53 protein-coding genes (2 of these 53 running past the window's edge) are annotated in these 57,671 nt (G+C 37.6%); 47 read left to right on the forward strand and 6 right to left on the reverse strand.

The genetic code is table 11. From position 1 onward, the window contains the following. The 21 genes from topA to infB all read left to right on the forward strand — a co-directional run. On the forward strand, positions 1-626 hold the 3' end of the coding sequence (gene topA, locus NXS11_RS05070; RefSeq protein ID WP_259199536.1) for a type I DNA topoisomerase. The gene continues 1,444 nt to the left of window position 1, outside the view; the window shows 626 of its 2,070 coding nt (coding positions 1,445-2,070); its start codon lies beyond the left edge, outside the window; it ends in the stop codon at positions 624-626. A 21-nt stretch (positions 627-647) separates the two neighbouring features. Next, on the forward strand, positions 648-1,958 hold the full coding sequence (trmFO, locus tag NXS11_RS05075; protein WP_259199714.1) for an FADH(2)-oxidizing methylenetetrahydrofolate--tRNA-(uracil(54)-C(5))-methyltransferase TrmFO: 1,311 nt from the start codon (positions 648-650) through the stop codon (positions 1,956-1,958). Positions 1,959-2,075: 117 nt separating this feature from the next. Beyond that, entirely contained in the window at positions 2,076-2,966 is an 891-nt protein-coding gene (gene xerC, locus NXS11_RS05080; protein WP_259199539.1) for a tyrosine recombinase XerC, read from the forward strand. 7 nt (positions 2,967-2,973) lie between these two features. After that, on the forward strand, positions 2,974-3,516 hold the full coding sequence (gene hslV, locus NXS11_RS05085) for an ATP-dependent protease subunit HslV (protein WP_259199541.1): 543 nt from the start codon (positions 2,974-2,976) through the stop codon (positions 3,514-3,516). A 16-nt stretch (positions 3,517-3,532) separates the two neighbouring features. Further along, a complete protein-coding gene (gene hslU, locus NXS11_RS05090; protein ID WP_259199543.1) occupies positions 3,533-4,942 on the forward strand; it encodes an ATP-dependent protease ATPase subunit HslU in 1,410 nt (469 codons plus the stop codon). Positions 4,943-4,956: 14 nt separating this feature from the next. Then, positions 4,957-5,730, forward strand: a complete 774-nt coding sequence (gene codY, locus NXS11_RS05095; RefSeq protein WP_259199544.1) for a GTP-sensing pleiotropic transcriptional regulator CodY — start codon at positions 4,957-4,959, stop codon at positions 5,728-5,730. Between the two features lie 165 nt (positions 5,731-5,895). Further along, positions 5,896-6,678, forward strand: a complete 783-nt coding sequence (gene rpsB / locus NXS11_RS05100) for a 30S ribosomal protein S2 (RefSeq protein WP_259199545.1) — start codon at positions 5,896-5,898, stop codon at positions 6,676-6,678. An 87-nt stretch (positions 6,679-6,765) separates the two neighbouring features. After that, complete coding sequence (gene tsf, locus NXS11_RS05105) at positions 6,766-7,644, forward strand: translation elongation factor Ts (RefSeq protein WP_259199547.1); 879 nt, start codon at positions 6,766-6,768, stop codon at positions 7,642-7,644. 155 nt (positions 7,645-7,799) lie between these two features. Next, positions 7,800-8,522, forward strand: a complete 723-nt coding sequence (gene pyrH / locus NXS11_RS05110) for a UMP kinase (RefSeq protein ID WP_103358253.1) — start codon at positions 7,800-7,802, stop codon at positions 8,520-8,522. Between the two features lie 18 nt (positions 8,523-8,540). Next, the gene (gene frr, locus NXS11_RS05115; RefSeq protein ID WP_259199549.1) at positions 8,541-9,095 is read left to right on the forward strand and encodes a ribosome recycling factor; all 555 of its coding nucleotides are present in this window, start codon (positions 8,541-8,543) and stop codon (positions 9,093-9,095) included. A 355-nt stretch (positions 9,096-9,450) separates the two neighbouring features. Continuing rightward, positions 9,451-10,212: an undecaprenyl pyrophosphate synthase gene (gene uppS, locus NXS11_RS05120; protein ID WP_259199550.1), complete on the forward strand. Its 762-nt coding sequence runs from the start codon at positions 9,451-9,453 to the stop codon at positions 10,210-10,212. Between the two features lie 14 nt (positions 10,213-10,226). Continuing rightward, positions 10,227-11,009 (forward strand): phosphatidate cytidylyltransferase, encoded by a 783-nt coding sequence (locus tag NXS11_RS05125; protein WP_259199553.1) that lies wholly within the window; start codon positions 10,227-10,229, stop codon positions 11,007-11,009. Positions 11,010-11,026: 17 nt separating this feature from the next. After that, positions 11,027-12,157 (forward strand): 1-deoxy-D-xylulose-5-phosphate reductoisomerase, encoded by a 1,131-nt coding sequence (locus NXS11_RS05130; protein WP_259199555.1) that lies wholly within the window; start codon positions 11,027-11,029, stop codon positions 12,155-12,157. A 6-nt stretch (positions 12,158-12,163) separates the two neighbouring features. Then, a complete protein-coding gene (gene rseP / locus NXS11_RS05135; RefSeq protein ID WP_259199556.1) occupies positions 12,164-13,444 on the forward strand; it encodes an RIP metalloprotease RseP in 1,281 nt (426 codons plus the stop codon). Positions 13,445-13,469: 25 nt separating this feature from the next. Then, complete coding sequence (locus tag NXS11_RS05140) at positions 13,470-15,173, forward strand: proline--tRNA ligase (protein ID WP_259199558.1); 1,704 nt, start codon at positions 13,470-13,472, stop codon at positions 15,171-15,173. A 221-nt stretch (positions 15,174-15,394) separates the two neighbouring features. Continuing rightward, positions 15,395-19,705, forward strand: a complete 4,311-nt coding sequence (locus NXS11_RS05145) for a PolC-type DNA polymerase III (RefSeq protein WP_259199559.1) — start codon at positions 15,395-15,397, stop codon at positions 19,703-19,705. 123 nt (positions 19,706-19,828) lie between these two features. After that, positions 19,829-20,296, forward strand: a complete 468-nt coding sequence (gene rimP / locus NXS11_RS05150) for a ribosome maturation factor RimP (protein WP_259199560.1) — start codon at positions 19,829-19,831, stop codon at positions 20,294-20,296. Positions 20,297-20,317: 21 nt separating this feature from the next. Next, positions 20,318-21,493, forward strand: coding sequence for a transcription termination factor NusA (gene nusA / locus NXS11_RS05155; protein WP_259199561.1), 1,176 nt, complete (start codon positions 20,318-20,320; stop codon positions 21,491-21,493). A gap of 11 nt (positions 21,494-21,504) precedes the next feature. Beyond that, on the forward strand, positions 21,505-21,792 hold the full coding sequence (gene rnpM, locus NXS11_RS05160; protein ID WP_259199562.1) for an RNase P modulator RnpM: 288 nt from the start codon (positions 21,505-21,507) through the stop codon (positions 21,790-21,792). Beyond that, complete coding sequence (locus tag NXS11_RS05165; protein ID WP_259199565.1) at positions 21,789-22,100, forward strand: YlxQ family RNA-binding protein; 312 nt, start codon at positions 21,789-21,791, stop codon at positions 22,098-22,100. Before rnpM ends, NXS11_RS05165 begins: the two co-directional genes overlap by 4 nt. Positions 22,101-22,111: 11 nt before the next feature. Next, positions 22,112-24,208, forward strand: a complete 2,097-nt coding sequence (gene infB, locus NXS11_RS05170) for a translation initiation factor IF-2 (protein WP_259199567.1) — start codon at positions 22,112-22,114, stop codon at positions 24,206-24,208. 167 nt (positions 24,209-24,375) lie between these two features. Here infB and NXS11_RS05175 read toward each other — a convergent pair whose 3' ends face one another. From NXS11_RS05175 to nikA, 6 genes are all read right to left on the reverse strand, one after another. Beyond that, positions 24,376-24,900, reverse strand: a complete 525-nt coding sequence (locus tag NXS11_RS05175; RefSeq protein ID WP_259199568.1) for a ClbS/DfsB family four-helix bundle protein — start codon at positions 24,898-24,900, stop codon at positions 24,376-24,378. 269 nt (positions 24,901-25,169) lie between these two features. After that, on the reverse strand, positions 25,170-25,859 hold the full coding sequence (locus tag NXS11_RS05180; RefSeq protein ID WP_259199569.1) for an ATP-binding cassette domain-containing protein: 690 nt from the start codon (positions 25,857-25,859) through the stop codon (positions 25,170-25,172). A gap of 13 nt (positions 25,860-25,872) precedes the next feature. Further along, positions 25,873-26,631 (reverse strand): ATP-binding cassette domain-containing protein, encoded by a 759-nt coding sequence (locus NXS11_RS05185; protein WP_259199571.1) that lies wholly within the window; start codon positions 26,629-26,631, stop codon positions 25,873-25,875. Next, complete coding sequence (gene nikC / locus NXS11_RS05190; RefSeq protein WP_259199572.1) at positions 26,624-27,445, reverse strand: nickel transporter permease; 822 nt, start codon at positions 27,443-27,445, stop codon at positions 26,624-26,626. Before nikC ends, NXS11_RS05185 begins: the two co-directional genes overlap by 8 nt. Continuing rightward, positions 27,445-28,419 carry a nickel ABC transporter permease gene (nikB, locus tag NXS11_RS05195; RefSeq protein WP_259199574.1) on the reverse strand — a complete coding sequence of 325 codons (975 nt, stop codon included), beginning with the start codon at positions 28,417-28,419 and terminating at the stop codon, positions 27,445-27,447. The genes nikC and nikB overlap by 1 nt, the downstream gene beginning before the upstream one ends. After that, on the reverse strand, positions 28,416-29,894 hold the full coding sequence (gene nikA / locus NXS11_RS05200) for a nickel ABC transporter substrate-binding protein (protein WP_259199575.1): 1,479 nt from the start codon (positions 29,892-29,894) through the stop codon (positions 28,416-28,418). Before nikA ends, nikB begins: the two co-directional genes overlap by 4 nt. Positions 29,895-30,324: 430 nt before the next feature. Here nikA and NXS11_RS05205 point away from each other — a divergent pair, with 430 nt between their 5' ends. The 26 genes from NXS11_RS05205 to NXS11_RS05330 form a co-directional block, all read left to right on the forward strand. After that, positions 30,325-30,627, forward strand: a complete 303-nt coding sequence (locus NXS11_RS05205; RefSeq protein WP_259199577.1) for an urease subunit gamma — start codon at positions 30,325-30,327, stop codon at positions 30,625-30,627. A 13-nt stretch (positions 30,628-30,640) separates the two neighbouring features. Next, entirely contained in the window at positions 30,641-31,054 is a 414-nt protein-coding gene (locus NXS11_RS05210) for an urease subunit beta (RefSeq protein ID WP_259199578.1), read from the forward strand. Next, complete coding sequence (gene ureC / locus NXS11_RS05215) at positions 31,051-32,766, forward strand: urease subunit alpha (protein ID WP_259199580.1); 1,716 nt, start codon at positions 31,051-31,053, stop codon at positions 32,764-32,766. Before NXS11_RS05210 ends, ureC begins: the two co-directional genes overlap by 4 nt. A gap of 11 nt (positions 32,767-32,777) precedes the next feature. Further along, positions 32,778-33,230 (forward strand): urease accessory protein UreE, encoded by a 453-nt coding sequence (gene ureE / locus NXS11_RS05220; RefSeq protein WP_259199581.1) that lies wholly within the window; start codon positions 32,778-32,780, stop codon positions 33,228-33,230. Further along, positions 33,223-33,912 (forward strand): urease accessory protein UreF, encoded by a 690-nt coding sequence (locus tag NXS11_RS05225; RefSeq protein ID WP_259199582.1) that lies wholly within the window; start codon positions 33,223-33,225, stop codon positions 33,910-33,912. The genes ureE and NXS11_RS05225 overlap by 8 nt, the downstream gene beginning before the upstream one ends. An 11-nt stretch (positions 33,913-33,923) precedes the next feature. Beyond that, on the forward strand, positions 33,924-34,538 hold the full coding sequence (ureG, locus tag NXS11_RS05230; RefSeq protein WP_259199584.1) for an urease accessory protein UreG: 615 nt from the start codon (positions 33,924-33,926) through the stop codon (positions 34,536-34,538). Further along, on the forward strand, positions 34,538-35,380 hold the full coding sequence (locus tag NXS11_RS05235) for an urease accessory protein UreD (RefSeq protein WP_259199585.1): 843 nt from the start codon (positions 34,538-34,540) through the stop codon (positions 35,378-35,380). The genes ureG and NXS11_RS05235 overlap by 1 nt, the downstream gene beginning before the upstream one ends. Positions 35,381-35,582: 202 nt before the next feature. After that, positions 35,583-35,927: a 30S ribosome-binding factor RbfA gene (rbfA, locus tag NXS11_RS05240; protein ID WP_259199586.1), complete on the forward strand. Its 345-nt coding sequence runs from the start codon at positions 35,583-35,585 to the stop codon at positions 35,925-35,927. Positions 35,928-36,030: 103 nt separating this feature from the next. Next, positions 36,031-36,948, forward strand: a complete 918-nt coding sequence (gene truB / locus NXS11_RS05245; protein ID WP_259199587.1) for a tRNA pseudouridine(55) synthase TruB — start codon at positions 36,031-36,033, stop codon at positions 36,946-36,948. Positions 36,949-36,964: 16 nt separating this feature from the next. Next, a complete protein-coding gene (locus NXS11_RS05250; RefSeq protein ID WP_259199589.1) occupies positions 36,965-37,936 on the forward strand; it encodes a bifunctional riboflavin kinase/FAD synthetase in 972 nt (323 codons plus the stop codon). A 104-nt stretch (positions 37,937-38,040) separates the two neighbouring features. Beyond that, positions 38,041-38,310, forward strand: a complete 270-nt coding sequence (rpsO, locus tag NXS11_RS05255; protein WP_103358270.1) for a 30S ribosomal protein S15 — start codon at positions 38,041-38,043, stop codon at positions 38,308-38,310. Positions 38,311-38,472: 162 nt separating this feature from the next. After that, positions 38,473-40,566, forward strand: coding sequence for a polyribonucleotide nucleotidyltransferase (pnp, locus tag NXS11_RS05260; RefSeq protein ID WP_259199591.1), 2,094 nt, complete (start codon positions 38,473-38,475; stop codon positions 40,564-40,566). A 344-nt stretch (positions 40,567-40,910) separates the two neighbouring features. After that, a complete protein-coding gene (gene rnjB / locus NXS11_RS05265; protein ID WP_259199594.1) occupies positions 40,911-42,584 on the forward strand; it encodes a ribonuclease J2 in 1,674 nt (557 codons plus the stop codon). A gap of 139 nt (positions 42,585-42,723) precedes the next feature. Continuing rightward, positions 42,724-45,075 (forward strand): DNA translocase FtsK, encoded by a 2,352-nt coding sequence (locus NXS11_RS05270; protein WP_259199595.1) that lies wholly within the window; start codon positions 42,724-42,726, stop codon positions 45,073-45,075. Positions 45,076-45,077: 2 nt separating this feature from the next. Beyond that, complete coding sequence (locus NXS11_RS05275) at positions 45,078-45,794, forward strand: GntR family transcriptional regulator (protein ID WP_259199596.1); 717 nt, start codon at positions 45,078-45,080, stop codon at positions 45,792-45,794. A 26-nt stretch (positions 45,795-45,820) separates the two neighbouring features. Next, positions 45,821-47,086, forward strand: coding sequence for an EF-P 5-aminopentanol modification-associated protein YfmF (yfmF, locus tag NXS11_RS05280; protein ID WP_259199598.1), 1,266 nt, complete (start codon positions 45,821-45,823; stop codon positions 47,084-47,086). Next, a complete protein-coding gene (yfmH, locus tag NXS11_RS05285; protein ID WP_259199599.1) occupies positions 47,079-48,368 on the forward strand; it encodes an EF-P 5-aminopentanol modification-associated protein YfmH in 1,290 nt (429 codons plus the stop codon). The genes yfmF and yfmH overlap by 8 nt, the downstream gene beginning before the upstream one ends. Continuing rightward, positions 48,365-49,066, forward strand: coding sequence for an elongation factor P 5-aminopentanone reductase (gene ymfI / locus NXS11_RS05290; RefSeq protein ID WP_259199600.1), 702 nt, complete (start codon positions 48,365-48,367; stop codon positions 49,064-49,066). The genes yfmH and ymfI overlap by 4 nt, the downstream gene beginning before the upstream one ends. A gap of 47 nt (positions 49,067-49,113) precedes the next feature. After that, entirely contained in the window at positions 49,114-49,950 is an 837-nt protein-coding gene (locus NXS11_RS05295) for a YmfK family protein (protein ID WP_259199601.1), read from the forward strand. Between the two features lie 16 nt (positions 49,951-49,966). After that, positions 49,967-50,362 carry a helix-turn-helix domain-containing protein gene (locus tag NXS11_RS05300; protein WP_259199602.1) on the forward strand — a complete coding sequence of 132 codons (396 nt, stop codon included), beginning with the start codon at positions 49,967-49,969 and terminating at the stop codon, positions 50,360-50,362. Positions 50,363-50,401: 39 nt separating this feature from the next. Next, positions 50,402-50,986 carry a CDP-diacylglycerol--glycerol-3-phosphate 3-phosphatidyltransferase gene (gene pgsA / locus NXS11_RS05305; protein ID WP_259199603.1) on the forward strand — a complete coding sequence of 195 codons (585 nt, stop codon included), beginning with the start codon at positions 50,402-50,404 and terminating at the stop codon, positions 50,984-50,986. Between the two features lie 342 nt (positions 50,987-51,328). Then, positions 51,329-52,486, forward strand: coding sequence for a CinA family nicotinamide mononucleotide deamidase-related protein (locus NXS11_RS05310; RefSeq protein ID WP_259199604.1), 1,158 nt, complete (start codon positions 51,329-51,331; stop codon positions 52,484-52,486). 196 nt (positions 52,487-52,682) lie between these two features. Continuing rightward, positions 52,683-53,732, forward strand: coding sequence for a recombinase RecA (gene recA / locus NXS11_RS05315; protein ID WP_259199605.1), 1,050 nt, complete (start codon positions 52,683-52,685; stop codon positions 53,730-53,732). Between the two features lie 306 nt (positions 53,733-54,038). Next, the gene (gene rny, locus NXS11_RS05320; protein WP_259199606.1) at positions 54,039-55,598 is read left to right on the forward strand and encodes a ribonuclease Y; all 1,560 of its coding nucleotides are present in this window, start codon (positions 54,039-54,041) and stop codon (positions 55,596-55,598) included. A 161-nt stretch (positions 55,599-55,759) separates the two neighbouring features. After that, positions 55,760-56,101 carry an ArsR/SmtB family transcription factor gene (locus NXS11_RS05325; protein ID WP_259199715.1) on the forward strand — a complete coding sequence of 114 codons (342 nt, stop codon included), beginning with the start codon at positions 55,760-55,762 and terminating at the stop codon, positions 56,099-56,101. Beyond that, on the forward strand, positions 56,091-57,671 hold the 5' portion of the coding sequence (locus tag NXS11_RS05330; protein ID WP_259199607.1) for a heavy metal translocating P-type ATPase. 570 nt of this gene lie beyond the right edge of the window; 1,581 of the gene's 2,151 nt are visible here — the first part of the coding sequence; it begins with the start codon at positions 56,091-56,093; its stop codon lies off the right edge, out of view. Before NXS11_RS05325 ends, NXS11_RS05330 begins: the two co-directional genes overlap by 11 nt.

Consider the following 57,671-nt stretch of genomic DNA (forward strand, 5'->3'; position numbering starts at 1 on the left):
TTGATACGATTCAAAAGCGTAACTATGTGAAAAGTGAAAGTAAGCGTTTTGTTCCAACTGAGTTAGGTGAGATTGTTCACGAACAAGTCAAAGAGTATTTCCCAGAGATTATTGATGTGGATTTTACTGTAAACATGGAGACATTGCTCGATAAAATTGCAGATGGTGATATTGGCTGGCGTAAAGTTGTTGGCGACTTTTACAACAGTTTCAAACAAGATGTCGCACGTGCAGAGTCTGAGATGGAGAAAGTTGAAATCAAGGATGAGCCTGCGGGAGAAGATTGTGAGAAATGTGGACATCCGATGGTTATTAAAATGGGGCGCTATGGTAAGTTTATGGCGTGCTCCAACTTCCCAGATTGTCGCAATACGAAAGCGATTGTTAAGCCGATTGGTGTGACATGTCCGACATGTAAAGAAGGCGATGTTGTCGAACGTAAGTCTAAGAAGAATCGCTTATTCTATGGATGTTCTAATTATCCGAGCTGTGATTTTGTTTCATGGGATAAACCAATTGGACGTGATTGCCCGAAATGCCATCATTATTTAGCAGAACATAAAAAAGGACGTACTACACAAGTAGTTTGTTCTAACTGTGATTATAAAGAAGAAGCTGTGAAATAACAGCGCACGAAGGAGGTCGTAATAGTGACAACAGTGAATATTATTGGCGCAGGTCTGGCGGGGTCAGAAGCTGCTTATCAACTGGCACAACGCGGTATTAAAGTGAACTTATATGAAATGCGACCTGTCAAGCAAACACCTGCACACCATACGGATAAGTTTGCTGAATTAGTATGCTCGAACTCTTTACGAGGTAATGCTTTGACTAATGCAGTAGGTGTGTTAAAAGAAGAAATGCGTCGTTTAGATTCACTTATTATTGCGGCAGCGGATAAGGCACGTGTACCTGCAGGTGGTGCCTTAGCTGTTGATCGTCATGATTTTGCAGGTTACATTACTGACACATTAACAAATCATCCGAATGTAACAGTTAAAAATGAAGAAATTACAAAGATTCCAGATGGACCAACGATCATTGCGACGGGTCCTCTAACAACAGAGGGTTTAGCAGAAGAGATTGTAACTTTAACGGGTGCAGATCAGTTATATTTTTATGACGCAGCAGCACCGATTATTGAAAAAGATTCTATTGATATGGACAAGGTCTATCTCAAATCACGTTATGATAAAGGTGAAGCAGCGTACTTGAACTGTCCGATGACAAAAGAAGAATTTGAACGCTTTTATGAAGCGACACTTGCGGCTGAAGCAGCACCGATGAAAGATTTTGAGAAAGAAAAATATTTCGAAGGCTGTATGCCGTTTGAAGTGATGGCGAGTCGTGGACCTAAGACGTTGTTGTTTGGACCGATGAAGCCGGTGGGACTTGAAGACCCTAAGACTGGTAAGCGCCCATACGCGGTTGTGCAATTGCGACAAGATGATGCGGCTGGAACGCTGTATAATATTGTAGGGTTCCAAACACGATTGAAGTGGGGCGAACAAAAAGAAGTATTGCGCCTAATTCCCGGCTTAGAAAATGTAGATATTGTTCGATATGGTGTGATGCATCGTAATACTTTCATTAATTCTCCGGGGGTTTTATCTGAAACATATGAATTCAAGGCGCGACCTAACTTATTTTTCGCAGGTCAAATGACAGGCGTAGAAGGGTACGTTGAGAGTGCAGCAAGCGGTATGATTGCGGGTATTAACTTAGCGCATCGTATGTTAGAAAAGGGAGATGTGATTTTCCCTCGTGAAACGATGATGGGTAGTATGGCTTATTATATTTCACATGCAGAAAATAATAAAAACTTCCAGCCGATGAATGCGAACTTTGGACTTGTACCGGCGTTACCTGAGCGAATTAAAGATAAGAAAGCTCGATATGAAGCACTTGCAAATCGTGCTTTGACATATCTTGATAGCTTTAAACAAACACTACAATAACCGAAAAAATATTAAGCGAAAGTAGTAAAATTTAGATAACTGTGAATATTTAATGGTTTATCTATGCAGTACCCCTTATCATTGTGCTACAATGCAAATGATGGAGGGGTTTTTACTTTGGAACAAATCCAACAACAATTTATTAATATGCTCAAATATGAGCGCCTATTCTCAGAACACACACTGAAGGCATATCATGATGACCTCGTTCAGTTTAACCGCTTTTTGGTTCAAGAGCAGCTGACTTTACGATTATTCAGTTACCAAGAAGCAAGAGGATATTTACAGATGTTGTATGATATGGGAATGCAACGCACTACGGTTTCACGCAAAATTTCAACATTGCGCAGTTTTTATGCGTATTGGATGACGTTGGAACCTGATATTACGAATCCATTTGTACAGCTCGTTCATCCTAAAAAGGAACGATACTTACCGTCATTTTTTTATGCCGAAGAGATGGATGCATTGTTCAATACAGTCATCCATGATCAAACAAAAGGGATGAGGGACCGCGTAATCCTTGAACTATTGTATGCGACAGGAATACGTGTGTCAGAACTTGTTGGACTGACTAGGTCCGATGTTGATTTATCGATGTCCTTACTCAAAGTCATAGGGAAAGGACAAAAAGAACGCATTGTGCCGTTTGGTGAATTTTGTCGTCAAAGTATCGTTGAATATTTGGCGTCCTTTCCACCGATACAACAGGCAAAGCATGATTACCTGATTGTGAATATGCAAGGTAAGCCAATTACAGAGCGTGGTGTTCGCTATATTTTGAACGATATTGTCAAACGAACAACGGGTGTGACAGCCATCCATCCGCATAAATTGCGTCACACTTTTGCCACGCACCTTCTCGATGCAGGGGCAGATCTCAGAACAGTACAGAGCTTACTGGGACATGTCAACTTATCGACAACAGGACGTTACACACACGTAACAAATCAACAATTGCGCAATGTTTATTTAAATGCACATCCACGTGCGAAAAAAGGAGAGTAAAGCTTTTATGAGTTCATCAATTCATGCAACAACAATTTATGCAGTGCGACATAATGGTGAAGCAGCAATGGCAGGCGATGGGCAAGTGACGCTAGGTCAGCAAGTTATTATGAAACAAACTGCTAAAAAGGTTCGGAAGTTATACAATGGTAAAGTGATTGCTGGCTTTGCAGGAAGTGTTGCTGATGCATTTACATTGTTTGAAAAGTTTGAAACGAAACTGCAACAATATGGCGGTAAGCTTGAAAGAGCAGCTGTTGAACTTGCGAAAGAATGGCGTGGTGATAAACAACTTCGCCAACTTGAAGCTATGTTGATTGTGATGGATGCGGAACATATCTTGGTCGTAAGCGGTACTGGCGAAGTGATTGCACCGGATGATGATTTGATTGCAATTGGTTCGGGTGGCAACTTTGCGCTAAGTGCAGGTCGTGCGCTAAAACGCCATGCCACACACTTGACTGCTAAAGAAATGGCTTACGAAAGTCTTAAAGTCGCTTCAGAGATATGCGTATTTACTAATGATCACATCATAGTAGAAGAATTATAACGGAGGTTTTTTCCTAATGGATATGAGTGCTATTAAGTTAACACCTAAAGATATTGTTTCTGAATTAGATGCATATATCGTTGGGCAAGACGAAGCAAAGAAAAAAGTGGCAATTGCTTTAAGAAATCGCTATCGACGCAGTTTGTTAGATGATGAAGTGAAACAGGAGATTGCACCGAAAAATATTTTGATGATGGGACCCACAGGTGTCGGTAAAACAGAAATTGCTCGACGCATGGCAAAAATTGTAGGAGCACCTTTTGTAAAAGTAGAGGCGACGAAATTCACAGAAGTGGGTTATGTAGGTCGAGATGTTGAAAGTATGGTACGTGATCTTGTTGATGTTGCGATTCGTCTTGTGAAAGATCAGAAAAAGGCTGCTGTACAAGAAGAGGCAAGCTTGAAAGCAAATGATCGATTGGTCAAATTGCTAGTGCCTAGTATGAAAAAGAAAGTGGCTCAAAATACGAATAATCCACTGGAGTCTCTTTTGGGAGGTGCATTACCTAATTTTGGTCAAAATCAAGAAGAAGAGGAAGAAACACCGACAGAAGAAATTAAAACTAAGCGTTCTGAAATCAAAAAACAATTGCTTGCTGGGTTGTTAGAAGAAGAGAAAGTACGCATTAAAGTAGAGCAAGATCCTGGTGCACTAGGTATGTTAGGAACGCAGCAAAATGAACAAATGCAAGAAATGATGAATCAGTTAATGCCGAAGAAAAAGGTTGAAAAGGAAGTGCCCGTTAAAACGGCACGCAAAATTTTAACGGATGAATTTGCAGATAAAATGATTGATCATGAAACAGCAAATCAGGAAGCGATAGAATTAGCTGAGCAGATGGGAATTATTTTTATTGATGAGATTGATAAGGTAGCAACGTCAAACGGTCAAGGCAGTGGGCAAGATGTATCACGCCAAGGGGTGCAAAGAGACATTTTACCTATCCTTGAAGGTAGCGTTGTCAAAACAAAATATGGTACGGTAAGTACTGAACATATCTTGTTTATTGGTGCAGGCGCTTTCCATGTCTCAAAACCGAGTGACTTAATTCCAGAATTACAAGGTCGTTTTCCAATTCGTGTTGAGTTACAAAGTCTAACAGTGGATGATTTTGTAAGAATACTTACAGAGCCTAAACTTTCATTAATAAAACAATATGAATTATTGCTTAAAACAGAAGAGGTAACAGTGAATTTTAGTGAGGCAGCGATACAGCGACTTGCTGAAATGGCGTATCATGTTAATCAGGAGACAGATAACATTGGTGCGAGACGTTTGCATACGATTTTAGAAAAAATGTTGGAAGATTTATCGTTTGAAGCGGCAAATATGCCTAATGCACATGTTGATATTACCCCTCAATATGTGGATGATAAATTACAAACAATTTCAATGAATAAAGATCTTAGTGAATTTATATTATAAAAAGGAGTATTGACATGAGTTTATTAGCAAAGACAAGAGAACTTAGTAGCTTATTACAAAAACATAAAGGGATATCTGTTAACTTTAAAGATGTTGCGCAAACGATTAGCAAAGTGACAGTTACGAATGTATTTATCGTCTCGAGACGCGGTAAAATTTTAGGGTCTTGCTTGAACGAATTATTAAAAAATGAACGTATTACAAAGATGTTGGAAAATCATCATATTCCAGATGCTTATACAGAAAAGTTGATGCACGTCTATGAAACAACATCGAATATCGATATTGAAGATCCATTATCAGTGTTCCCGCTTGAGAGTAGAAGTTTGTTTGAAGATTCAAAAACAACAATTTTCCCAATTATTGGTGGCGGAGAACGTCTTGGTACATTAGTGCTAGGTCGCCTAGCTGATCCATTTGAGGAGAACGACCTTGTGCTTGGTGAGTATGCGGCAACAGTTATCGGCATGGAAATTCTGCGTGAAAAACATTCTGAGATTGAAGCAAAAGCACGTGATAAAGCCGCTATTTCAATGGCAATCAATTCATTATCATACTCTGAAAAAGAAGCGATTGACCATATCTTTGAAGAGCTTGGTGGTACTGAAGGATTACTTATTGCTTCAAAAGTTGCTGACCGAGTAGGTATTACGCGTTCAGTTATCGTTAACGCATTACGCAAGTTAGAAAGTGCGGGTGTTATCGAATCACGTTCATTGGGTATGAAAGGAACATTTATTAAGGTTAAAAAACGTGCTTTCCTAGATGAGTTAGACCGCACAGAATAAGGAATATTACTATTGCATATTGAGATGCATTGTGATATATTTATATGCGGCTATTAAATGCCAAACACACACACGTTTAACGAGCATATAAATGGGTGCGATTCAAGCGATCGTTTTTATATGAGTTAGCGTGGAGGAACATAACCAATTAGGAGGAATTTTATCATGGCAGTTATTTCAATGAAACAATTGTTAGAAGCTGGTGTTCACTTTGGTCATCAAACACGCCGTTGGAACCCAAAAATGAAAAAGTATATCTTCACTGAGCGTAACGGTATCTACATTATCGACTTACAAAAAACAGTGAAAAAAGTTGAAGAAGCATATAATTTTGTTAAACAAGTATCTGAAGAAGGCGGTAAAGTCTTATTTGTAGGTACTAAAAAACAAGCACAAGAGTCAGTGAAAGCTGAAGCAGAACGTGCTGGACAATTCTACGTTAACCAAAGATGGTTAGGTGGTATTTTAACTAACTTCAAAACAATTTCTAAACGTGTACACCGCATTTCAGAAATTGAAAAAATGGAAGAAGACGGTACTTTTGACGTACTTCCTAAAAAAGAAGTTGTTGAACTTAAAAAAGAATATGATCGTCTAATCAAATTCTTAGGCGGTATTCGTGATATGAAATCAATGCCTCAAGCATTATTCGTAGTTGACCCACGTAAAGAGCGCAATGCAATTGCTGAAGCGCGTAAATTAAACATTCCGATCGTAGGTATCGTTGATACTAACTGTGATCCAGATGAAATCGACTATGTAATCCCAGCTAACGATGATGCGATTCGTGCGGTTAAGTTATTAACTGGTAAAATGGCTGACGCAGTCTTAGAAGGTCAACAAGGTGTGTCTAATGACGAGGTAGCTGCTGAACAAAACATCGACTTAAATGAAGATGAAGCAGCAGAAACAGCAGACAAAGCTGAAGCATCTGTTGAATCTAACTAAGTAGAATCTTAAAATGGGTGATAAGATATTGATGCTTATCTCCCATTTTTTAAAATAATCAATGAAATGATATTGGAGGAATAGTGAATGGCAATTTCAGCTAAACTTGTAAAAGAATTACGTGAAAGAACAGGCGCTGGTATGATGGATTGTAAAAAAGCGCTTGAAGCAACTGAAGGTAACATCGATAAAGCAATCGACTATCTTCGTGAAAAAGGTATTGCGAAAGCTGCTAAAAAAGCAGACCGTATCGCTGCAGAAGGTATTACACATGTAGAAGTAAAAGGTAATGACGCAGTTATCGTTGAAATCAACTCTGAAACTGACTTCGTTGCACGTAACGAAGGTTTCCAAGAGCTTGTTAAAGATATCGCAAACCAAATTCTTGCGACAAAAGTAGATACTGTTGAAGCGTTAAATGATACAACATTACCAAATGGCAAAAAAGTATCTGAGCACATGACAGAAGCAATCTCTACAATCGGTGAAAAATTGAGCTTACGTCGTTTTGAAACAAGAACAAAAACTGATAACGATGCATTCGGTGCATACTTACACATGGGTGGACGTATTGGTGTACTTTCAGTTGTTGAAGGTTCAACTGATGAAGAAGCTGCAAAAGATGTTGCAATGCACATCGCTGCAATCAACCCTAAATATGTTTCTTCTGATCAAGTAAGTGAAGAAGAAATTTCACACGAAAGAGAAGTATTAAAACAACAAGCATTAAACGAAGGTAAACCAGAAAACATCGTTGAAAAAATGGTTGAAGGTCGTTTACGCAAATATTTACAAGAAATTTGTGCAGTTAACCAAGATTTCGTTAAAAATCCAGACCAAACTGTTGAACAGTTCCTTAAAGCTAAAGGTGGTAAATTAGTAGACTTCGTACGTTATGAAGTTGGTGAAGGTATGGAAAAACGTGAAGAAAACTTTGCGGATGAAGTAAAAGGACAAATGAAATAATCAACACGGTTTTGTATAAGAAAGAAGACACCTGTTGTGTCCTCCTGTGCATGACTTCAATGCATTGATATTGAAGCCGTGTGTAAGGAAGATGCCTATTGTGTCTTCTTTACTTGTATTGTCCCATATAATACGAATAGAGAGGTTAATAAACAATGACTGAAACTTCAAAATATAAGCGAGTAGTTTTGAAACTTAGTGGAGAAGCGTTGGCAGGAGAAAAGGGATTTGGTATCAATCCAATTATTATCAAAAGCATTGCCCAACAAGTAGCTGAAGTGGCAAAAATGGATACCGAAGTAGCTGTTATCGTTGGTGGTGGTAACATTTGGCGTGGTAAAACTGGCAGCGATTTAGGCATGGATCGAGGCACTGCTGACTATATGGGCATGCTTGCGACAGTGATGAATGCATTAGCATTACAAGACAGTCTGGAACAGCTTGACTGTGATACACGTGTCTTAACTTCAATTGAGATGAAACAAGTAGCAGAACCATATATTCGTCGCCGTGCGATTCGTCATTTAGAGAAAAAACGTGTTGTTATTTTCGCAGCAGGTATTGGTAATCCATACTTCTCAACGGATACTACAGCAGCATTACGTGCAGCTGAAGTAGAGGCGGAAGTCATCTTAATGGGGAAAAATAATGTTGATGGTGTATACTCTGCAGATCCTAAAGTGGATCCAACTGCACAGAAGTATGAGCGCTTAACTTATATTCAACTTTTACAAGAAGGTTTACAAGTAATGGATTCAACAGCCTCTTCATTCTGTATGGACAATGATATACCTTTGAAAGTCTTTTCAATTATGGAAGAAGGTAATATTAAACGTGCTGTATTAGGTGAAGATATTGGAACGATTATTACAAAATAAAATAGAGGTGACCTCAAAATGAATGCAATTATTAAAGATGCAAAAGAACGTATGAAAAAGTCTGCTGAAAATTTATCAAGAGAATTGGCACAAATTAATGCTGGTCGTGCGAATTCCAATTTACTAGCAGGTGTGAATGCGGACTATTATGGTGTGCCAACACCTGTTCAACAACTTGCAAGTATCAACGTACCAGAAGCGCGCTTACTTGTTATCTCTCCATATGATAAAACGTCATTAAAAGAGATTGAACGTGCGATTATTGCAGCTAACTTAGGTGTGAACCCAACAAGCGATGGTGAAGTTATTCGTATTACGGTACCAGCATTGACAGAAGAACGTCGTAAAGAGCTTGTTAAAGAAGTGAAGAAAACAGGTGAAAATGCTAAGGTTTCTGTGCGTAATATTCGCCGTGATGCTAATGATTCACTAAAGAAACAAGAAAAAAATGGTGAAATTTCGGAAGATGAATTGCACAGTTCTTCAGATGAAGTGCAAGATATTACAAATGAAGCAATCAAAGAAATCGATCAACTTGTTGGAGATAAAGAAAAAGATATTATGTCAGTATAATTTACGTATTGATAGGAAGGGTACTTTGTGACCTTGACTTAAGCAATACTGGATTATCATCTTTATGTCATGCTAAGCAATATATCAAAGTCTCACTACAAATTGTGATAAGATTTTTTGATGACATGTTATGACAGGATGTTGTTCGAGTTCGATGTCATGATATATTGCAAATTTGTTAAATTTCTTTTAAATCATCCAAAAAGTGAAAGCACTTAACTGTACCGAATCAGACTTTGGTACAGTTTTTTCTATGTTTATTTAACGAGCGAAATGAGTGTGATAGAATGATAGAGGAATATTTGTTAATAAGATGATAATATTTAAGAGACACTACAGGCTCGGAGGAACAACCATGTTTAAGAAATTCAAAAAAAACAATGATAGACAAGTATGTCATGATACATTAGACTTGCATCATATACCTCAACACATTGCGATTATAATGGACGGAAATGGTCGTTGGGCAAAACAACGCAAGATGCCACGCATAAAAGGGCATTATCAAGGAATGGAGACGATTAAGGTGATTACGCGTGCTGCGAGTGATCTGAACGTCAAATACTTGACCTTATATGCTTTTTCAACTGAGAATTGGTCACGTCCCCAAGAAGAGATTAATTATATTATGGGACTGCCTGTTAATTTCTTGAATACATTTTTGCCAGAGTTGATCGAAAAGAATGTTAAGGTTGAAACGATTGGCTTTATTGATGAGCTGCCTTCAAAAACGATTCAAGCCATAGAAGAGGCAAAGTTGAAGACTGCAGATAATACAGGGTTGACACTAATATTTGCAATCAACTACGGCGGTAGAGCAGAGATTATGAACGGTATTCACAATATCATTAAAAATTATAAACATGCAACTGATAGTGACATAGAGCAAATAACAGAGAAAGATTTCTCACACTATTTGATGACTTCAGAATTTCCAGATCCAGACTTGTTAATTCGTACATCTGGGGAACAGCGCATCAGTAATTTTTTAATTTGGCAACTGTCATACAGTGAGTTTATATTTAATGATAAAATGTGGCCGGATTTTAATGATGAAGATTTAAAAGCATGTATAAAAACGTACCAATCGCGCCAAAGACGTTTTGGAGGATTGTAGATAGGAGCAGTGAGATGAAGGTCAGAACGATAACAACGATAATTGCACTTATTGTGTTTTTACCCATTTTATTAGTGGGCGGAGCAACTTGGATGTATTTCACGTTTGTACTTGCATTAATCGCTTTAAAAGAATTATTGAATATGAATCGCATTCGCTTCATATCATTTCCGGGACTGATTAGTGCAGTTGGGTTAATGATTATCATGTTACCCGAAGAATTTGGTACATGGGTGCCCATTTTACAACAAAAAGGTTTGATTATTTTAAGTTTCGTTATTTTGAGTTATACTGTGATGTCTAAGAACCGCTTTAGTTTTATGGACGCTGCATTTTGTTTAATGTCCGTCGCCTATGTAGGCATCGGCTTTATGTATTTTTATGAGACAAGAGAAGCTGGATTACAGTTCATCTTGTTTGGATTGCTGATTGTGTGGTTAACGGATACAGGTGCATACATATTTGGCCGTTCATTCGGTAAACACAAGTTATGGCCAGTTATTAGCCCGAACAAGACGATAGAAGGGTTTATCGGTGGTTTATTATGCAGTCTATTAGTGCCACTAGCGTTTATGTTCTTCATGCCGTTCAGTTATAGTATGATTTGGATTTTAGTCTTGACGGTAGTGCTTAGCGCATTCGGTCAGCTTGGTGATTTAGTAGAGTCAGGCTTTAAGCGTCATTTCGGTGTAAAAGATTCTGGTCGGTTGTTACCAGGGCATGGTGGTATATTAGATCGTTTTGATAGTTTTATGTTTGTATTACCACTAATGAATATTTTCTTAATTCAAATGTAAAGTGAAGTGAGCAAGTAATGAAAAATATAGCAATTTTAGGCGCTTCTGGTTCTATTGGTCAACAAGCAATTGATGTTATTGCACACCACCCAGAGCATTTTAAATTGGTTGGTTTGACAGTCGGGAAGCGCGTAGATGAAGCCATAGATATTGTCGAACGCTTTAATCCAGAAATTGTGTCGGTTCAACATGAAAAAGATATCGCTCGTTTTGCAGCGTATGATGTGAAGGTTGTACATGGTGCAGAAGGATTGAAAGCAGTCGCAACATCATCACATAATGACCTCGTGTTGAATGCACTAGTGGGGAGTGTAGGTCTACCACCTACGATTGCCGCTATCGAACAGGGGATTGATATTGCATTGGCAAATAAAGAAACGCTGGTTGTCGCAGGTGAGTTAGTCATGGGATATGCGAAGAAATACGGTGTAAATATATTACCGGTTGACTCAGAACATGCAGCTATTTTTCAATGTTTGAATGGTGAATCTAAGCGACAAGTCAAGAAGATTACGATTACAGCGAGTGGTGGTTCATTTCGTGATTTGACACGTGATCAGCTTGAAACAGTGACTGTGGCAGATGCATTAAATCATCCTAACTGGTCTATGGGTCAAAAGATTACAATTGACTCTGCTACAATGATGAATAAGGGCTTTGAAGTGATTGAGGCAAAATGGTTGTTTGATCTGAATATTGATCAAATCGAGACTATTTTGCATAAAGAAAGTATTATTCACTCAATGGTCGAGTTTGTTGATACAAGCGTTATGGCACAATTAGGTACGCCAGATATGCGCATGCCCATACAATATGCATTTACATACCCAAATCGAATCGAACATGATGCACCATCGCTTGACCTTTCAGAAGTCATGCAATTGAATTTTAAAAAGATGGATTTAGATCGATATAGATGTTTAAAATATGCGTATGATGCTTTGAAGATAGGTGGTACAATGCCGGTTGTATTAAATGCAGTCAACGAGGTAGCAGTTGCGAAATTTTTGAACCAAGAGATTGGTTTTTTAGATATCGAACGTTTAATCGAACGAGAAATGAAAGCACATCAAGTGATTGAACATCCTACACTCGAACAAATTTTAGACATTGATCAGCAGTATAAATCTAAGGAATATGAGGTGTAGCCATCAGTGTTAACAACTATTATTGCATTTATTATTGTTTTTGGATTACTCGTGTCTGTACACGAATATGGACATATGTTTTTCGCCAAACGTGCAGGTATTATGTGTCCTGAATTTGCGATAGGTATGGGGCCAAAAATTTTCAGTTTCCGCAAAAATGAAACGCTCTATACGATTCGTTTACTTCCGGTAGGTGGCTATGTCCGTATGGCTGGTGATGGTTTGGAGGAAGCACCTGTTAAACCGGGTATGCACATTCGTATTAAACTAAACGAACAAGACGAAATTACACATGTGATTCTTGATGATCAACATAAGTTTCAACAAATTGAAGCGTTGGAAGTAAAAAAAGTTGATTTAGAAGAAGAGATGTTTATCGAAGGAATTGCAGCATATGATGATGCACGTCATCGTTATACCATTGCGCAAAAAGCCTTTTTTGTTGAAAATGGCAGTCTAATTCAAATTGCACCACGCGATCGACAATTTACACATAAAAAGCCATTTCAAAAGTTTTTAACATTGTTTGCAGGACCGTTATTCAACTTTATCCTTGCTTTCGTATTGTTACTTGGACTTGCGTATTATAACGGTACGCCGACAACAACAATCAGTCAAGTTGCAGATGGAATGGCCGCTCAACAAATCGGTCTTCAAAAAGGTGATACAATTACGGAGATTGGTGGCAAAAAAATCAATCGCTTCAATGATATTAAAAACGCTTTAAATGAAACAGGCGGCAAAGAGACTGAGATTAAAGTCACACGTGATGGGAAAACATTGACTAAAACGTTCACACCGAAAAAATCTGAAGTGAAAGTTTCTAAAAATCAGAAACAAACGGACTATCACCTCGGCTTTTTACCTACGAAAGAACGCTCACTTGTTGAACCTATCATTTATGCAGGCGAAGAAACACTTCGCTTTGGTAAAGTGATTTTTGTAGCAGTTGTAGGAATGATCAGTAGTATTTTTACAGGAGACTTCAGCTTTGATATGTTGAATGGACCTGTGGGGATTTATAAAAATGTCGACACTGTTGTTAAAACAGGCATTACGAACTTAATCGTCTGGACAGCAGCATTGAGTGTAAACTTAGGTATTATGAACTTATTGCCAATTCCAGCATTAGATGGTGGGCGTATTCTATTCGTGATATATGAAGCAATTTTCAAAAAACCAGCAAATAAAAAAGCTGAGACTGTAATTATTGCAGCAGGCGCTGTTTTTGTAATGATTATCATGGTCTTAGTTACATGGAATGATATTCAAAGGTACTTTTTATAAGTGAATAACAAGGAGGCATTTATAGATGAAACAATCAAAAGTCTTTATACCGACATTACGTGAAGTTCCTGCAGAAGCTGAAGCGTTAAGTCATCAATTATTACTAAAAGCAGGACTTATTAAGCAAAATACAGCAGGGGTATACAGTTATTTACCGCTTGCAACACGTGTTATACACAAAATTTCAGATATCATTCGTGAAGAAATGGAGCGCATTGATGCTGTTGAAGTGCTCATGCCTGTTTTACAACATGCGGAGTTATGGAAAGAATCGGGACGTTGGGAAGCGTATGGTTCAGAGTTGATGCGTTTACATGATCGCAACCAACGTGAATTTGCGCTTGGACCAACTCATGAAGAAGTGGTGACATCTTTAATTCGTGATGAGTTACGTTCATACAAGCAGTTACCACTAACATTATTCCAAATTCAAACAAAGTTTCGTGATGAGAAACGCCCACGCTTTGGCTTGTTGCGCGGACGTGAATTTATTATGAAAGATGCGTATTCATTCCATGCTGATGAAGACTCATTAATGAAAACGTATCAGGACATGTATGATGCTTACACGCGCATTTTTAAACGTGTCGGTTTGAATGTCCGCCCAGTTGTAGCAGATTCTGGTGCTATTGGTGGAAACTACACGCATGAGTTTCATGCATTAAGTGCTATCGGTGAAGATACAATCGTATATAGTGACAATAGTGACTATGCTGCAAATATTGAAAAAGCAGAAGTTGTGTATACGCCATCTAATGCAGAGAAAGAAGCACCAAAAGCATTAGAAAAAATTGCGACACCTAATGTGAAGTCTGCGAAAGAATTAGCTGAACTATTAGGTAAACCACTTGAACAAACAACGAAGTCCATGGTGTTCAAAGTAGAAGATGCATTTGTTATGCTACTCGTATGTGGTCATCATGAAATTAACGATGTCAAGTTGAAAGATTATTTCAACACAGATAATATTACAATGGCAACAGAAGATGAGATTCGCAATTTATTAGGTGCTGCACCTGGTTCTTTAGGCCCTGTAACAGATAGCGACATCAAAGTGTATGCGGATAATTCTGTTCGAGACCTAATCAATATTCCTGTAGGTGCAAATGAAGATGGTTTCCACTATGTCAATGCAGTTGTTGGTCGTGATTTCGATGTGGAAGGCTATGGTGATTTCCGCTTCATTCTAGAAGGAGAGCCACTTGCGGATGGATCAGGCAATGCGAAGTTTGCTGAAGGTATTGAAGTCGGTCAAGTATTCGTGCTTGGCGAAAAATACTCAAAATCAATGAATGCCACTATCTTAAACAATCAAGGTCGCGAACAAAACTTAACTATGGGTTGCTACGGTATTGGTGTTTCAAGAACATTGAGTGCGATTGTTGAACAGCATCATGATGATAACGGTATTATTTGGCCTAAGTCAGTGACGCCATATGATTTACACTTAATTACAGTCAATCCAAAAAAAGAAGCACAATTTGAATTGGCAGAAAAATTATATGCGACACTTCAACAAAAATATGATGTGTTATATGATGACCGCCAAGAACGTGCAGGTGTGAAATTCAATGATGCTGACTTAATCGGTTTACCAATCCGTATTGTTGTTGGTAAAAACGCTGAAGACGGTATTGTAGAAGTGAAGCATCGAGGTACAGGTAATAGTGAAGAAATCGCAGTAGATGCATTAGTAGATTATATTGAAGGACTTTATGAGCAGCTCTAAGCTGATAGATGACTTCGTTTGTTATAATAGCATATAATGTAGAGGTTAAATGTGTAGAAGCAGGAGAGTTCATGCGTCGATTAAGCATTTGGATCTCACATCATCCGAGTTGGAGTGGGGCAACGAATTCTTGTGTCGAATTAAGATTTCTGCCCCACTCCTATTCATGTTCTATACATAATGACATGTGAATTTAGTTGATCAATAAGGTGGATTAAAATATGGACCTACAGAATCAGGAAAAGTTTAAAATTCTGCTTAAACAATTGAATATGCTGGATCATTTTGATGAAGAAATGGTTGCCAACAGTGCGCTCAACCGTGTAGATGTTTCGGAAAAAACGCGTGTATGGACTTTTCACATTACGATACCTTCTGTCATGCGTTATGAAGATTATGCAGTTTTTACACATGCGATGAAGGAGACATTTAAAGATATTGCAACAGTGAACTGGCAAATTCAAGTACAATCTACAGCAAATCAAGATGAACATTTATTAAAATATTTTGGTGAATGTATTGATCAAACAGCACTGTCTCCAAAAGTAAAAGGACAACTGCGTCAAAAGCGTATCATCGTATCGGGGAACGTTGTTAAAATTCTTGTGCAAAATGATGTCGAACGTAATCATTTTGATAAAGTATGTAATGGTAGTTTAGTGAAAGCACTGAAACAATGTGGTTTCGATGTTGATAAAGTAGTGTTTGAAACGGACACTACAGGACAAGATGATGATCTTGCCTCATTAGAAGCACATATTCAACAAGAAGACGAGCAAAGCGCTCGAGAGGCAACAGAGAAAATTGAAAAAATGAAAGAACAACGTGCGCAACAAGAAGAGAGTGGCGTGCTAGTAGACAAGTGCCAAATTGGAAAAACGATTCAAGTTGAAAATATCCGCCCAATTTCAGATATTATCGAGGAAGAATTCAAAGTAGCAATTGAAGGGGTTATTTTTGACATCAACTTAAAAGAGTTGAAGAGTGGTCGTCACATTGTGGAATTGAAAGTCACTGATTATACGGATTCACTTGTGTTGAAAATGTTTACGCGTAAAAACAAAGATGACTTAGAACATTTCAAAGCGTTATCAGAAGGGAAATGGATCCGTGCACAAGGGCGTATTGAAGAAGATATGTATATCCGTGACCTTGTGATGATGATGTCAGATATTGAAGAAGTGAAACATACAGAGAAGCAAGATAAAGCTAAAGAAAAACGTGTGGAGTTTCATTTGCATACCGCAATGAGTCAAATGGATGGTGTGACGAACATTGGTGATTATGTAGCACAAGCAGCGAAATGGGGACATGAAGCGATTGCGGTAACGGATCACAATGTTGTACAAGCATATCCAGACGCTTATGCTGCAGCGAAAAAACATGGTATTAAGATGATATATGGCATGGAAGGTATGCTTGTAGATGATGGTGTACCGATTGCTTATAAGCCGACAGATATTGCGTTAGAATCTGCTACTTATGTTGTCTTTGACGTTGAGACAACAGGTCTCTCTAATCAATATGACAAGATTATTGAGCTGGCAGCAGTAAAGGTAAGAGATGGCGAAATTATCGACAAGTTTGAGCGTTTCAGTAATCCACATGAAAAGCTCTCTGAGACGATAAAAAACTTAACGCACATTAATGATGATATGTTACGTGACGCCCCTGAAATCGAAACAGTTTTAACAGAGTTTAAAGAATGGGTGGGCGATGCGATATTTGTTGCCCACAATGCATCATTCGATATGGGCTTTATTGATACAGGGTACGAACGCTTGGGCTTTGGTCCATCAACAAACGGTGTGATTGATACACTTGAACTGTCACGTACAATTAATACAAGTTATGGAAAACATGGCTTGAATTTCTTAGCGAAGAAGTACGGTGTTGAACTGACACAACACCATAGAGCGATATACGATACCGAAGCAACAGCATATATCTTTGTGAAAATGTTAGCGCAACTGAAAGAGCTTAATGTTCACAATCATCAAGACATCAATAAGAAGTTGTCGAATGAAGATGCTTACAAGCGTGCACGTCCACAGCACGTAACGCTCATTGTACAAAATCAAAAAGGCTTAAAGAATTTGTTTAAAATTGTCAGCCAATCATTGGTAAAGTATTTCTATCGTACGCCGCGTATTCCACGTTCTGTATTAGATGAATATCGGGAAGGAATACTCGTTGGAACAGCTTGTGATGAGGGAGAAGTATTTACAGCTGTAATGCAACGTGATCAAGCAGAAGTTGAAAAAATTGCGAAGTATTATGATTATATTGAAGTGCAACCACCGGCGCTTTATCAAGATTTGTTAGATAGAGAACTGATTCGTGATCATGAAACATTAACTGAAATTTATGAACGTATCATTGCAGTTGGTAAGACAAATAATATTCCAGTTATCGCGACCGGCAATGTTCATTATTTACATGAACATGATGGTATTGCGCGAAAAATATTGATTGCCTCACAACCGGGGAATCCATTAAATCGTACGACATTACCGGAAGCACATTTCCGTACAACGGATGAGATGCTCACTGACTTTCACTTTTTGGGTGAAGAACGTGCGAAAGAACTAGTTGTAACAAATACACGTGCATTGGCTGATCGCATTGAGGAAGTTGTACCAATCAAAGATAAGTTGTACACGCCGAATATGGAAGGGGCTAATGAAGAAATCCGTGAGATGAGTTACAATAATGCCAAAAAATTGTATGGTGAAGACTTACCACAAATTGTAATTGATCGTCTAGAGAAAGAGTTGGACAGTATTATAGGGAATGGGTTTGCTGTTATTTATTTAATTTCTCAAAGATTGGTTAAAAAGTCGCTTGAAGATGGTTATCTAGTAGGTTCGCGTGGCTCGGTCGGTTCAAGCTTTGTAGCGACAATGACTGAAATCACGGAAGTTAACCCATTACCGCCACATTACATTTGTCCAAAATGTAAGAAGAGTGAATTCTTTAACGATGGCTCGGTCGGTTCAGGTTTTGACTTGCCAGATAAAACATGTGAATGTGGCACGCCATTAATTAAAGAAGGACAAGACATCCCGTTTGAAACGTTCTTAGGTTTTAAAGGAGATAAAGTACCGGATATCGATTTGAACTTTAGTGGAGAGTATCAACCGCATGCACATAACTATACGAAAGTGTTATTTGGTGAAGATTATGTTTTCCGTGCAGGAACGATTGGTACAGTTGCTGAAAAAACAGCCTTTGGATTTGTAAAAGGCTATCTCAACGACCAAGGTATTCATAAACGCGGTGCAGAAGTAGATCGTCTCGTGAAAGGGTGTACAGGTGTCAAACGTACAACTGGTCAACATCCAGGTGGTATTATCGTTGTGCCAGACTACATGGATATCTATGACTTCACACCAATCCAATACCCAGCGGATGCACAAAATTCTGCATGGATGACGACACACTTTGACTTCCATTCGATTCATGATAATGTATTGAAACTCGACATTCTTGGACACGATGATCCAACTATGATTCGTATGCTTCAAGACTTATCAGGCATTGATCCGAAAACTATTCCGGTTGATGACAAAGAAACGATGGGTATTTTCAGTTCTCCGGAAACACTAGGTGTAACAGAAGAAGAAATACTCTCAAAAACGGGTACATTCGGTGTGCCAGAGTTTGGTACGGGGTTCGTCCGTCAAATGCTCGAAGATACGAAGCCAACGACATTTTCTGAGCTTGTTCAGATTTCAGGACTTTCTCACGGTACAGATGTATGGTTAGGTAACGCTCAAGATTTGGTCCGTAGTGGAACGTGTACATTGTCTAGCTGTATCGGTTGTCGTGATGACATCATGGTATATCTTATGTATGCAGGATTAGAACCTTCCCTTGCCTTCAAGATTATGGAGTCTGTGCGTAAAGGGAAAGGTTTGACTGATGATTTTGAACAAGCTATGCGTGACAATGAAGTGCCAGAGTGGTATTTGGATTCGTGTAAGAAAATCAAATACATGTTCCCGAAAGCCCACGCTGCAGCATATGTATTAATGGCTGTCAGAATTGCGTATTTCAAGGTGCATCATCCACTCTATTATTATGCTAGCTACTTCACTGTGCGTGCTTCTGATTTTGACTTGTTAACGATGATCAAAGATAAAGACAGTATTCGCAATACAGTCAAAGATATGTATAGTCGATATATGGATTTAGGTAAAAAAGAAAAAGATGTGTTAACGGTGTTAGAAATCATGAATGAAATGGCGCATCGTGGTTATAGAATGCAACCAGTCAGTCTAGAAAAAAGTCAAGCTTTTGAATTCATTATCGAGGGAGATACGCTAATTCCTCCTTTTATTGCTGTGCCAGGACTAGGGGAAAACGTTGCAAAACGCATTGTAGAGGCACGTGAAGAAGGACCATTTTTATCTAAAGAAGACCTCAATAAAAAAGCAGGGGTCTCTCAAAAAATTATTGAATACCTCGATGAACTAGGCTCACTTCCAGACATGCCAGACAAAGCACAACTTTCAATTTTTGACATGTAGATAAGTATTTGTCGGAAAACATGTTATGTGATATAATAATATTGCTTATAAAAATGGACTCAAGCAGAAAGAGTGGGTGTTACCCGCTCTTTTCTGTTTGTATGTCACTGATAGGGGGCACGTATGAGTAAAATTACAGAACAAGTAGAATCGTTAATCCAACCTGTCCTTGACGATTTAGGTTATGAATTAGTGGATGTAGAATTTGCAAAAGAAGGACGCGATCATTATTTGCGTATTTCTATTGATAAGCCAGGTGGCGTAGATCTTAATGATTGCACACGCGCTTCGGAACATATTAGCGATGTGATGGATGAACATGATCCAATTACACAAGCCTATTATCTAGATGTTGCATCTCCAGGGGCAGAACGACCTATCAAAAAAGAGGAAGATTATCAAAAAGCTGTTGGACAAGCTATTTTTGTATCTTTGTATGCACCTATTGAAGGCGACAAAGAATGGCTAGGTACATTGTCTGCTGTGACGGATGAAACAATTGACATGTCAGTGAAAATTAAAGCAAGAACAAAAGTGATCACAATTCCACGAGATAAAATTGCCAAAGCACGTTATGCAGTTATGCTTTAATGTATGTAAGGAGGAAGATTCGTGAAAAGTAATGAATTATTATTAGCAACAGAGTATTTAGAGAAAGAAAAAAGAATTCCAAGAGCGGTATTAGTGGATGCGATTGAAGCAGCATTGATTACGGCTTATAAGAAGAACTATGAAAGTGCACGTAACGTCAGAGTGGAACTCAATCTAGACAGCGGTACATTCCATGTCATTGCACGTAAAGAAGTGGTAGAAGAAGTGTTTGACAATCGTGAAGAGATTGATCTTTCTACAGCTTTGGTAAAAAATCCGGCTTATGAAATTGGAGACATTTATGAAGAAGACGTTACGCCAAAAGACTTTGGACGTGTAGGCGCGCAAGCAGCAAAACAAGCAGTGATGCAACGTTTAAGAGATGCGGAACGTGAGATTTTATATGAAGAGTTTATCGACAAAGAAGATGACATCGTTACAGGTGTGATTGACCGTGTGGATCATCGTTATGTTTATGTGAACTTAGGTCGAACGGAAGCCGTTTTATCAGAAGCAGAGCGCAGTCCTAATGAAACATATCTACCTAATGAGCGCATCAAAGTATATGTGAACAAGGTAGAACAAACAACAAAAGGGCCACAAATTTTTGTTTCACGCAGTCATCCAGGTTTATTGAAACGTTTATTTGAGCAAGAAGTGCCAGAAATTTTTGAAGGCACAGTGGAAGTGAAATCTGTCGCACGTGAAGCGGGAGATCGTTCAAAGATTAGTGTGCATGCTGACAATGCAGATATTGATGCTGTAGGTGCATGTGTAGGTGCTAAAGGCGCGCGTGTCGAAGCAGTTGTTGAAGAATTGGGCGGTGAAAAAATTGATATCGTGCAATGGGACGCCGATCCAAAAGTTTTTGTGCGCAATGCATTGAGTCCATCACAAGTTGTAGACGTTATTGTTGATGAAGAGAATCAATCAACAACAGTAATCGTACCAGATTATCAATTGTCACTTGCGATTGGTAAACGTGGTCAAAATGCACGCCTTGCTGCTAAATTAACGGGCTGGAAGATTGATATCAAGTCAGAGTCTGATGCTAAAGCCCTAGGACTTGATCAACCACAACCAAAAGTGGAAGAAACAGATGCAACTGAAGAAGCTGTGATTGATGAAGAAGTACTTGTTGATGAACCTGTTATCACAGATGATGTGGTTCTAGAGGACGAAACCGAAGAAAAATAGGGGGGATTTTCATGAAAAAACGTAAAATTCCTATGAGAAAATGTATTTTGTCAAATGAGATGAAGCCAAAAAAAGAGATGATTCGTGTTGTCCAAAATAAAGAAGGCGATATTGCAGCGGATGCCACTGGTAAGATGCAAGGGCGTGGTGCATATGTAAGCAAAGATGTTGCTCTAGTTGAACAAGCACAACAAGCACAAAAGCTCGAACACTTTTTTAAAGCATCTCAAGAAACACTTGAACCAGTATATAAAGAAATTATTCGATTAATTTATCGGGAAGAGATACCTACGAAATGAATCAACAACAATTTTTGAATTTTTTAGGACTCGCAATGCGTGCGGGTAAAGTCAAAACGGGAGAATCTGTTCTGTTAGCAGAATTAAAAAAACATCGATTGAAGCTTGTGCTGATTGCAGGAGATGCATCTGAGAACACGAAGAAGACTTTAGTAAACAAATGTACAACCTACAACACGCCTTATCGAGTGGTAAGCAATCGTTATGAGCTAGGTGTGGCGATTGGCAAAGAAGCGCGTGTGAATGTCGGTATAACAGATAACGGATTTGCTAAGAAGCTGATAACAATGATCGATGAAGATAAGTAAGGAGTGGTTGAATGAGTAAACAAAGAATTTATGAATATGCCAAATCATTAAACATCAAAAGCAAAGATGCCATTGATGAGTTAAAGAAAAATGGTGTCGAAGTGTCAAATCATATGCAAACGTTAGAAGCGGATCATGTGAAAATGTTAGATAAAGTGTTTAATAAAAAAGCAGACGCACCAAAGAAAGATAACAAGCAAGCAAAAGGTAACAAACAACAAGGTAAGGGCAAGCAACAATCTAAGAATACTAAAGGGAATCAACCTAATAGTAAAAAGAACAAACGTAATAACAAAAACAACAATAAAAAGCAACAACAGGAACAACAACCAAAGCCAGCTGAACCGAAAGAAATGCCGTCAAAAATCACTTACACAGAAGGTATTACAGTCGGTGAACTTGCAAGTAAACTAGGTGTAGATGCCTCTGAAATCATTAAGAAACTTTTCTTATTAGGTATTATGGCGAACATCAACCAAGCACTCGATGTGGAAGCATTAGAATTGATTGCATCAGATTATGGTGTTGAAATTGAAGAAGAAGTTGTTATTGATGTGAACGATTTAGATATTTACTTTGAAGATGTTGAAGAAGATGCTGATGCGACAGTACGTCCAGCAGTTGTGACAATCATGGGACACGTTGACCATGGTAAAACAACATTGCTTGACTCTATTCGTCACACACATGTAACAGCGGGTGAAGCTGGCGGTATCACACAACATATTGGTGCTTATCAAATTGAGAACAAAGGCAACAAAATCACTTTCTTAGATACGCCTGGACATGCTGCGTTCACAACAATGCGTGCGCGTGGTGCACAAGTAACAGATATTACGATTCTTGTTGTAGCCGCTGACGATGGTGTTATGCCACAAACAATTGAGGCAATCAACCATGCAAAAGCTGCAGAAGTACCGATTATCGTTGCAGTAAACAAAATCGACAAGCCAACTGCAAATCCGGATCGTGTGATGCAAGAACTTGCCGAATATAACTTGATTCCAGAAGACTGGGGTGGCGATACAATCTTCGTTCCACTTTCAGCATTGAGTGGTGAAGGTATTGAGGACTTGCTTGAAATGTTGATACTTGTCTCTGAAGTACAAGAATTAAAAGCAAATGCTGACAAAGCGGCTGTAGGTACAGTGATTGAAGCAGAATTAGATAAATCACGTGGTCCAGCAGCATCATTACTTGTTCAAAACGGAACATTACACGTTGGTGATGCGATTGTCGTTGGTAACACACATGGTAAAGTACGTGCGATGGTCAATGACCTTGGTAAACGCATTAAAACAGCAGGTCCATCAACACCTGTTGAAATCACTGGTTTAAGTGCAGTACCTCAAGCGGGTGACCGCTTCGTAGTCTTCAAAGACGAGAAAAAAGCGCGTCGTATCGGTGAAGCGCGTGAACAAGAAAGCATTATCCAACAACGTCAAGAAAGCAAAAACGTATCTCTTGATAACTTGTTTGAACAAATGAAACAAGGTGAAATGAAAGACTTGAATGTCATTATTAAAGGGGACGTTCAAGGTTCTGTTGAAGCATTAGCTGCGTCATTAATGAAAATTGACGTTGAAGGTGTTAACGTACGCATTATTCACACAGCTACAGGTGCAATCAACGAATCAGATGTAACGTTAGCCAACGCATCAAACGGTATTATTATCGGATTTAACGTACGTCCTGATGCAGGTGCGAAACGTGCGGCTGAAGCTGAGAATGTTGATATGCGTTTACACCGTGTCATTTATAATGTTATTGAAGAAATTGAAGCAGCGATGAAAGGGATGCTTGATCCTGAATATGAAGAAAAAGTCATCGGACAAGCAGAAGTTCGTCAAACATTTAAAGTTTCTAAAGTTGGAACAATTGCGGGTAGCTACGTTATTGATGGTAAAATCACAAGAGATGCAAGCGTTCGTGTTATTCGTGACGGTATCGTTATTTTTGAAGGCGAGCTTGATTCATTGAAACGTTTCAAAGACGATGCAAAAGAAGTCGCACAAGGCTATGAATGTGGTATCACGATTGAAAAATTTAACGACCTTAAAGAAGGCGACATCATTGAAGCCTATGTGATGGTCGAAGTAGAAAGATAAGAATATCAACGACTTCAAGCATTTTTCGCTTATTAAAGAAGTAGAGATATGAACTTAAAAAATACACATTATAAAAGAGCACACTTGATTTAAATCTCAAATCAAGTGTGCTCTTTGTACGCTCAAAGGGATTAAAAAGAGCTTTTTGGTACTTTAAAAGTTTGAGTTTATTGTTTTAAAGCAATTTTTTTCCATTTCCGAATTTTAGTTCTGAATGTACCAAAGGGCGCTACGGTATTAATATGAATAAATTTATAAACTTCCCAGACTGCAGTTTTAGTTGCCTCGTCAGCCCATTTTCTCATATGAGGCTGAAATAAAACGTCATCACCCATTAAATCAATCATATTGCATATAGCATGTACATTATCATTAAGTAAATTTGTCAGTTCTTTAATTGTTAGGATGGCGTAAGTATCAGTGAAATGTTGATATAGCGCACCAAGTTGATTCCATTTAAATGCATCTGAAGGTGTTTTGACTTCTAATCCATTCAGTTCATCTGATTCCCATTTTAACACTAAAGTTGTCCAGCCCACTTGATAGGCTAAGTTTTCAGCAGGCGTCCTATCTACTTCATCAATCTTAAAATCCTTTAAATTTTCAGGAATGTCATTGAATTCAGCAATATACTTCTTATAAGACTTTAACACTTCTTCTTTTAGTTCGTTTTTATCTGCATATGTTCTCATTTTTATACTTCATCCCTTTCTATTCTTTATAGCATAGAGTGGTTAGTATGAATAATACAGAGACCGTTTCTATTTAATATTATAATAGCATATTAAAATAGTTTAATTATGAATTTTTTCAGAAATATTGTTTTTTTATCTTGAAATCATTCAAAATAATCTGTTTGATAAAGCATTATTTGATCCATCGTGTTATGATATGCCCCATTTCACCGTACATCTAAAATGAAAATTAAATTTGAGAAGTTTATCAGTTATATAGGATTACGTTAATACATAGAGATGAGTTGTTTTGTGTAAGGGTGTCGTTGTTGACTAAATAGTTGATCGACACTAAAATCATCCATAATTTCCCCATTTTTCATGACAATCATGCGATTTACAATCTGTTTTAAGAAAGCAATGTTATGTGAAATCAGTATCATACCTTTGTTAGTTCGTTCATAGTAATTTTTTAAAATATGAATCATTCTTTGCTCTGCTAGTACATCTAAACTTGATGTTATTTCATCACAAATTAACATATCTGGTTCTAACATTAGAGTGCGCAATGTATTAAATCTTTGTAGTTGACCACCACTGAGCTCTTCTGGGAAATGCTCTAATAGCTTTTTGTTTAATTGCATTTCTTGCATTAATGTTTCCATACGCTGATAAATTGTTTTTGAATTTAGACTTTTATCATATTTGATTGGCTCATTTAATGATGTTTTAATTTTAAGTTTTGGATTAAAACTATGGTAGGGGTGTTGGAAAATAGGCAATATGTTTGTATGATTTTTAGAGATGTAGCCCTTATCATGTTGCAATAGACCTAACATCAAGTATGCTAAAGTTGTTTTGCCAGAGCCACTTTCACCAACAATACCAATTGTTTCTCCATATTTAATGGTGAGGTTGATATCTTTTAAAATAGGGATATGTTTATAGGAAAAGTAAATATGTGTCATTTTTATCATATCATTTATCCTTTCACAATCTGTGTCCAGCATTAAAGAGTGTTAGGCTATAAGGTGTTACAGTTTGATTTTTGAAAGCTTGTACGTGATTGGAATCAACTATTTTTCCTTTTTGAATAACGTAAATCCAATCACTAAAATCAAGGACGTGAGATAAGTTATGTGTAATCACTAATAAAGTTACCCGATGTACGTCTGCTAAGCGCTTAATTAAGTGCATCACTTGATAACCAGTTATAACATCTAGTGAGGCAGTTGGTTCATCTGCAATGATTAAATTTGGTTCTAACATCATCACGCTTGCCAGTTGTACTCTTGCTAACTGACCACCAGATAAATTAAAACGATATTGTTTTAAGATGAATTCTGGATTCAAATTGACGTCACAGAGTGCTGCTTTTACAAACTTTTGAGCGACATTTTTATTGACGTTATAATGTATTCGGTAAATATCAATGAGCTGCTGTCCTAACTTAGTATGATCATTGAAGCTATGTGTGTAATCTTGAGATATAAAACCTATGTCCTTTCCCAATAATGTATGCATGTTTTCTATACTTTGATTCTTATAATTCAAACTATCATAGTGGACAGCTAATGTTTTGGGAACATGACCTACAAGTGCTTTGGCAGTTAAACTTTTACCAGAACCGCTTTCGCCAATTAAAACATTAACCTTACTGCTATGTAAGCCTAGGGTAACATTTTGAACAAGTGGTTCTCTCATGTTATTTTCAATGGTTAAGTTAGTTATTTCTAAAATATTAGTCATCTGTATCATACTTTCTTGTTAATAATTGATCTCTTAGTGCATCACCCGCCAAATTAAAGAGCAAAATAGTTAGCGTGATTAAAAAGGCAGGTACTAATAATAGTAAAGGATATGAATCAATATAGTCTCTACCAGCATTAAGCATGGCTCCCCATTCAGGAGAGGGTGGTTGAGCCCCTAATCCTAAGAAGGATAAAGTTGAAATGTATATCATAATTTTTCCGAAATCAACAGTCATTAAGACGATAATAGATGGCATCACTTGTGGTAAAAAATGCTTAACGATTATGGTGAATGTTGGAACATTGAAAAGTTGTGCCATTTGTATGTAAGGTTTATCTATTTCCCCACGTATGATTGAACGTGTAACTCTTGTATAAGTCATCCATTTAATTAAAGTAATTGCGATAACTAAGTTCCAAATACTTGGTTTAAAAAAACTTGCTAGAGCGATCATTAAGATGAATTCGGGAATGCTTAAACCAATATCAATAGCTCTCATGATTACTGTATCAATCATACCGTTCTTGTATCCGGCTAGAAGACCAAGAGGGACACCAATCATCGTTGCGATCAGCAAAGTCATTAAGCTAATCAAGAGCGTATATTTAGCACCTATCATACTTCTTGATAATAAATCTCTGCCATAGTCATCAGTTCCTAGCCAATGAGACGCACTTGGTGGAGACAATGTATTCGCTAGATTGACATCGAATGCGCTTTCAGTTGAGATAAAGAATTGCACAATGATAAGCGTTAATATGTAAATCATAAATATATATATCATCATATTATGTTTACTTATACGTTTCATTACAACTCACCATCCTGATGTTTCAGTTGATTAGATATATGTTTTTTATGTGTTCGGCGTTTTGGATCTAACCATAAAAGTATGACATCGCATGCAGTATTAGCCAGTATAATAACAAAACCAATCATTATGACAGTGCCTTGCACGACAGGATAATCTCTTGCTCTGATACTATCGACTAGAAAGTAACCTATGCCAGGAATGGCGAATAAGTTTTCTATAACAACTGTTCCACCGAATAATCCGCCAACTGACATGCCTAACATTGTAATAACAGGTATCACGGCTGGTTTGAATATAATTCTCCACAAAATATATCTTTCAGGCATACCTCTTAATCTTGCTGCAGTGACTTCCTTTGAATTGTATAGTTCTATTAAGTTTGACCGCATTAATCTGATGTAGTACGCGCTCATACTCATACTTAATGCAGTCACTGGCATGATATAGGAACTGATGCCATCTATACCAGACGAAGGAAATATATTCAATTGCTGTGAAAAAATATAGATCAATAGAGTGCCTAAGAAAAATGATGGCATACTGACAGTTAATGATGTCATTGTACGAATCCATGTGTCTAGCCAAGTATGATAATATTTAGCAGCTATAATACCTAAAGGAATTGCTGTGATAAAGACAACAATAATTGTTGATATCCCTATTAATGCGGTGGGAACGGCGTAATAAATGAGTTCTTTTATGACCGGTTGTCCAGTTTGGTAACTGGTCCCAAAATTTAATTGGATGATTTGCCCCAACCATTGTAAGTATTGGATAAATGGTGATTGATCTAAGCCTAGCTTTTTTTTGGTTGCATCGATTTGTTCATTGGATACATTGGCTACATCTAGATGTAAAATTTTATCAATAGGATCTCCCGGTGCGCATTTCATTAAAATAAAGGTGATAGTAGAAAGGACAAATAATACGATGATCATTTGTCCGATTTTTGAAAGTATCTGTTTCATCATTGTTTATAATCTACCTTGTAATCAATAAGATAGATACCTTCAGGTGTGGCTTTTAAGTTTTTTACATTTTTATTCATACCAAGGATGGTATCATTATATGAAATATAACTGTTTGCAATATCTTTATTTGAGATATCAATGATGTCGTTTGTAATATGAATGCGCGCCTCTCTGTCTACAGTTTTATTTAACGTATCGATTAAAGCAGTGACTTTGTCATTATTATAACCACCGTCGTTTATTGCACCTTGTGGCTTGTAAGCCTGATTAAAGAAGTAACCAGTGTCGCCTCTAGGAATTGTTCCAAAACTATAAAGTGAGGCGTCCCATTGACTTGAATCTTTGAGAAAACCCAAGATGTCATCTACATTACGTATTTTAATATCAATATTTGCTTTTTTAGCATCTGATTGAATGACTTGTGCTAGTTTAGGAAGTTCAGGTCGACCATTGTATGTGGAAATAGTCAATTTTAATGGGTTTTCTTTTGTATATCCCTCTTGCAGCATTAAGTTTTTCGCAGCCTCTATATCTTGTTTTTGTACATCTTGTGACTTAATAAAGTCTAGTTTCGTATTGAAAGGGCCTGTTGCAGGTTCAGCATATCCTTTTGAAACATATTTCGTCATTGCTTCACGATCTATAACTTTATCTAAAGCTTCACGCACTGGTTTCGTCATTTTGTTACTCGTATGATTGTATAATAGTAAGCTTGTTCTAAATCCAGATACGACTGAAACTTGCGTGTGTTTGTTGCTTTTTAATGATTGAACTTTTTCAACTGGGACATCGGTAATAATATCTGCTTTACCTGACAATAGGTTACTTGTTCGGATATTACCATCTTCTTGGAATGACACAGTAATATAATCTAATTTTGGCTGACCTTGCCAATAATTTTTATTACGATGCAATTGAATTTTTTGTGATTGTTTATATGAAGTGATCTGATAAGGACCTGTTCCCACTGGCGTTTGATTGATATCACTTTTTGCATGCGTATCATAAATAGCTGCAAAAGGACTCGCCAACTCAGATACTAATTCTGGATATGCTTCTGTTGTCGTAATGGATAGTTTCTGCCCATCTGCTTCTATATGTTTAATAGGTAATGAACCTTTGACTAAATCACTTTTCTTAATACTTTCTTCTAGACTTTCTTTAACAGCTGTGCCTGTTAATTGTTTACCATTTTGAAATTTAATATTGTCTTTTAATGTTAAATCTAATTGCGTAGGTGATGTTTGTGTATAAGATTTAACTAAAAGTTTTTCAACCTTGCCATCAGCTGAAGCTTTAAATAATGATTCTGCTGCACCAATTTTAACAGGGACATCTGTTTCATAGGGAGCGATGGATGTTGTTTTTAACGGTAATTCAATATTTAGTGTTTTACCATGGGGCTGGTTTTTAGCGCCATTACAGCCACTTAAAACAATTATTGCAATAATAAATAATGCAATGAGTTTCTTCATTTATATACCTCATTTCGAAAATAATAGAATAATCACTAAAATCTCACATGTTGACAAAGAATTCCTAGTAGTGTTCAGGCAAGACTTAATAGATGCCAAAAATGATGCAAATATATAATTGAATGATTCAGTAATTGTTATGAACAGGGATTCTCAAAGTGAAACTATATTGCTATTCAATATTAATATCCTAAACCATATTTTTCAATAATAAACAATTAAAAAATATTAAATGTTAAAAATAACAAACTTTTATGCGTGTAAGTAATTGTGTCATTAATTTATATTATAATATGAAAACGAATTAATTGTTAATTTCTGTTATATTTAATGTGTAATACTTGTAGTTATAATGTTTTAGTCTTATTATTAATTTGTAATAACATTTTTGTGTTATATATATAATTAATTTATGAAAGGTAGTGGAAACGTGCATTTTACACAACGTGAACAAGATAAATTAATGCTTGTGATTGCTGCCGATTTAGCACGTAAGCGTCAAAAAAGAGGATTAAAATTAAATTATCCAGAAGCAGTAGCAATTATTAGTTTCGAATTGTTAGAAGGCGCCAGAGATGGTAAGACTGTTGCAGAACTTATGAGCTACGGCAGACAGATCTTAAGTGAAGATGATGTAATGGAAGGTGTGTCAGGTATGATTAAAGATTTAGAAATTGAAGCAACTTTCCCAGACGGTACAAAACTTATTACAGTGCATCATCCAATTGTCTAAAGGAGGCGTCATGATGAAACCGGGTGAAATTATTGTTAAACATACTGAAATTGATGTGAACAAAGGGCTAGATGCCACGATCATTACAGTTAAAAACACAGGAGATCGTCCAGTGCAAATAGGTTCTCACTATCATTTTTATGAGGCGAATCCAGCACTAGACTTTGATCGCAGCTTGTCATATGGAAAACGGTTAGATATTCCAGCAGGTGCTGCAGTTCGTTTTGAGCCGGGAGATGAAAAGAAAATACAACTTGTTGGTTATCGTGGAAAGCGTAAAATTTATGGATTTCATGGCAAAGTCAATGGACCAATAGATGAATCACGTGTCTTTAAACCGGAACACGACACAGAAAACACACAAATTATCGATGCTTCTGAATTATCAGAAGATAATGCGAATAAAGAAAGTGGGTATAATAGATGAGTTTTAAAATGACACAATCTCAGTATACGAGTCTCTATGGGCCTACTGTTGGAGATTCAGTAAGACTCGGTGATACAAATTTATTTGCTAAAGTTGAAAAAGATTTTGCAAATTATGGAGATGAAGTTTCATTCGGTGGTGGTAAGTCTATCCGAGACGGTATGGCTCAAAACCCAAATGTGACAAGAGATGATAAAAATGTTGCAGATTTAGTAATTACTAATGCCCTAATCCTTGATTACGACAAAGTCATTAAAGGGGATGTGGGCATTAAGAATGGTTATATTATGAGGATTGGTAAAGCAGGGAACCCTGATATTATGGATAATGTTGATATTATTATTGGTGCCTCAACAGACGTTATTTCTGCAGAAGGTAAAATAATCACAGCTGGTGCCATTGATACACATGTTCATTTTGTTAACCCTGAACAGTCACACGTTGCGCTAGAAAGCGGTACGACGACATTGATTGGTGGAGGAGCTGGTCCATCAGAAGGCTCAAAAGCAACGACTGTTACAGCAGGACCTTGGTATATTCATCGCATGCTTGAAGCGGCAGAATCAATTCCATTGAACGTTGGATTTACTGGTAAAGGTCAAGCAGTCAATCATACGGCATTGATTGAGCAAGTTCATGCGGGTGTTATAGGTCTGAAAGTACATGAAGACTGGGGCGCAACACCATCAGCATTAGATCATTCACTTCGTATAGCAGATGAGTATGATATTCAAGTTGCTTTACATGCAGATACATTAAATGAAGCTGGATTTATGGAAGAAACGATGGAAGCGATTAATGGACGCGTATTGCATATGTATCATACGGAAGGAGCAGGTGGGGGACATGCGCCTGACTTAATTAAATCAGCATCTTTTTCTAATATTTTACCGTCTTCAACCAATCCAACGTTGCCGTATACGCATAATACAATAGATGAACACTTAGATATGGTTATGATTACGCATCACTTGAATGCAGCTATTCCAGAAGACATTGCTTTTGCAGATTCTCGAATTCGTAAAGAAACAATTGCTGCAGAAGATGTGCTGCATGATTTAGGTGTATTTAGCATGATTAGTTCGGACTCTCAGGCGATGGGACGTGTGGGCGAAGTTGTTTCGCGTACTTGGCAAGTAGCGCATCGCATGAAAGAACAACGTGGGCCGTTAGAAGGGGATAGCGAGTATAACGACAATAATCGAATCAAACGTTATATTGCGAAATATACAATTAATCCAGCTATCGCACACGGTATCGCTGATTATGTAGGATCGATTGATGAAGGCAAACTCGCAGATATTATTATGTGGGAACCGGCGTTCTTTGGGGTGAAACCTGATGTTGTCATCAAAGGTGGGATGATCAGTTCAGCGATTAACGGAGACGCAAACGGATCTATTCCTACATCTGAGCCACTTAAATACCGTAACATGTATGCACAATTGGGTGGTAACTTACAAAGTACATCTATCACATTCGTTTCTTCAATTGCTTATGATAATGATATCGGTAGAACATTAGGCTTGAAGCGTAAACTAAGACCAGTCAAAAATATTAGAAATCTAACTAAAGCGGATATGAAAAATAATAGTGCAACACCAAAATTAGAAGTCGATCCACAAACGTATGAAGTATTTGTGGATGGTGAAAAAATAACAAGCGAACCAGCTACAGAATTGCCATTAACGCAACGCTATTTCTTATTCTAGGAGGTTGAAAGATGATTATTGAAGAAATAAAAGGTAACATTGCAAATCTTTCGGAAGCTGAGAGAAGCAAACATATAGAAAAAGTCTATCTTGAGAATTCTGACTTAGTGAAAAGAATCCAACGTGTCAAGACAGATCATGGCAATGAAATCGGCATACGTTTGAAACATCCTGTAGATTTACAATACGGGGATATTTTATATCAAGATGATACGAATATGATTATTGTTGATGTTAATTCGGAAGATGTATTAGTTATTAAGCCTAGAAACTTGAAAGAAATGGGCGATATTGCACACCAATTAGGTAACAGACATTTACCAGCACAATTTACAGAAAATGAAATGCTTGTTCAATATGACTATTTAGTTGAGGCACTACTCAAAGAATTAGCTTTACCATATAGTCGTGAAAAACGAAAAGTTAATCAAGCATTTAAACATATAGGTCATTCACATGACTAACGATATGTATTTGCGCCTATTTCAATTTTGTGACTCGCAATTCCCAACAGGCGCATTTAGTCATTCGTTCGGTCTAGAGACATATATACAAAGAAATATCGTTCATAATGAAGAGACATTTCAACAATGGATTTTAATGTTTTTGAATGAACAATTAACCTATTCCGATGGTTTGGCAATGCGTCTCGTTTATGAAGCGCTAAATGAAAAGGATACCGCAAAAATTTTACATTTAGATCAACGTCTTTTTGTACAAACGTTACCTAGTGAAGTGAGGAATGGTTCAAAACAAATGGGGCATCGCATTGTCAAGGTTATCAGTGAATTATATGAATGTGAGTGGATTAAGTGGTATCAAGCGCAATACGAGGCTAAGAAAGCAAAACTACATCCGGCAATTTGTTTTACAATGCTTGGTCACTACCTAAATATAGCTGTTGAAACGATCATTGATTATTATCTTTATCAAAATGTTTCCAGTATTACTCAAAACGCAGTACGTGCCATTCCATTAGGACAGACTGCTGGACAAAGAGTAATCCATCATATGATGCCACATATGAAAGATGCTAGGGCGCGTATTATGTGTTTAGACGCCTCACAGTTGGGCATTACGGCGCCTGGATTAGAACTCAACCAAATGATGCATGAAAAACTCAATGTAAGGATATTTGTATCTTAGGAGGAAATGATATGACAGATGTAATAAAAATAGGTATTGGTGGTCCTGTAGGTGCAGGAAAAACACAACTTATTGAAAAAATGGTCAAGCAATTGGCTAAGAATATGAGTATAGGTGTTATTACCAATGATATTTACTCGAAAGAAGATGAGAAAATCTTAGTGAAAACGGGCGTGCTTCCAGCAGATCGTATTATCGGTGTTGAAACAGGAGGCTGTCCACACACGGCTATTCGAGAAGATGCATCTATGAATTTTGCGGCAATTGATGAGTTAATTGAGCGACATAAAGATATTGAACTTATTTTTATTGAATCGGGTGGAGACAATCTTGCTGCCACATTCAGCCCAGAACTTGTTGATTTTTCAATCTATATTATTGATGTTGCACAAGGTGAGAAAATACCTCGAAAAGGTGGTCAAGGTATGATTAAATCTGACTTCTTTATTATTAACAAGACAGATTTAGCACCTTATGTAGGGGCATCATTAAGCCGTATGGCAGAAGATACTAAGCTATTTCGTGGTGAACGCCCATTTGTCTTTACAAATCTTAAAACAGATGAAGGATTAGATAAGGTTTTAGAATGGATAGATCAAGAAGTGCTACTAAAAGGATTAAACTAATGTCTGAAACAAAACATAGCTGGACAGGGCAGTTAGATGTTACGGTTTTTAATAATGGTGAGAAATCAGTAGCGAGAGATATCTTTTTTGAAAAGGCGCTTAAAGTGATACGTCCGATCTATTTGAATGATTCAGATATTCCTACATTCTATATTGTAAACGTAGGTGGAGGTTATCTTGATGGTGATCGCTACAAGATGGCATTTACTGTTGAGGAAGATGCTAGTGTTATTTTAACCTCACAAGGTGCCACAAAGATTTATAAAACTTTAAATGATCATGTGGAACAATATCAACATTTTACGATAAAAGATAATGGATATTTAGAGTATATAGGGGACCCAGTCATTGCGTATGAAAATGCGAAGTTTTTCCAGCATAATACATTTAAGTTGGCTGGTAATGCCTCCTTATATTACACAGATATTTTGACTCCTGGTTATTCTTCAGATGACAAAAAGTTTAGTTATACTTATATGCATTTATTGAATGAAATATATGTTGACGATGAGCTTGTCACTTTTGATAATTTGTTATTGGCGCCTTCCCAAAATGAACTAGGTGGACTTGGTTATATGGAATCATTCACACATTTAGGTTCTTGCTTTTTTATTAATCCTGAAGTCGATCACAACTTTATTGATGATGTATATATTCAAATTCAACATTTTCATCAAGAATGTGCGTGTCAAATTGGGATAACACAATTGCCAACACATGGATTTGCTGTTCGTATTTTGTCGAATTCGACACAACTTATTGAGGGCATTTTGTATGATATCCAAAAATATATTGTAAGTCGTATATTTCATAGAGATGTTAATTTTTTAAGAAAATATTAACTGAAATCAATAGATAACATTTGAATATCAACATCAGTCTTATGCATGATTATGTACGGGCTGATGTTTTGTTGATTTATCCTGCATTTTCAGAAATCATCTCTTTATTAATAAAATGCCTATCATTGACGTGTCTCGATACAGTCATATATAATGAGGTATTGAAGTGAATAGGCAACACATGGTTAAAGAGGTGAAAAAGATGAACATGAGAGCTGAACGTGTTGGTGAACAGATGAAAAAAGAATTAATGGATATCATCAACAATAAATTAAAAGATCCACGCGTTGGATTTTTAACGATTACAGATGTACAACCTACAAACGACTTATCATTGGCAAAGGTGTATTTCACAGTGCTTGGTAATGATAAAGAACGTCAAGATACATTCAAAGGGCTTGAGAAAGCGACAGGATTTTTAAAATCAGAGCTTGGGCAACGCATGAGATTGCGCATTGTGCCTGAGCTGCAATTTGAATATGATGAATCGATTGAATATGGTAATCGTATCGAACAACTCATTCAAGGTTTACACAAACAAGATTAACAGTGAAAGGCTAGGGTATGTCAACGGTCTAAACCGATGAATCATATATCCTAGCTTTTGTTGTTACAACGTTGATCGAAATATTTATAAAGGAGCAGCGCCTATGTACAATGGTATATTACCTGTCTACAAGCCACGTGGTTTGACGAGTCATGATGTGGTATTTAAGTTACGTAAGATTCTCAAAACGAAAAAGGTTGGACATACAGGAACATTAGATCCGGAAGTGGACGGTGTGCTTCCAATTTGTATCGGACAAGCAACAAAGGTTAGCGAATATGTCATGGATATGGGGAAAATGTATCATGCTCAAGTGACAATAGGTGTTTCAACAACAACAGAAGATCAAACTGGAGAGGTGCTGGAATGTCAATCAGTGAGTAAAAGTGCTGTGACGAATCAGACCGTAGATAAGGTGTTGAAGCAGTTTATTGGTTGCATCAAACAAGTTCCACCGATGTACTCATCTGTGAAAGTGAATGGCAAAAAATTATATGAATATGCTAGAAAGGGCGAAGAAGTGGAACGTCCAGAACGACAAGTGCATATTTACAGCATTCAACGTGTGACGGATGTGAAATACGTAGATGAACAAGCTGTTTTTGATATCATTGTCTCGTGTGGAAAAGGGACATACATACGTACACTGGCAACAGATATTGGACGGTCACTTGGTTATCCAGCACATATGTCTTGTTTGACACGTACGAACAGTGGCGGTTTTGATATAAATCAAGCGTTGTCATTAGAGGATATTCAAGCGCGTCATACTGCTAATACGTTAACAGATGCGTTGTTGCCCTTAGTGTATGGCTTGAAAGCATTGCCTATTTATGAAGTACACGATCCACAAATTGTGAAGCGTATTGAAAATGGTCAGAAATTTGAGCGCAAGCAATTTGATATTGATTTTGAAGAATCAGTGGTCATGTATAACCCAGAATCTGAGAAAGTGTTAGCGATTTATGAAGTACATCCATCGCGAAATAATGAGATTAAACCGAAAAAGGTATTTAACTAAAGGAGTATGACATAACATGGAAGTTATTGAAATTACACATCCGATAAAACATGATCAATACATTCAAGAAGATATTGCGATTGCGTTAGGCTTTTTTGATGGTTTGCATCGTGGACATCGTGCTTTATTTCAACGCCTTAATGAAGTAGCGGCTGAGCGTGACTTGAAGAAGGCAGTGATGACATTTGATCCACATCCGTCAGTTGTACTGAATCCAAAACAAAAGCGTACAACATATTTAACGCCACTTGATGACAAAATTGAATTATTGCGTGCGGAAGGTATCGATTATTGTTTGGTTATTAACTTCTCAAGTCGTTTTGCAGAAGTGACACCTGAGGATTTTATCCGTGATTATTTAGTGAACAATCATGTGAAAGTCGCAGTTGCAGGTTTTGATTTTACGTTCGGCAAATACGGAAAAGGAAACATGGCAATGCTTCAAGAACATACGGATAAAATTGAATGTATCACGGTTGGCAAACAGGACTTAAAAGGTGAAAAAATCTCAACAACAGCAATTCGTCGCAATTTAAGACAAGGCAAATTAGCAGAAGTCAATGAAGCGCTTGGCTATCGTTATCAAGTTAAAGGAACGGTCGTTCAAGGTGAGAAACGAGGGCGTACCATTGGTTTTCCAACCGCAAATATTCAGTTGAGCGATGACTATGTTTTACCAGCTAAAGGTGTTTATGCAGTTAGCTTGAAAATTGGTACAGGCGATAAAGTATATCGTGGCGTATGTAATGTAGGTGTTAAACCAACATTTCACGATGACTTGCCACAGATTGTAATCGAAGTGAATATTTTTGATTTTGAAGAAAATATTTATGGTGAGCGTGTGATTGTGACATGGCATCATTATATTCGTCCAGAGATGAAATTCAATGGCATCGATCCACTTGTCGCTCAAATTAATCAAGATAAAGAGCGTGCGAAATACTTGTTAGCGGTTGATTTTGAAGATGATGTATCATATAATATTTAAGGTCTAGCAATATGAGACATACAGACCTTAGTCTTGGTAGGTTGAAACTCCGACGCCTCACTCAGATTAAGGCATATTACAAATTTAAAGGAGGAAATTGACACATGGCAATTTCACAAGAACGTAAAAATGAATTAATCAAAGAATACCGTACACACGAAACAGACACAGGTTCTCCTGAAGTACAAATCGCTGTTTTAACTGCAGAAATCACTGCATTAAACGAGCATTTACGTACACACAAAAAAGACCACCATTCACGTCGTGGTTTATTAAAAATGGTAGGACGTCGTCGTCACTTATTAAACTATTTACGTGATAAAGACATCCAACGTTACCGTGAACTTATCAAATCTTTAGGTATTCGTCGTTAATCTTAAGCGATATATTTGCGGAGATAAAGTTAAATGGAAAGGAACCAATGACTTGGTTTCTTTCCTTTTTTACTATTCAACGCTCATAATGTAAGCTATAATATTTGTATGCATAAATAAGGAACGAAATGTTTAAACAGTAAGTAGGAGAGGAGATTCATCATGTCTCAAGAAAAAAAGGTTTTTAAAACGGAATGGGCAAACCAACCGTTAACAATAGAAACGGGACAATTAGCAAAACAAGCGAACGGTGCTGTACTTGTTCGTTATGGCGACACAGTTGTTTTATCTACAGCAACAGCATCAAAAGAACCACGCGATGGGGACTTTTTTCCATTAACAGTTAATTATGAAGAAAAAATGTATGCGGCAGGTAAAATTCCAGGCGGGTTCAAAAAACGCGAAGGACGTCCAAGCGATGAGGCCACATTGACAGCGCGTTTGATTGACAGACCAATCCGTCCACTGTTCCCAGACGGTTATCGCCATGATGTTCAAATTATGAATATCGTATTAAGTGCAGATCCGAACTGTTCACCAGAAATGGCGGCAATGATTGGTTCATCTATGGCGTTAAGCTTATCAGATATTCCATTCCAAGGACCAATTGCAGGTGTGAATGTTGGTTATATTGATGGGGCATATGTAATCAATCCAAACCTCGAGCAAAAGGAAGTATCACGCTTAGACCTTGAAGTAGCTGGTCATAAAGATGCGGTTAACATGGTTGAAGCAGGCGCGAGTGAAATTACAGAAGCAGAGATGTTAGAAGCGATTCTTTTTGGTCATGAAGAAATCAAACGTTTATGTGCGTTCCAACAAGAGATTATCGATACAATGCAACCGGAGAAACAAGTGTTTGTACCGGAAGAAAAAGACCAAACATTGATTGATCGTGTAGTGGAATTAACACAGCAAGAAGGTTTAAACCAAGCGATTTTAACATTCGACAAACAAGAACGTGAAGCGAATTTAGATGCGATTAAAGAACGTGTTCTCGCGCAGTTTGAAGATGACGAAGATTCAGATAATGAAGCAGTGCTTAAAGAAGTCAATGCAACGATTAATAAGTTAATCAAAGAAGAAGTACGTCGCTTGATTGCAGATGAGAAGATTCGTCCGGATGGTCGTAAACCAGATGAGATTCGCCCATTATCTTCAGAAGTTGGCTTATTGCCACGTGCACATGGCTCAGGTCTATTCACACGTGGTCAAACTCAAGCGCTGTCTGTATTAACACTCGGCTCAATTTCTGAATATCAACTGATTGACGGATTAGGCGAAGAAGAACAAAAACGCTTTATGCATCACTATAACTTCCCAAACTTCTCAGTAGGTGAGACGGGCCCTGTACGTGCACCAGGTCGTCGTGAAATTGGTCATGGTGCTTTAGGTGAGCGTGCATTGAGATATATTATTCCAGATGAAAAAACATTCCCTTACACAGTGCGTATTGTGAGTGAAGTTTTAGAATCAAATGGTTCTTCATCACAAGCATCTATCTGTGGTTCAACACTTGCATTGATGGATGCAGGGGTACCTATTAAAGCTCCAGTAGCTGGTATTGCAATGGGCTTAGTAACACGTGAAGAAAGTTACACTATCCTAACAGACATTCAAGGTATGGAAGATGCGTTAGGTGATATGGACTTTAAAGTAGCGGGTACGAAAGACGGTATTACAGCGATCCAAATGGATATTAAAATTGATGGTTTAACTAAAGAAGTGATTGAAGAAGCATTGGAACAAGCACGCAAAGGACGTCTTGCAATTCTTGACCATATGTTATCAGTAATTAGTCAACCACGTTCTGAATTAAGTGCATATGCGCCAAAAGTTGAAATCATGACAATCAAACCTGAAAAGATTCGTGATGTTATCGGGCCAGGTGGTAAACAAATCAATGAAATTATCGACGCAACAGGTGTTAAACTAGATATCGAACAAGATGGTACAGTTTACATTGGTTCAGTGGATCAAGCGATGATTGATCAAGCACGTGCATGGATTGAAAGTATCGTACGTGAAGCGGAAGTGGGTCAAGTTTATGATGCAAAAGTGAAACGTATCGAAAAATTTGGTGCGTTTGTTGAATTGTTCCCAGGTAAAGATGCTTTAGTACACATCTCACAAATTTCAAAAGAGCGTATCGATAAAGTAGAAGATAAATTGGCAATCGGTGATACCCTTAAAGTTAAAGTCACTGAAATCGACAAACAAGGTCGTGTCAATGCGTCACATAAAGTTCTGTTATAGGTACAATAAATAATTTATATAAAAACAGACAAATGAGAGGCTGTTAAGCGCATTTGTCTGTTTTTTGGACTGTTCAATAGTATCGCTGATGGTATTACGACTAAAAATTATAAAATATTGTGATTACGATACTGATTATAGTGGTTAATGGGTTTTCTGTCCGAAAGAATTACAATGTTTGGGATAAGATTGGTGATGATGATTAATTACAAATTAGAGATATAAGAGAGAATTAATCGTTTATTTTGTAATGGATTCTTTAACAGTGTACAGAGTTGTTAATATCTACTATAATAAAGTATGACTGTAATATGGACGGGTTATATTTATTAGGAGGTAACATTTTGAATTTAGTAAAAAAGAAAAATAAAAATATACGCATTATTCCACTCGGCGGCGTCGGTGAAATTGCCAAAAATATGTATATTGTTGAAGTCGATGATGAGATGTTCATGTTGGATGCGGGACTCAAGTTCCCAGAAGATGAAATGCTCGGTATTGATATCGTAATACCAGACATCCAATATGTTATTGAGAATAAGCATAAGTTGAAAGGGATTTTCTTAACACATGGTCACGAACATGCTATTGGTGCTGTAACGTATGTGTTAGAACAAGTCGAGGCGCCAGTGTATGGTTCTAAGTTAACAATTGGATTGATTAAAGAGAATATGCGTGTACGTCAAATCGATAAAAAAATCCGCTACTATGTCGTAAATAATGAATCTGTCATGCGCTTTAAGAATGTGAACGTGACGTTCTTCAATACAACGCATAGTATCCCAGATAGTTTAGGTGTATGTATTCATACGTCATACGGTGCAATTGTGTATACAGGTGAATTCAAGTTTGACCAAAGTTTACACGGTCATTATGCGCCTGATTTGAAAAAGATGGCAGAGATTGGTGATGATGGTGTTTTTGCACTGTTAAGTGATTCTACAGAAGCGGAAAAACCTGGCTATAACACGCCTGAAAATGTAATTGAAAGTCATATGTTTGATGCCTTTACCAAAGCGCAAGGACGTATTATTGTGTCTTGCTATGCGTCTAACTTTATTCGCATTCAACAAGTGCTAAACATCGCAAGCAAACTGAACCGTAAAGTATCATTCTTGGGGCGTTCTCTTGAAAGTTCATTCAGTATTGCGCGTAAAATGGGCTACTTCAACATTCCTAAAGATTTATTAATTCCAATTAATGAAGTTGAAAATTATCCAAAAAATGAAGTGATTATTATTGCAACAGGCATGCAAGGTGAACCTGTTGAAGCATTGAATCAAATGGCACAAAACAAACATAAAATTATGAACATCCAACGTGGGGACTCTGTATTCTTAGCTATTACAGCTTCAGCGAATATGGAAGTAATCATTGGAGATACGTTGAATGAACTTGCTCGAGCTGGAGCAATTGTCATTCCGAATAACAAAAAAATCCATGCATCAAGTCACGGTTGTATGGAAGAACTCAAATTAATGTTGAATATGATGAAACCAGAGTATTTCATTCCAGTTCAAGGTGAGTTTAAAATGCAAATTGCACACGCTAAGCTTGCGAGTGAAGCAGGTGTTGCAGCAGAAAAAATATTCTTGGTAGAGTCCGGCGATGTTATCAACTTTGATGGTGAAGATATGACATTGAATGAAAAAGTGAATGCAGGCAATGTCTTGATAGATGGTATTGGTGTTGGTGACGTAGGTAATATTGTATTACGCGACCGTCATTTATTAGCGGAAGATGGTATTTTCATTGCTGTTGTTACGCTTGATCCGAAAAATCGACGTATTGCTGCAGGTCCTGAAATACAATCACGTGGTTTTGTTTATGTCCGTGAAAGTGAGGCATTGCTTAAAGAAGCAGAAGAGAAAGTCCGTGAAATTGTAGAAGCGGGTCTACAAGAAAAACGCATCGAGTGGTCAGAAATTAAGCAAAATATGCGCGATCAAATCAGTAAGTTGTTATTTGAAAGTACGCGCAGACGTCCAATGATTATTCCAGTTATTTCTGAAATTTAACTTATTGATGCGTTCAATCGTATGATCGTTAAAAAACGAATCTTACTCTTTGAAATGTTTAATTGTTTTGAAGAGCAGATTCGCTTTTTTACATCACGCATAGATACATATTATGAAGGAAAGAAGCAGGTGACGATGTATGGCGCAAACGAAAAAGCGTAAACCCAAAACTTCGCGCGGTAGAAAACGTACGCCTAAGAAGAAGCAAAAAGATTCACCATTACGCTTTATCATAGCAATTGCTGTTGTGATCATGATGATGCTTGGAATTTTTCAACTAGGCTTAATCGGTGTTGCCATCGACAGTTTTTTTAATTACTTATTTGGTCTTACACGCTACTTAACTTATGTTTTAATTTTATTGGCGACTGGCTTTTTAGCATATAATGGCAAACTTCCCAAAACAAGACGTGTGCCAGGCAGTGTTTTGTTGCAAGTCGCACTACTATTTGTTGCCCAATTATATTTTCGTGTTGTAGGTGGTATCCAAGCTCAGCGCGAACCTGTGTTGTCATATGTGTTCAATCAATATGATAAAGGCGGATTTCCGAATTTTGGTGGGGGTGTTTTAGGTTATTATCTTATCTCATTATTTTCACCTCTTATTTCATTGGCAGGTGTTGTTTTATTAACGATTCTATTATTGGTTTCTAGTGTGATACTGTTGTTGAAAAAACGACATCGTGACGTTGTAAAAATATGGTTTGAGAAGTTCAAACAAATTGTTACAAATGCTTCTTTTAAAATGACAAAAGTAAGGGAACAGCGACGTCTGGCACAGAATGAGAAGAAAGAAAGCAAGCGTCAACAGCGAGAAGCACAAGAAACAGCACCGATTGATGTGAGTGATTTTCCAGAAGTTGAACATAATGAGCAAATAGATGATACGCCGTCTATACCTATCCTGAGACATCAAGCGTCACGTGAACTAGAGACTTACGAGGATAATTCGGCAGCGACAAAACCAAGCGAGAATGATTTGACTCGGTCACAAAAATTGAAGCAGGCTGAAGCAGCAGATAGCGATGATACACAAGCAGAAGGTTCAATCACCGACGCAGGGGAAATTGAGAATCAAGCGTATCAACTGCCACCGTTCTCATTGTTGAATCCACCGAAAAAACAACAAGCTATTGCTAAAGCTGATGTACAGCGCAAAGGGAAGTTATTAGAAACGACATTGAAAAATTTTGGTGTCAATGCCAAAGTGACACAGATTCGAATTGGACCAGCAGTGACACAATATGAAATTCAACCTGCACAAGGTGTCAAGGTAAGTCGAATTGTCAATTTGCATAGCGACTTAGCATTAGCACTTGCCGCTAAAGATATTCGTATAGAAGCACCTATTCCAGGTAAGTCAGCGGTGGGGATTGAAGTGCCAAATGATCAGATTTCACTTGTGACTTTGAAAGAAGTACTTGATGAGAAGTTTCCAGCTGCGAACAAACTTGAAGTCGCACTAGGACGCGATATATCTGGAGAGCCGATTACGGCGGAGTTGGACAAAATGCCACACTTACTCGTTGCAGGCTCAACGGGGAGTGGTAAGTCTGTCTGTATCAATGGCATGATTACAAGTATACTATTAAATGCAAAACCGCATGAAGTTAAGTTGATGATGATAGACCCTAAAATGGTAGAATTGAACGTCTACAACGGCATCCCACATTTGCTCACACCGGTTGTAACCAATCCACATAAAGCGGCACAAGCACTTGAAAAGGTTGTAGCTGAGATGGAACGTCGTTATGATTTATTCCAACATTCTGGCACACGAAACATCAAAGGGTATAATGCATACATTGAACAACAGAATAAAGCGTTAGATGAAAAACACCCACTCTTACCATATATTGTGGTAATTGTAGATGAATTAGCTGATCTGATGATGGTGGCAGGAAAAGATGTTGAAACAGCCATTACACGTATTACGCAGATGGCACGAGCAGCTGGGATACACTTGATTATTGCAACACAAAGACCGTCAGTTGATGTGATTACAGGTCTCATCAAAAATAACATACCATCTCGCATTGCCTTTGCAGTGAGTTCGCAAACGGATTCTCGTACTATTATTGATAGTGGTGGTGCTGAAAAGCTTTTAGGCAAAGGAGACATGTTATTTATTAAAAATGGTGGTTCAACGCGCACACGTGTTCAAGGTGCTTTTCTTAGTGATGGTGAAGTACAAAAAGTAGTGGATTATGTTGTGGCGCAACAGCGCGCGAACTACGTGAAAGAGATGACACCTGACGCACAAACTGAGGAAGCAGGAACCGAAAGTGATGATCCACTTTATAAAGAAGCGTATCTATTTGTGATTGAGCAGCAAAAAGCGAGTACATCACTGTTACAACGTCAATTTCGCATAGGTTATAATCGGGCTTCTCGCATTATGGACGATCTGGAGCGCAATCAAGTCATCGGTCCTCAAAAAGGTAGTAAGCCAAGACAAATATTAGTTGATTTAAATGATAATGAGGTGTAAATGTGTCCATTAATCCTGACGTGAATAAAGTAAAAGAATGGATTTTAACAGAAATCGATAAGCAGCAGTTAAAGCCAGGAGAATCATTGCCAAGTCTGTTGTCTATGGCGCGTGCATGTGACGTTAAAACAGATGATGTACAAGGTGCCATCCACGAATTAGTGACAGAGCAAATTGTGAGTGAGAACTTTGAAGAAGGTGTGCGTGTCAAACAATCGCAACCTTTCTTCTATCCGCTTGATGAGCTCATGAGTGTTGGACAGATGATTACGGATAAAGGCTATCGTGAAGGAACAGTATTTTTAAGTTTAGATGAAGAAGTAGCATCATGTGACGATTGTCGAGTGATGAATCTTCCAGAAGGTGCGATTATTACTGTTATTGAGCGAATTCGTACCGCAGATGATCAACCGGTAGTATATTGTTTAGACAAAGTATCAGAGAATGTGTTGCAATATTTCTGCACACATAACCAACAGACTTCCATACTTAAAGCGATTGAAAAAGAGACGCAGCAGACGATCACATATGCGGAAACAGAGATAGAGACAGTTAGCTATGAGCCCTATATTTCAGAGGCATTAGATGCGGACCCGCATGAAGGTTTAATGCTGTTAAGACAAGTGCACTATACAACAGAAGGTAGACCAGTGTTATATTCACTGAATTATTTCAAAGGTAGCCTTGTCAAGTTTCGCACGGTAAGGAAGCGTTTATAAGATTAAAAATAAAAGGAGAGAGGTATATGGATTTGCATTCAAATGTACCGATTCATGTGATGCCGACTGATAAATTTAAAACAACAACGATTGCCTTTAAATTTATGGCACCACTTGATATCGAAACGATGACGGCACGATCATTACTCAGCAAAATGCTTGTACGAGTAACGGAGAAATATCCAACTGATAAAGCATTCAACCAGCATTTATCGTATTTATATGGTGCTTATTTGAATAGTAATGTATCAAAATTTAAGGATTGCCACGTGATCACGATAAGTTTAGAAATCGTGAACGAACGATATTTACCAGATGAATTGTCACTTGTTGATGAGGGGATTCAATTGTTGAAAGAAGTCATTCTAAATCCACTTGTACAAAATCAGCAGTTTGATGAAACTTTCTTAGAACAAGAAAAGCGTTTATTGCAAAACAAACTTATTGCGATTGAAGATAATAAAACACAACTATCCTATTTACAATTACTAAAATATATGTTTGGTGATCAACCATATCGATACCCGGCAGTTGGGCAGCTTGAGCAATTGGAACATATTACAGCACAAAGTTTATATCATACATATCAAAATATGCTCAGTCATGATAATTGTTCTATCTATGTCGTTGGGAATGTTGATAAGGATTATATCAGTGCCAAACTAGCAGATACATTTAACGTGCAATCATTTACATATCGTCCGTCACAAGATAATTATCCAATTAATCCCCAACAAGCTGTGAATGAAGTTGTTGAAACAGCAGATGTTGATCAGACGAAATTAAATATGGGTTTTCGCTTTCCAACACAGTATGGTGCTACTGATTATCCTGCGTTGATTGTCTTTAACATGATGTTTGGGGCTGATCCATCTTCTGTTCTGTTTAGTGAAGTGCGTGAAAAGCAAAGTTTGGCATATTCTATTCATTCACAAATTGATGGCAAAAATGGCTATCTTTTTGTATTAAGTGGTGTGTCTAGTGACGCTTATGAAGCTGCTAAAAATACGATCATTGCTGCGTTCGAGCAGTTCAAAATAGGGAACTTTACTGATGAAAAAATGGCATTAGCTAAAAAGATTATTTTATCGCATCGCAAAGAACTGAAGGATCGCCCAAAACAAATGATTGAATTAATGCACAATCAAATTTTGATAGAAGATCCACAGTCTGAAGCTGATTTTATTGCGGGGATTGAAGCGGTGACAAAAGCAGATATTCAAGCATTATGTCAACACGCACAACTGGATACTATTTATATTATGACAAAGGCGGTGAATGAAGATGCATAAAACATATTATCAACAAATTGATGAAACAGTTTATCAAGCACAGCTAGACAATGGTCTAACGCTCTTTGTGATACCTAAACCAGGCTTTCAAAAAACATTCGTCACATACACAACGCAGTTTGGTTCTCTTGATTCACGTTTTAAGCCGCATCAATCAGATGATTTTGTCACAGTTCCAGATGGTGTTGCCCACTTTTTAGAACACAAGTTGTTTGAAAAGGAGGAGGGTGACTTATTTACCGAGTTTGCAGAACATGACGCACAAGTCAATGCGTTTACAAGTTTTGACCGTACAAGTTATCTGTTTAGTGCAACTGATTATATTGATGACAATATTTTACGTCTATTAAAAATGGTGGAGTCTCCATACTTTTCAGAAGCATCTGTTGAAAAGGAAAAAGGGATTATCGCAGAAGAAATCAAAATGTATCAAGAACAACCTGGCTATCGATTGATGTTCAATACATTGCGTGGTTTATACCATCAACATCCTGTGAAAGTGGATATTGCAGGTAGCGTTGAGAGTATCTATGAGATTACGAAAGATGACTTATACTTATGTTATGAGACTTTCTACCATCCATCTAATATGGTGTTGTATGTTGTTGGTGATGTTGATCCCCAACATATATATGAACTTGTTAAGTCTCACGAAGATGCACGGCATATTGTAGCACAGCCTGAGATTGTAAGAGATCCATTACATGAACCATATGAGATTGTAGAAGCTGAAGTTCGTGAAGCCTTACCTGTAAAATCGCCGCGATTAATGTTAGGTTTTAAAAATCGTCAGCAAAATGTTTCGAATCGCCAACGTGTTCAAGAAGATATTGAAATGTCATTTTTCTTTGAATTGGTTTTGGGCGAAGAGACTGAATTTTATCAATCATTGCTCAATCAACATTTAATTGATACAACGTTTAGCTATCAATCAGTCATTGAATCGAGTTACAGCTTTTCAGTCATTACTTCGACGACAGATAAACCTGATGAACTGAAGAAGGCATTGTTATCAGAATTGAAAGCTTGTGTTGGACAACTGAAAGACCAAGAAGCGTTTGAGTTATTGAAACGTCAATTTATTGGTGAATATATTTCAAGTTTAAACTCACCAGAATATATAGCAAATCAAGCGACGAAGTATCATTTTGAGGGAATTATGTTATTCGACTTGTTGACAATTATGGATGAGATTAACTTGACGTCGGTAAATGAAACGGTGCGTCAACGTTTAGACTTATCACAAGTAGTGGATAGTCGCTTGGAGTTGAAGACGTCATGAAAGCACTTGTTGTAGGTGGTTCAGGGACGATAGGTCGTGCTATTGTGCATGACCTTCTTTCGCGTGGTTATGAAGTGATTTTGACTTATCATAGTGCGTCTCTTGAGCAACTAGAAGCACTATATGAAGGACAACCGGTACAAATGTTTCAGCTGGATGTATCACAAACCATCGATTTCGACCAATTAACATTTATTCAAAATCTTGATGCATTTATCTACGTTAGTGGTAAGAGTTTATTTGGTATGTTACAAGATATGACGGATAGTCAAATAGACGAAACTTATCGTATTAATGTCTATAATTTAATCAAGCTGAGTCAATATTTCGTTGATCAACTCATATTACGTCCGCATGGCCGCATTGTTGTGATTTCGTCCATTTGGGGAGAAACAGGCGCAAGCTTTGAGACAATCTATTCTACAATGAAAGCAGCACAACTTGGCTTTGTGAAGGCATTGAGCAAAGAGCTAGCAATGACGAATGTAACAGTGAATGGGATTGCTCCCGGGGCGGTGTCAGGTGCAATGAGTGATCAGTTGAATGATGAAGATATGGCAATGTTATTAGAAACATTGCCACAAAATCGACTTGTGCAACCTGAAGAAGTAGCGCATGTGGTGGCGCACTTGCTGTCTCCTTTATCACAAAGTATTACAGGTACCGTACAACGTATTAATGGTGGCTGGTATGTATAATTGATATAATACGAACAAAGAGTTAGCGCTTTAAGGGGTGAGCACATATGTCAATGATTGAAAAAAAAGAATGGTATTTGGAGTATGATATTAATACGAATCGGGCTGGATTGCTAGGGGATGTGTCTAGCTTGCTCGGTATGATGGGCATTAACATTGGGTCGATTAATGGGATTAAGACGTCTACACGTGCTTTTATTATTAAATCAGATAGTGAAGAAAAGGTGCAGCGTTTTGAGACACTGCTGAAAGAAATAGATGATATTTCTTTGCGCGTTTTAAGACCACCAGAACTGAAGGATCGTTTAGCAGTTAGACATGGACGCTATTTGAAACAGGATAAGCACGATAAGAAGGTGTTTCGTTTTGAACGAGATGATCTCGGCTTACTTGTTGATTTTATGGCTGAATTATTTAAAGAAGAGGGTCATAAACTTATAGGCATTCGTGGTATGCCAAGGGTTGGTAAAACTGAATCAATCGTTGCAGGAAGTGTTTCAGCACATAAACGCTGGTTGTTTATCAGTTCTACATTGATAAAACAAACAGTCCGCAGTTCTTTGATTAAAGGCGAATACGATAAAGACCATGTGTACATTATAGATGGTGCTGTGACTGCTCGAGAATCAAATATGAAGCATCAAGAATTAGTAAGAGAGGTTATGACACTCCCATCAGTCAAAGTGGTCGAGCATCCAGATTTATTTGTAGAAGCAAGTGATTATGAAATAGATGATTTTGACTATATTATTGAACTGCGCGCAGAAGAACATCAAGAAATTAGCTATGATGAGATGAAGCAAAAAACGGTGCGTAGTAAAAATAATTTAGATTTTGGTGCTGACCCATTTGGAGGCTTTGGCGATGGGTTTGGTGGATTTTAACTAGGAGGTTAATCTATTGAAATTACTCGGTGAAACTTTGCAAAATAAAAGAGAGCGCTTAGGAATGACATTATCTGAATTAGAAGAAAGAACACATATTCAGCGCGAAACATTAATGGCGATTGAGCGTAATCAATTTGAACAACTGAACCAGCCATCTTATGCTATTGGTTTTATTCGTAAATATGCACAGGCGGTCAACCTTGATAGTACACACTTAATTGAGAAGCATCGAGAAGAATTGCCAGCGACCAACCAATTTGTGTCTAAAGCGCTTGAACAGTTAGCAACGTCAGAACATGCTTTGGCATATCATAAAGGAAGTAATGAGGTAAAGCAGATTTCTATTGTTATTGCTGGTTTAGTAGGAATCACAGCATTTTTTTGGGCTGTAGTAAGTCTTGTGTTATAATAAGTCGGTATAAAAAGAAAGTTGAAATGAGGATGAACAATGAATATACCTAACCAAATCACACTTTTTCGTGTGATATTAATTCCTCTTTTTATGTTATTTGCACTTGTTGACTTCGGAATGGGACAAGTTGCAATTTTAGGAGGACAAGCGGTACGTATTGAGTTTTTAATCAGTGGGTTAATTTTTATTATTGCCTCAATTAGTGACTTTGTTGATGGCTATTTAGCACGTAAATGGCAACTGGTGACGAACATGGGGAAATTCTTGGATCCACTTGCTGACAAGTTACTTGTCTCTGCAGCTTTGATTGTGTTAGTGGAACTTGGGTTGACGAACTCAGTGGTCGCAATCATTATTATTGCACGTGAATTTGCAGTAACTGGCTTGCGTTTGTTACAAATTGAACAAGGTTTTGTCAGTGCAGCGGGACAACTAGGAAAAATCAAAACAGCTGTTACAATGGTGGCACTTGTGTTGATTTTATTAGGGGAACCGTTTAGTCAGTGGATAGGATTTTCACTAGGTCAAGTGTTATTATATATCGGTGTGTTCTTTACAATATTGTCCGGTATTGAGTACTTTTATAAAGGTCGTGACGTCTTTTTACAAGACCATCAATAGGGAATGGGACATTAATAGAAACATTCGATTTAAGTTTGAGATTTCATGTAGAAGGCAGTAGCTGACTGGCGTGAAAAGACACATTTATAAGTTTTTTACCCCTACTCAGCCTTGCGAGGATAGGACAATGGAATCTTTTTAGAAAAATGAGGTTCCTATCCCACTTCCATAATTTGAAGAAGCGATACTTAAAAATCTTTTGGAAGCAAGATTTTCGAGTATCGTTTTTTGTGTGGAGACATATTTCCGATTTTTATATTGGTTTTGCAATTCATTAGTAGGGTATAATGTATAAGCATTCTAGTAGAGCGATGTGTTAATTGATAGGGGGAGGAATAAACGATGCAAGTATGTATTATCGCTGTCGGTTCAGAATTGTTACTCGGGCAAATTGCTAATACGAATGCACAGTATCTCTCACGTGTGTTCAATGAAGCAGGTCATCATGTCTTGGAACATGTAGTGGTAGGCGACAATCCAGAACGTCTAGCACGTGTGACGAAACGTGCGTTAAAGCAATATGACGCGCTTATTTTTACAGGGGGATTAGGACCTACAAAAGATGATTTGACGAAACAAACCGTTGCACAAGTGATGGGCAAAGAGCTTGTTATGGATACAGCGGCACTATCATATATAGAATCATACTTTAAAGCTCAAGATAAAGTGATGACACCTAATAATCGTCAGCAAGCATTAGTTATTGAAGGCGCACATGTTTTGGCAAACCATGTAGGAATGGCACCTGGTATGTATGCAGTCTATCAAGATACACATGTCGTGATGTTGCCTGGTCCACCAAGCGAAATGCGTCCAATGGTGGATAATGAATTGATGCCACTTTTTGCACAGTCTAATGAAACTATTTTTTCTGAAGTCTTACGTTTTTGTGGAATTGGTGAGTCACAGGTAGAAACAGAATTGATGGACTTGATTGAGGCACAAACAAATCCTACGATTGCACCTTTAGCAGGAAAACATGAAGTGACGATTCGTTTAACGGCGAGTGGTAAGAATATTGAGAAGTGCCAGAGCCTTATTGCCCCGATAAAAGCACAAATACTTGAACGACTTGGCTATTTCTACTATGGATCAGATGAAATGACACCGGAAGCGGCTGTTATGACGCAACAACAAGCAAGCGTTGCAGTATACGATGCTGTTACAGATGGTTTATTACATGCTCGGTTAAAAGCTGCAGACCGACACCATGTATTGAAAGGGTATATGCTGCATCATGAGTCATTTATACAACAGGCGGCTACAGTTGAAGAAAATTTACAGTTGTCAGCAATGTTTGTACAATCACTATACGAAACTGAACAAGCTATCAGTCTGTTAGTTCAAAATCAAACGGTATATATTGGTTTATTAAATGGTGATGATTTTAGTATCAGAAGCTTTAAAATGCCATCACAACGCAATTTATTGAGAGATCGCAGTCAAAATTATGTGTGTATTGAATGGCTTAACTGGCTAAATGAAGGTGTTAAAAAATAAAATGAAAGCACGTTTGTTCGTAAAAGTGTATTCATAACAACGAATAAGCGAACAAATATTCGCTAAAATGCTTGTGTTTTTTAGCAGAACCTTGTATAGTATAAGTTGATCAATAGAAGTAGCAAATACATTAGATGATATCGTGTGAATAAATAGATACAATCAAGATAATGGATAATCTTAGGAGGTACAATCATTGGATAATGAACGTCAAAAAGCATTAGATACAGTAATCAAAAATATGGAAAAGTCTTTCGGCAAAGGTGCTGTTATGAAACTGGGCGATAACAAAGATCGCAATGTGTCAACTATCTCAACAGGTTCGGTGACATTAGACAATGCGTTAGGTGTAGGTGGCTATCCGAAAGGGCGAATTATAGAAGTTTATGGGCCTGAAAGTTCAGGTAAAACAACGGTAACTTTACATGCGATTGCTGAAGTTCAAAAGAATGGTGGTGTCGCTGCATTTATAGATGCCGAACACGCATTGGATCCAGTTTATGCTGAAGCATTGGGTGTAGATATCAATAACTTATATATTTCTCAACCAGATCATGGTGAACAAGGTCTGGAGATTGCTGAAGCTTTTGTGCGTAGTGGTGCTGTAGATATCGTAGTTGTTGACTCGGTTGCTGCTTTAACACCAAAAGCTGAGATTGAAGGAGAGATGGGTGATACACACGTAGGTTTACAAGCCCGTTTGATGTCGCAAGCATTGCGTAAGCTTTCTGCTGCGATTTCAAAATCTAAAACAACTGCCATTTTCATTAACCAGATTCGTGAAAAAGTTGGTGTGATGTTTGGAAATCCTGAAACAACACCAGGTGGTCGTGCATTGAAATTCTATAGTTCTGTACGTTTAGAGGTACGTCGCGCTGAACAATTGAAGCAAGGTCAAGATATAGTTGGTAACCGTACAAAGATTAAGGTTGTAAAAAATAAAGTTGCACCACCGTTTAAGGTAGCAGAAGTAGATATCATGTACGGTCAAGGTATTTCACGTCAAGGTGAATTAATTGATTTAGGCGTCGAGCATGACATTGTAAACAAATCTGGTGCTTGGTATTCATATAACGGTGAACGCATGGGACAAGGTAAAGAGAATGTTAAGCTGTTTTTGAAGGAAAATCCACAGATTGAAGCAGAAATCGATCGCAAATTACGTGAAAAACTCGGTATTGCTGATGAGAAGGTAGCAGATAGTGAAGATACACCAGATGAGCCAGATACATTATTTGATGCTTAATTAACGATGATATAATACTTGAAAGGAACGGCGTTAAGCTGTTCCTTTTTTAAGCGCTCAGAGAATGTAAATTTCAGCGTTTTTATTGCTATTTTCAGCTTAAAATAGCATAATCTGTAAGACGTTTTCTCAATACTTAATACCAAAATTAAAGATATAGAAAATACATATGTGATTCATGACACAAGTCTTGATTTTTCTGACTTCAAAACGTACAATTAAACATGTATGATTTTTAGTTACATTCATATGATCATATTGATTTGTTAATATACAGAATCAAATCCTAGAAAAGGAGGTGTTTGTGTGAATTTATTAACCCTCTTACTCATTTTGCTGGGTATTATTCTAGGAGTTGTTGCGGGGTATTTTATTGCTCAGAATTTAATATATCGACAGCAAGTACAAGCTAAAAGTACTGCTAAAGATATTGTTAATCAAGCGAATAAAGACGCCGAAAATCTAAAAAAAGAAAAGTTACTTGAAGCTAAAGAAGAAAACCAAAGAATTCGTGAGCAAGCGGAAAGCGAGCTCAGAGAACGTCGTGGTGAACTTCAGCGACAAGAATCCCGACTTCTTCAAAAAGAGGAAAACTTGGAGCGTAAATCTGATCTATTAGATAAAAAAGATGAGATTTTAGAGCAAAAAGAATCTAAACTTGAAGAAAGACAACAACAAGTAGATGCAAAAGAGAGTAGTGTTCAATCAATAATAATGAAGCATGAACAAGAATTAGAACGCATCTCCGGTCTCACTCAAGAAGAAGCACGTAATGAACAACTGGAACGTGTTGAAAATGAATTATCACAGGATATTGCAGTACTTGTTAAGGAAAAAGAACGTGAAGCGAAAGAAAAAGTTAACCAAACTGCAAAAGAATTGCTAGCAACTACGGTTCAAAGATTTGCAGCGGAACATACATCGGAATCTACAGTATCAGTTGTTAACTTGCCTAATGATGAAATGAAAGGGCGTATTATTGGTCGTGAAGGACGTAATATACGCACACTCGAGACGTTGACGGGTATCGATCTTATTATTGATGATACGCCTGAAGCAGTCATCTTGTCAGGATTTGATCCTATCCGCCGAGAGATTGCGAAAACCGCATTAATCAACTTGGTCTCTGACGGTCGCATTCATCCAGGACGAATTGAAGATATGGTTGACAAAGCACGACGTGAAGTAGATGAAATTATTCGCGAAGCAGGGGAGCAAGCGACGTTTGAGCTGAACGTACACAATATGCATCCTGATTTAGTGAAAATATTAGGACGTATGCACTATCGTACAAGCTATGGTCAAAACGTACTGAAACATTCTATTGAAGTTGCGCATTTATCAGGTATGCTTGCAGCTGAATTAAATGAAGATGTTACGATTGCGAAACGTGCGGGGTTATTACATGATATTGGTAAAGCGATTGACCATGAAGTGGAAGGCAGTCATGTTGAAATTGGTGTGGAACTCGCCAAGAAATATGGAGAATCACCAACTGTAATCAATGCGATTCATTCACATCATGGTGATGTAGAACCGACGTCTATTATTTCAATTCTTGTCGCAGCCGCCGATGCATTGTCAGCAGCACGCCCAGGTGCACGTAAAGAAACATTAGAAAACTATATCAAGCGCTTAGAACGATTAGAAGCCATCTCGGAAAATTATGATGGTGTTGAAAAAGCATTTGCGATTCAAGCAGGTCGTGAAATTCGTGTGATAGTATCACCAGAAGCCATCGATGATTTACAATCACATCGCTTGGCAAGAGACATTAAAGATCAGATTGAAGGAGAACTTCAATATCCAGGTCATATTAAAGTGACAGTTGTTCGTGAGACGAGAGCAGTCGAATATGCAAAATAAAAAAAGCAACCTCAATAATGGGGTTGTTTTTTTATGCCTTCTCAAACATTCAAGTGAATATTTGAATGATGGAAAGAAATATGGTATCTTATATTCAAGTAAATACTTGAATATAAGAAGGTGATGATATGGCTCAAAACCCGATGGGATGCGATACATTTATGATCGATGAAGCCCATGTACGTGAAGCGAAGGAAACACTTGCACAAACAAATATTGACAGTGTCAGTTTGATGTTTAAAAGTATTGCCGATATCAATCGTGCGAAGATAACTTACTTGCTGTGTGTACATGATGAATTATGCGTTTGTGATTTAGCGGAAATATTACATTTGACAGTTGCAAATACATCGCATCATCTACGTCTTCTATACAAAAATGGTGTCGTTACATATCGCAAGGAAGGGAAGCGTGCGTTTTACCGTATTTATGATGAGCATATTCGTCAAATTATGATGATTTCAATTGAACATAAGGAAGAAGTGATGCGTGATGACCAATAAACAAACGACTTACCGTATTGAAGGCTTGTCTTGTGCGAACTGTGCGGCAAAATTTGAGCGTAATGTTGCGGCGCTTCCATCAGTCACATCAGCAACAGTGAATTTTGGTGCATCCAAAATATATGTAACGGGGACACCCTCACTCAAAGAAATAGAAGCCGCTGGTGCGTTTGAAAATCTTACAATTTATGATGATCAAATGCCGAATGGTCAGCAGTCCAACCAAGATAAAGGTTTTGAAAACCAAACAGCATTAGAAAAAATGAAACAATTTCTTGTGAAGAATCAGGCTTTATGGTTTTCAACATTATTGATTGTGTTTGGCTATCTGTCTGAATGGCTATATGGTTCAAATACCATTTTGACCCCGTTATTATTTATAAGTGCTGTTTTGATTAGTGGCACAACATTACTTAAAGAAGGTATTAGAAACTTAGTTCATTTAGAATTTGATATGCATACATTAATGACTATTGCGGTAATAGGTGGTGTGCTCATTGGACAATGGGGAGAGGTCGCAGTCGTTGTAATTCTCTTCGCATTGAGTGAAGCATTAGAGGCGTTTTCGATGCGTAAGGCGCGTGATGCGATGGCGTCGCTCATGACCATTGCGCCTGATAAAGCGACAGTTATTCGTGAAGGTAAGCATATGGAGCTACCTGTAGAAGAAATAAACGAAGGCGATATTTTATTCGTTAAAGCAGGACAAAAAATTGCATTAGACGGTATTGTATGTTCTGGACATGCGAGTGTTAACCAAGCTGCCATAACAGGTGAGTCGATTCCGGTCGATAAAGTCGTTGGCAGTGAGGTGTTTGCAGGAACCTTGAATCATGATGGGGTATTAGAGATTGAAGTGACCAAAACAAAAGACGATACAACTATTGCCAAAGTGATTGAGATGGTAGAAGCGGCACAACTCAATAAGGCACCAGCACAAGCTTTTATCGAACGGTTTGCACGTTATTACACACCACTTATTATGGGGATTGCAGCCGCTGTGGCGGTATTGCCTCCTTTATTGACAGGGGCTGATTGGTATGATTGGATTTATCAAGGGTTGTCAGTGCTTGTAGTAGGTTGTCCATGTGCGTTAATTATTTCAACACCGATTTCAATCGTTTCAAGCATTAGTAGTGCTGCCCAAAATGGTGTACTGATAAAAGGTGGCATTCATTTAGAACAGTTGAGTAAAATTAAAACGATAGCTTTTGACAAAACGGGTACATTGACGATGGGTGAACCAACTGTTGTGGATATGATCACTTTGTCATCACGGCAAGAGAATGATACATTATTATCGCATGTTGCTGCACTCGAATATACAACACAACATCCACTGGCGCGTGCGATTGTCAAAGATGTTGAATCAAAAGGCATACAACGTGATGAATCAGCAACAAATATTCAAACTTTAACAGGACAAGGTATTCAAGGTGAATTTGGCACGCATACAATCACAATCGGTCAACCACATCTGTTTGATTCAGAGTTAACACCTGAGATTCGACAATTAATAGAGACACAACAGCAACAAGGACGTACAGTGGTGTTGGTAATGGAAGATGAC

Source organism: Staphylococcus americanisciuri (assembly GCF_024814435.1).
In the GTDB taxonomy this organism is placed as follows: Bacteria; Bacillota; Bacilli; order Staphylococcales; family Staphylococcaceae; genus Staphylococcus; species Staphylococcus americanisciuri.

What these genes read in the sequence shown, in the direction of transcription:
- hslV (WP_259199541.1), top strand. Translation starts at nt 2,974, where the DNA reads ATGAGTTCATCAATTCATGCAACAACAATTTATGCAGTGCGACATAAT.
- hslU (WP_259199543.1), top strand. Translation starts at nt 3,533, where the DNA reads ATGGATATGAGTGCTATTAAGTTAACACCTAAAGATATTGTTTCTGAA.
- codY (WP_259199544.1), top strand. Translation starts at nt 4,957, where the DNA reads ATGAGTTTATTAGCAAAGACAAGAGAACTTAGTAGCTTATTACAAAAA.
- rpsB (WP_259199545.1), top strand. Translation starts at nt 5,896, where the DNA reads ATGGCAGTTATTTCAATGAAACAATTGTTAGAAGCTGGTGTTCACTTT.
- tsf (WP_259199547.1), top strand. Translation starts at nt 6,766, where the DNA reads ATGGCAATTTCAGCTAAACTTGTAAAAGAATTACGTGAAAGAACAGGC.
- pyrH (WP_103358253.1), top strand. Translation starts at nt 7,800, where the DNA reads ATGACTGAAACTTCAAAATATAAGCGAGTAGTTTTGAAACTTAGTGGA.
- frr (WP_259199549.1), top strand. Translation starts at nt 8,541, where the DNA reads ATGAATGCAATTATTAAAGATGCAAAAGAACGTATGAAAAAGTCTGCT.
- uppS (WP_259199550.1), top strand. Translation starts at nt 9,451, where the DNA reads ATGTTTAAGAAATTCAAAAAAAACAATGATAGACAAGTATGTCATGAT.
- NXS11_RS05125 (WP_259199553.1), top strand. Translation starts at nt 10,227, where the DNA reads ATGAAGGTCAGAACGATAACAACGATAATTGCACTTATTGTGTTTTTA.
- NXS11_RS05130 (WP_259199555.1), top strand. Translation starts at nt 11,027, where the DNA reads ATGAAAAATATAGCAATTTTAGGCGCTTCTGGTTCTATTGGTCAACAA.
- NXS11_RS05140 (WP_259199558.1), top strand. Translation starts at nt 13,470, where the DNA reads ATGAAACAATCAAAAGTCTTTATACCGACATTACGTGAAGTTCCTGCA.
- NXS11_RS05145 (WP_259199559.1), top strand. Translation starts at nt 15,395, where the DNA reads ATGGACCTACAGAATCAGGAAAAGTTTAAAATTCTGCTTAAACAATTG.
- rimP (WP_259199560.1), top strand. Translation starts at nt 19,829, where the DNA reads ATGAGTAAAATTACAGAACAAGTAGAATCGTTAATCCAACCTGTCCTT.
- rnpM (WP_259199562.1), top strand. Translation starts at nt 21,505, where the DNA reads ATGAAAAAACGTAAAATTCCTATGAGAAAATGTATTTTGTCAAATGAG.
- NXS11_RS05165 (WP_259199565.1), top strand. Translation starts at nt 21,789, where the DNA reads ATGAATCAACAACAATTTTTGAATTTTTTAGGACTCGCAATGCGTGCG.
- infB (WP_259199567.1), top strand. Translation starts at nt 22,112, where the DNA reads ATGAGTAAACAAAGAATTTATGAATATGCCAAATCATTAAACATCAAA.
- NXS11_RS05175 (WP_259199568.1), bottom strand. Translation starts at nt 24,900, where the DNA reads ATGAGAACATATGCAGATAAAAACGAACTAAAAGAAGAAGTGTTAAAG.
- NXS11_RS05180 (WP_259199569.1), bottom strand. Translation starts at nt 25,859, where the DNA reads ATGATAAAAATGACACATATTTACTTTTCCTATAAACATATCCCTATT.
- NXS11_RS05185 (WP_259199571.1), bottom strand. Translation starts at nt 26,631, where the DNA reads ATGACTAATATTTTAGAAATAACTAACTTAACCATTGAAAATAACATG.
- nikC (WP_259199572.1), bottom strand. Translation starts at nt 27,445, where the DNA reads ATGAAACGTATAAGTAAACATAATATGATGATATATATATTTATGATT.
- nikB (WP_259199574.1), bottom strand. Translation starts at nt 28,419, where the DNA reads ATGATGAAACAGATACTTTCAAAAATCGGACAAATGATCATCGTATTA.
- nikA (WP_259199575.1), bottom strand. Translation starts at nt 29,894, where the DNA reads ATGAAGAAACTCATTGCATTATTTATTATTGCAATAATTGTTTTAAGT.
- NXS11_RS05210 (WP_259199578.1), top strand. Translation starts at nt 30,641, where the DNA reads ATGAAACCGGGTGAAATTATTGTTAAACATACTGAAATTGATGTGAAC.
- ureC (WP_259199580.1), top strand. Translation starts at nt 31,051, where the DNA reads ATGAGTTTTAAAATGACACAATCTCAGTATACGAGTCTCTATGGGCCT.
- ureE (WP_259199581.1), top strand. Translation starts at nt 32,778, where the DNA reads ATGATTATTGAAGAAATAAAAGGTAACATTGCAAATCTTTCGGAAGCT.
- NXS11_RS05225 (WP_259199582.1), top strand. Translation starts at nt 33,223, where the DNA reads ATGACTAACGATATGTATTTGCGCCTATTTCAATTTTGTGACTCGCAA.
- ureG (WP_259199584.1), top strand. Translation starts at nt 33,924, where the DNA reads ATGACAGATGTAATAAAAATAGGTATTGGTGGTCCTGTAGGTGCAGGA.
- NXS11_RS05235 (WP_259199585.1), top strand. Translation starts at nt 34,538, where the DNA reads ATGTCTGAAACAAAACATAGCTGGACAGGGCAGTTAGATGTTACGGTT.
- rbfA (WP_259199586.1), top strand. Translation starts at nt 35,583, where the DNA reads ATGAACATGAGAGCTGAACGTGTTGGTGAACAGATGAAAAAAGAATTA.
- truB (WP_259199587.1), top strand. Translation starts at nt 36,031, where the DNA reads ATGTACAATGGTATATTACCTGTCTACAAGCCACGTGGTTTGACGAGT.
- NXS11_RS05250 (WP_259199589.1), top strand. Translation starts at nt 36,965, where the DNA reads ATGGAAGTTATTGAAATTACACATCCGATAAAACATGATCAATACATT.
- rpsO (WP_103358270.1), top strand. Translation starts at nt 38,041, where the DNA reads ATGGCAATTTCACAAGAACGTAAAAATGAATTAATCAAAGAATACCGT.
- pnp (WP_259199591.1), top strand. Translation starts at nt 38,473, where the DNA reads ATGTCTCAAGAAAAAAAGGTTTTTAAAACGGAATGGGCAAACCAACCG.
- NXS11_RS05270 (WP_259199595.1), top strand. Translation starts at nt 42,724, where the DNA reads ATGGCGCAAACGAAAAAGCGTAAACCCAAAACTTCGCGCGGTAGAAAA.
- yfmF (WP_259199598.1), top strand. Translation starts at nt 45,821, where the DNA reads ATGGATTTGCATTCAAATGTACCGATTCATGTGATGCCGACTGATAAA.
- yfmH (WP_259199599.1), top strand. Translation starts at nt 47,079, where the DNA reads ATGCATAAAACATATTATCAACAAATTGATGAAACAGTTTATCAAGCA.
- ymfI (WP_259199600.1), top strand. Translation starts at nt 48,365, where the DNA reads ATGAAAGCACTTGTTGTAGGTGGTTCAGGGACGATAGGTCGTGCTATT.
- NXS11_RS05295 (WP_259199601.1), top strand. Translation starts at nt 49,114, where the DNA reads ATGTCAATGATTGAAAAAAAAGAATGGTATTTGGAGTATGATATTAAT.
- pgsA (WP_259199603.1), top strand. Translation starts at nt 50,402, where the DNA reads ATGAATATACCTAACCAAATCACACTTTTTCGTGTGATATTAATTCCT.
- NXS11_RS05310 (WP_259199604.1), top strand. Translation starts at nt 51,329, where the DNA reads ATGCAAGTATGTATTATCGCTGTCGGTTCAGAATTGTTACTCGGGCAA.
- NXS11_RS05325 (WP_259199715.1), top strand. Translation starts at nt 55,760, where the DNA reads ATGATCGATGAAGCCCATGTACGTGAAGCGAAGGAAACACTTGCACAA.